The organism is Curtobacterium citri, assembly GCF_030362955.1.
In the GTDB taxonomy this organism is placed as follows: Bacteria; Actinomycetota; Actinomycetes; order Actinomycetales; family Microbacteriaceae; genus Curtobacterium; species Curtobacterium citri.
Map to the genome: position 1 here is coordinate 111514 of NZ_JAUCML010000009.1, position 46350 is coordinate 157863.

General features: G+C 69.6%; 42 protein-coding genes and 1 pseudogene (1 of these 43 only partly in view). 15 read left to right on the top strand and 28 right to left on the bottom strand.

Annotation, left to right across the window (positions count from 1 at the left end; genetic code table 11):
• On the top strand, window positions 1-1354 hold the 3' portion of the coding sequence (purL, locus tag QUG92_RS13600) for a phosphoribosylformylglycinamidine synthase subunit PurL (RefSeq protein WP_259346086.1). 1028 nt of this gene lie to the left of the window's left edge; the window shows 1354 of its 2382 coding nt (coding positions 1029-2382); its start codon lies off the left edge, out of view; its stop codon occupies window positions 1352-1354.
• A 47-nt stretch (window positions 1355-1401) separates the two neighbouring features.
• Entirely contained in the window at window positions 1402-2322 is a 921-nt protein-coding gene (locus tag QUG92_RS13605) for a 2-hydroxyacid dehydrogenase (RefSeq protein ID WP_289459422.1), read from the top strand.
• 73 nt (window positions 2323-2395) lie between these two features.
• On the opposite strand, the gene QUG92_RS13610 is transcribed toward QUG92_RS13605, so the two are convergent.
• From QUG92_RS13610 to QUG92_RS13620, 3 genes are read right to left on the bottom strand one after another with little or no spacing between them, the layout of a single operon-like run.
• Window positions 2396-2872 (bottom strand): GNAT family N-acetyltransferase, encoded by a 477-nt coding sequence (locus tag QUG92_RS13610; RefSeq protein WP_289459423.1) that lies wholly within the window; start codon window positions 2870-2872, stop codon window positions 2396-2398.
• A complete protein-coding gene (locus QUG92_RS13615; RefSeq protein ID WP_289459424.1) occupies window positions 2836-3945 on the bottom strand; it encodes a lactonase family protein in 1110 nt (369 codons plus the stop codon). The genes QUG92_RS13610 and QUG92_RS13615 overlap by 37 nt, the downstream gene beginning before the upstream one ends.
• Window positions 3942-4262 (bottom strand): chorismate mutase, encoded by a 321-nt coding sequence (locus QUG92_RS13620; RefSeq protein WP_289459425.1) that lies wholly within the window; start codon window positions 4260-4262, stop codon window positions 3942-3944. The genes QUG92_RS13615 and QUG92_RS13620 overlap by 4 nt, the downstream gene beginning before the upstream one ends.
• A gap of 112 nt (window positions 4263-4374) precedes the next feature.
• On the opposite strand from QUG92_RS13620, the gene QUG92_RS13625 reads away from it, so the two are divergent.
• Window positions 4375-4782: a DUF1304 domain-containing protein gene (locus tag QUG92_RS13625; RefSeq protein WP_182046034.1), complete on the top strand. Its 408-nt coding sequence runs from the start codon at window positions 4375-4377 to the stop codon at window positions 4780-4782.
• Here the strand turns inward: QUG92_RS13625 and QUG92_RS13630 are convergent.
• The 6 genes from QUG92_RS13630 to QUG92_RS13655 form a co-directional block, all read right to left on the bottom strand.
• Window positions 4695-6035: an O-antigen ligase family protein gene (locus QUG92_RS13630; RefSeq protein WP_289459426.1), complete on the bottom strand. Its 1341-nt coding sequence runs from the start codon at window positions 6033-6035 to the stop codon at window positions 4695-4697. The two genes, QUG92_RS13625 and QUG92_RS13630, sit on opposite strands and share 88 nt — an antisense overlap.
• Window positions 6032-7279, bottom strand: coding sequence for a hypothetical protein (locus QUG92_RS13635; protein ID WP_182046036.1), 1248 nt, complete (start codon window positions 7277-7279; stop codon window positions 6032-6034). The genes QUG92_RS13630 and QUG92_RS13635 overlap by 4 nt, the downstream gene beginning before the upstream one ends.
• Window positions 7280-7284: 5 nt before the next feature.
• Window positions 7285-7809 (bottom strand): glycosyltransferase, encoded by a 525-nt coding sequence (locus QUG92_RS13640; protein ID WP_289459427.1) that lies wholly within the window; start codon window positions 7807-7809, stop codon window positions 7285-7287.
• Window positions 7806-8279 carry a glycosyltransferase family 28 protein gene (locus QUG92_RS13645; RefSeq protein WP_289459428.1) on the bottom strand — a complete coding sequence of 158 codons (474 nt, stop codon included), beginning with the start codon at window positions 8277-8279 and terminating at the stop codon, window positions 7806-7808. The genes QUG92_RS13640 and QUG92_RS13645 overlap by 4 nt, the downstream gene beginning before the upstream one ends.
• Window positions 8258-9364, bottom strand: a complete 1107-nt coding sequence (locus QUG92_RS13650) for a glycosyltransferase (RefSeq protein WP_182046038.1) — start codon at window positions 9362-9364, stop codon at window positions 8258-8260. The genes QUG92_RS13645 and QUG92_RS13650 overlap by 22 nt, the downstream gene beginning before the upstream one ends.
• A 187-nt stretch (window positions 9365-9551) precedes the next feature.
• A complete protein-coding gene (locus QUG92_RS13655; RefSeq protein ID WP_289459429.1) occupies window positions 9552-10568 on the bottom strand; it encodes an iron-siderophore ABC transporter substrate-binding protein in 1017 nt (338 codons plus the stop codon).
• A gap of 60 nt (window positions 10569-10628) precedes the next feature.
• On the opposite strand from QUG92_RS13655, the gene QUG92_RS13660 reads away from it, so the two are divergent.
• Complete coding sequence (locus QUG92_RS13660; protein WP_289459430.1) at window positions 10629-11495, top strand: shikimate dehydrogenase family protein; 867 nt, start codon at window positions 10629-10631, stop codon at window positions 11493-11495.
• 35 nt (window positions 11496-11530) lie between these two features.
• Complete coding sequence (locus QUG92_RS13665; RefSeq protein WP_289459431.1) at window positions 11531-12643, top strand: hypothetical protein; 1113 nt, start codon at window positions 11531-11533, stop codon at window positions 12641-12643.
• Here the strand turns inward: QUG92_RS13665 and QUG92_RS13670 are convergent.
• On the bottom strand, window positions 12634-13020 hold the full coding sequence (locus tag QUG92_RS13670) for a YchJ family protein (RefSeq protein WP_289459432.1): 387 nt from the start codon (window positions 13018-13020) through the stop codon (window positions 12634-12636). The genes QUG92_RS13665 and QUG92_RS13670 overlap by 10 nt on opposite strands.
• Before the next feature lie 54 nt (window positions 13021-13074).
• Here QUG92_RS13670 and QUG92_RS13675 point away from each other — a divergent pair, with 54 nt between their 5' ends.
• Genes QUG92_RS13675 through QUG92_RS13685 form a run of 3 tightly spaced genes read left to right on the top strand, consistent with a single transcriptional unit; the run spans window position 13075 to window position 15178 of the window.
• Window positions 13075-13701, top strand: a complete 627-nt coding sequence (locus QUG92_RS13675) for a hypothetical protein (RefSeq protein WP_289459433.1) — start codon at window positions 13075-13077, stop codon at window positions 13699-13701.
• Complete coding sequence (locus tag QUG92_RS13680) at window positions 13698-14393, top strand: hypothetical protein (RefSeq protein ID WP_289459434.1); 696 nt, start codon at window positions 13698-13700, stop codon at window positions 14391-14393. Before QUG92_RS13675 ends, QUG92_RS13680 begins: the two co-directional genes overlap by 4 nt.
• Before the next feature lie 53 nt (window positions 14394-14446).
• On the top strand, window positions 14447-15178 hold the full coding sequence (locus QUG92_RS13685) for an SOS response-associated peptidase (RefSeq protein ID WP_289459435.1): 732 nt from the start codon (window positions 14447-14449) through the stop codon (window positions 15176-15178).
• Between the two features lie 108 nt (window positions 15179-15286).
• Here QUG92_RS13685 and QUG92_RS13690 read toward each other — a convergent pair whose 3' ends face one another.
• Both QUG92_RS13690 and QUG92_RS13695 read right to left on the bottom strand, forming a co-directional pair.
• Window positions 15287-20707, bottom strand: coding sequence for an Ig-like domain-containing protein (locus QUG92_RS13690; protein WP_289459436.1), 5421 nt, complete (start codon window positions 20705-20707; stop codon window positions 15287-15289).
• Window positions 20708-20993: 286 nt separating this feature from the next.
• Window positions 20994-21323, bottom strand: coding sequence for a hypothetical protein (locus QUG92_RS13695; RefSeq protein ID WP_289459437.1), 330 nt, complete (start codon window positions 21321-21323; stop codon window positions 20994-20996).
• On the opposite strand from QUG92_RS13695, the gene QUG92_RS13700 reads away from it, so the two are divergent.
• Complete coding sequence (locus QUG92_RS13700) at window positions 21322-21450, top strand: hypothetical protein (protein ID WP_259346089.1); 129 nt, start codon at window positions 21322-21324, stop codon at window positions 21448-21450. The two genes, QUG92_RS13695 and QUG92_RS13700, sit on opposite strands and share 2 nt — an antisense overlap.
• On the opposite strand, the gene QUG92_RS13705 is transcribed toward QUG92_RS13700, so the two are convergent.
• The gene (locus tag QUG92_RS13705; RefSeq protein WP_069712411.1) at window positions 21431-21757 is read right to left on the bottom strand and encodes a hypothetical protein; all 327 of its coding nucleotides are present in this window, start codon (window positions 21755-21757) and stop codon (window positions 21431-21433) included. The genes QUG92_RS13700 and QUG92_RS13705 overlap by 20 nt on opposite strands.
• A 271-nt stretch (window positions 21758-22028) precedes the next feature.
• Here QUG92_RS13705 and QUG92_RS13710 point away from each other — a divergent pair, with 271 nt between their 5' ends.
• Window positions 22029-22889 carry a VanZ family protein gene (locus tag QUG92_RS13710; RefSeq protein ID WP_289459438.1) on the top strand — a complete coding sequence of 287 codons (861 nt, stop codon included), beginning with the start codon at window positions 22029-22031 and terminating at the stop codon, window positions 22887-22889.
• A gap of 252 nt (window positions 22890-23141) precedes the next feature.
• On the opposite strand, the gene QUG92_RS13715 is transcribed toward QUG92_RS13710, so the two are convergent.
• The 12 genes from QUG92_RS13715 to QUG92_RS13775 form a co-directional block, all read right to left on the bottom strand.
• Window positions 23142-23714 carry a sortase gene (locus QUG92_RS13715; RefSeq protein WP_289459439.1) on the bottom strand — a complete coding sequence of 191 codons (573 nt, stop codon included), beginning with the start codon at window positions 23712-23714 and terminating at the stop codon, window positions 23142-23144.
• A gap of 433 nt (window positions 23715-24147) precedes the next feature.
• Window positions 24148-25968 carry a DUF4012 domain-containing protein gene (locus tag QUG92_RS13720; RefSeq protein ID WP_289459440.1) on the bottom strand — a complete coding sequence of 607 codons (1821 nt, stop codon included), beginning with the start codon at window positions 25966-25968 and terminating at the stop codon, window positions 24148-24150.
• A gap of 980 nt (window positions 25969-26948) precedes the next feature.
• Window positions 26949-28394, bottom strand: a complete 1446-nt coding sequence (locus QUG92_RS13730) for a lipopolysaccharide biosynthesis protein (protein ID WP_289459442.1) — start codon at window positions 28392-28394, stop codon at window positions 26949-26951.
• On the bottom strand, window positions 28391-29506 hold the full coding sequence (locus QUG92_RS13735; protein ID WP_289459443.1) for a glycosyltransferase family 4 protein: 1116 nt from the start codon (window positions 29504-29506) through the stop codon (window positions 28391-28393). The genes QUG92_RS13730 and QUG92_RS13735 overlap by 4 nt, the downstream gene beginning before the upstream one ends.
• Window positions 29503-29958 carry an acyltransferase gene (locus QUG92_RS17130; RefSeq protein WP_353063192.1) on the bottom strand — a complete coding sequence of 152 codons (456 nt, stop codon included), beginning with the start codon at window positions 29956-29958 and terminating at the stop codon, window positions 29503-29505. Before QUG92_RS17130 ends, QUG92_RS13735 begins: the two co-directional genes overlap by 4 nt.
• 232 nt (window positions 29959-30190) lie before the next feature.
• Window positions 30191-31159, bottom strand: a complete 969-nt coding sequence (locus QUG92_RS13745; RefSeq protein WP_289459446.1) for a glycosyltransferase family 4 protein — start codon at window positions 31157-31159, stop codon at window positions 30191-30193.
• Between the two features lie 40 nt (window positions 31160-31199).
• Window positions 31200-32516 (bottom strand): O-antigen ligase family protein, encoded by a 1317-nt coding sequence (locus QUG92_RS13750; protein WP_289459447.1) that lies wholly within the window; start codon window positions 32514-32516, stop codon window positions 31200-31202.
• A 41-nt stretch (window positions 32517-32557) separates the two neighbouring features.
• Complete coding sequence (locus tag QUG92_RS13755) at window positions 32558-33589, bottom strand: glycosyltransferase (protein ID WP_289459449.1); 1032 nt, start codon at window positions 33587-33589, stop codon at window positions 32558-32560.
• Window positions 33586-34722 carry a DUF1972 domain-containing protein gene (locus QUG92_RS13760; protein ID WP_289459450.1) on the bottom strand — a complete coding sequence of 379 codons (1137 nt, stop codon included), beginning with the start codon at window positions 34720-34722 and terminating at the stop codon, window positions 33586-33588. The genes QUG92_RS13755 and QUG92_RS13760 overlap by 4 nt, the downstream gene beginning before the upstream one ends.
• Complete coding sequence (locus QUG92_RS13765) at window positions 34722-36188, bottom strand: sugar transferase (protein ID WP_289459451.1); 1467 nt, start codon at window positions 36186-36188, stop codon at window positions 34722-34724. Before QUG92_RS13765 ends, QUG92_RS13760 begins: the two co-directional genes overlap by 1 nt.
• Window positions 36185-37132, bottom strand: coding sequence for a beta propeller repeat protein (locus QUG92_RS13770; protein WP_289459452.1), 948 nt, complete (start codon window positions 37130-37132; stop codon window positions 36185-36187). The genes QUG92_RS13765 and QUG92_RS13770 overlap by 4 nt, the downstream gene beginning before the upstream one ends.
• Before the next feature lie 13 nt (window positions 37133-37145).
• Window positions 37146-38594, bottom strand: coding sequence for a tyrosine-protein kinase domain-containing protein (locus QUG92_RS13775; protein WP_289459453.1), 1449 nt, complete (start codon window positions 38592-38594; stop codon window positions 37146-37148).
• Between the two features lie 153 nt (window positions 38595-38747).
• Between QUG92_RS13775 and QUG92_RS13780 the strand changes: the two genes are divergently transcribed.
• On the top strand, window positions 38748-39467 hold the full coding sequence (locus tag QUG92_RS13780) for a CPBP family intramembrane glutamic endopeptidase (protein ID WP_289459454.1): 720 nt from the start codon (window positions 38748-38750) through the stop codon (window positions 39465-39467).
• 27 nt (window positions 39468-39494) lie between these two features.
• Here QUG92_RS13780 and QUG92_RS13785 read toward each other — a convergent pair whose 3' ends face one another.
• Window positions 39495-40445 carry a hypothetical protein gene (locus tag QUG92_RS13785; protein ID WP_289459456.1) on the bottom strand — a complete coding sequence of 317 codons (951 nt, stop codon included), beginning with the start codon at window positions 40443-40445 and terminating at the stop codon, window positions 39495-39497.
• A gap of 138 nt (window positions 40446-40583) precedes the next feature.
• Here QUG92_RS13785 and QUG92_RS13790 point away from each other — a divergent pair, with 138 nt between their 5' ends.
• A complete protein-coding gene (locus QUG92_RS13790) occupies window positions 40584-41582 on the top strand; it encodes a nuclease-related domain-containing protein (protein WP_289459457.1) in 999 nt (332 codons plus the stop codon).
• 31 nt (window positions 41583-41613) lie between these two features.
• Here QUG92_RS13790 and QUG92_RS13795 read toward each other — a convergent pair whose 3' ends face one another.
• The gene (locus QUG92_RS13795; protein ID WP_289459466.1) at window positions 41614-42171 is read right to left on the bottom strand and encodes an arsenate reductase/protein-tyrosine-phosphatase family protein; all 558 of its coding nucleotides are present in this window, start codon (window positions 42169-42171) and stop codon (window positions 41614-41616) included.
• A gap of 2 nt (window positions 42172-42173) precedes the next feature.
• Window positions 42174-43478 (bottom strand): adenylosuccinate synthase, encoded by a 1305-nt coding sequence (locus QUG92_RS13800; RefSeq protein WP_069712391.1) that lies wholly within the window; start codon window positions 43476-43478, stop codon window positions 42174-42176.
• Window positions 43479-43797: 319 nt separating this feature from the next.
• On the opposite strand from QUG92_RS13800, the gene QUG92_RS13805 reads away from it, so the two are divergent.
• From QUG92_RS13805 to QUG92_RS17135, 3 genes and pseudogenes are all read left to right on the top strand, one after another.
• Window positions 43798-45138, top strand: coding sequence for a hypothetical protein (locus QUG92_RS13805; RefSeq protein ID WP_182046069.1), 1341 nt, complete (start codon window positions 43798-43800; stop codon window positions 45136-45138).
• Window positions 45139-45215: 77 nt separating this feature from the next.
• A complete protein-coding gene (locus tag QUG92_RS13810; RefSeq protein ID WP_289459459.1) occupies window positions 45216-46094 on the top strand; it encodes a L,D-transpeptidase in 879 nt (292 codons plus the stop codon).
• Between the two features lie 55 nt (window positions 46095-46149).
• Window positions 46150-46230, top strand: a pseudogene (locus tag QUG92_RS17135) (antitoxin); the annotation flags it as partial.
• Window positions 46231-46350: the final 120 nt, after the last annotated feature.

The window sequence follows — 46350 nt, forward strand, 5'->3', positions numbered from 1 at the left end:
GCTCGACGCGTTCCTCGCGGTCGTCGGCAAGTGGGAGGTCGAGACGAGCGTCCTCGGCGAGGTCACCGGCACCGGCCGTCTGGTCATCGACTGGCAGGGCCAGGAGATCGTCAACGTCGACCCGCGCACCGTCGCCGTCGACGGCCCCGTCTACGACCGCCCGGTCGCCTACCCGACCTGGATCGACGCCCTGCAGGCCGACGGCGCCGAGTCGCTCGAGCGCCCGGAGACGGGCCCGGCACTCAAGGCGCAGTTCCTGCAGCTGCTCGGCTCGCCGAACCTCGCGTCCAAGAACTGGGTGACGAACCAGTACGACACCTACGTGCTCGGCAACACGGCGCTGTCCTTCCCCGACGACGGCGGCATGATCCGCGTCGACGAGGAGACCGGCCTCGGCGTCACCGTCGCGACCGATGCGAACGGCCGCTACTGCCAGCTCGACCCGAAGCAGGGCGCCCGGCTGGCGCTGGCCGAGGCGTACCGGAACGTCGCCGTCACCGGCGCGGTCCCCGCCGCGGTCACCGACTGCCTGAACTTCGGCTCGCCGGAGAACCCCGAGGTCATGTGGCAGTTCTCCGAGGCCGTCGAGGGCCTCGCGGACGGCTGCATGGAGCTCGGCATCCCGGTCACGGGCGGCAACGTGTCCTTCTACAACCAGACCGGCACGACCCCGATCCACCCGACGCCCGTCGTCGGCGTGCTCGGGATCATCGACGACGTCGCGCTGCGCGTGCCCTCGGGTTGGCAGGACGACGGCCACAACGTGTACCTGCTCGGCACGACGAGCCTCGAGCTCGACGGGTCGGCGTGGGCCGGCACCGTGCACGGGCACCTCGGTGGTCGTCCGCCGGCGGTCGACCTCGCGCAGGAGAAGGCCCTGGCGGACCTGCTGCACGCGGCGTCCGGCGAGCAGCTGCTCACGAGCGCCCACGACCTGGCGGACGGCGGCCTCGGCCAGTCCCTCGCCGAGTCGGTCCTGCGCTTCGGCATCGGCGCCCGGGTGGTCCTCGACGAGCTCGAGGAGCGCGACGGCGTCGACACGGCGACCGCGCTGTTCTCCGAGTCGACGGGCCGCGTCATCGTGACCGTTCGGCGCGAGGACGACGTGCGGTTCCAGGGCCTGTGCGACGGCCGCGGCTTCCCGGTGCTGCGCATCGGCGTGACCGACGCTTCGTCGGGCACGCTCGAGGTGCAGGGCGCGTTCGAGGCGTCGATCGAGGAGCTGCGCGGCACGCACGCCGCCACGCTCCCGGCGCGCTTCGGCGACGTCATCGTCGAGGACGTCACCGAGGGCTACGTCGGGCGTGGGCCGCTCGACGACCACGGCTCGTTCTCGCCGCGCACCGACAGCTGACGCCGACCGCGCCCCGAGCGCCGGCACCGCAGGAAGGCACCGACCGCATGCCGATCGTCACCCTGCCCTTCGTCGAGCTCGTCGACCGTCTCGGCCCCGTGCCGGACGGCGTCGAGCTCGACGTCTGGGACGTCGAAGGCCCGTACGCCCGACCGGACGACGTGGCGATCACGCTGCTGCCGTTCTACTTCGCGGGCCGACACCGCTGGGAGTACGTGCACGACCTGCCGAACCTGCGGCTCCTGCAGCTGCCGAGCGCCGGGTACGAGCACGCACTCCCGCACGCTCCGGCGCACGCGCAGGTCGCGAACGGCCGCGGCATCCACGACGACGAGACCGCCGAGCTCGCGGTCGGTCTGGCGCTGACCTCGCTCCGCGAGATCCACACGTTCCAGGCCGACCGCGCCGCCGGGGTGTGGGACGTCCGCACCACGCGGTCGCTCGCCGATCGTCGGGTGACGGTCGTCGGGTACGGCGCGATCGGGGCCGCGATCGCCACGCGGTTCGAGGCCATGCGCTGCGACGTCACGGTGGTCGCGCGGACCGCCCGCGACCAGGACGGCCGGCACGTGCACGCGTTCGTCGACCTGCCGACCCTGGCGGCGGACACGGACGTCCTCGTGCTCATCACCCCGCTCACCGACGAGACCGAACACCTCGTCGACGCCGACCTGCTCGCCGCGCTGCCGGACGGCGCCCTCGTGGTGAACGTCGCCCGCGGACGGGTCGTCGACACCGACGCCCTGGTGGCGGAACTCCGGCGCGGTCGGCTGTCGGCGGCGCTCGACGTCACCGACCCCGAGCCGCTCCCGGCCGGGCACCCGCTGTGGACGACACCGAACACCGTGCTGACCCCGCACGTCGGCGGGAACACGGACCTCAGCGTGCCGCGGACCCTCGAGCTCGTGCGCCGGCAGGTGGCCGCGCTGGCCGAGGGTCGCCCCTTCGCCAACGTCGTCCACGGCTGACCGCCCGCCCGGAACCGCTGCGCCGGAGCCGAGCCGCTGCGCCGGAACCGCTGCAGCGGACCCGGGTCCCGCGTCAGCGCAGCGGCAACGCCATCCCCAGGCTCGGCGCGACGTCCTCGAACCCGAGCGACCGGTACAACCGCTGCCCGGGCGGGTCCCCCACGAGCGTGACGTACGCCCCTTCCGGCGCGCGCGACCGGATGTCCGCGACCAGCCACTCGACGACCGCCCTCCCGAGCCCGCGGCGCTGGTGGCCCGGGTCGGTCGCGATGTCGGCGATGTGGAAGTACCAGCCGCCGTCCCCGATGGTCCGGCCCATCGCGACGGGCACCCCTCCGGCGTCCACGACGTGCACCGCGGACCAGCTGCCCGCGACCGCACCGGCGCCCTGCTCGGTCGTCTTCGGCGACAGTCCCGAGTCCCGCCGGAGCCGCAGGTAGTCGTCGAGCGGCGGCGCCCCGACGACGAGTCGGTACCCCGCCGCGAGCGATGCCGACGTCGACGACCCGGCGGTCACGAGCGCGCGGGAGTCGGCACCGGGACGATGCACGTCGGCGTCCCGACGGCGATCTGCGCCACCGCCGCACCGGGCACGCCGTCGTCGCCCACGGGCAGGACGGCGATCGCGTCCGACATCTGGTTCGCGACGAGCAGGTACCCGGGCACCTGCGCGAAGTGCCGCGGCCACGTCCCGCCGCACGACGCCGACCCGACGACCGCGAGCCCGTCGTCCGCGGTGTCGAGCACCACGATGACGTCGCGGCCCCGGACGGCGACGACGACCCGGCCGGCGGCGTCGACCTCGACGTGGCTGAGGAGCGACTCCCCCACCGGACCCGCGAAGGCCGCCACGGAGGCGATCGGGCGGAGCGTCCCGGAGTCGTCGCGACGCAGGCGGTGCACGCGCCCGTCGAGCTCGCCGGCGACGACCAGGTCGGCCCCGGCACCGTCGCCGCCACCAGCACCGAGCCACACCATGTGCCGCGGTCCGACCCCCGGAGCGAGGTGGTGCACGCGGACGAGATCGATCGCGGGTTCGGCGGTCACACGGAACTCGTGGAGGGCGTCGCCGCCGAGGTCCGCGACGAGCACGGTGCCGTCGGGCGTCGCGATCGACTGGTGCGCGTGCGGCCCCTCCTGCCGGTCCTCGACGGGCCCCTCGACGTCCGGCAGCACGCCCGTGACGATCGCGGCCTCGGGGACGACCACGCGGTCGTCGCTGCCGTGCGCGCCGACGACGGCGTCGCTCGCCGTGACCGACGCCGCGTGCGACTCGGCGGCCTCGAGCGAGACCGCGGTCACGGTGCCGGACACGTAGTTCGCGACGACGAGCGCACCCGACGGGTCGACCCGCACGTGGCACGGGGCGTCGCCGCCGGCGTCGGCGTCCCAGCGGTGCTCGAGCGTGCCCCCGGCGTACCGGAAGGCCGAGACGCTGCCGTCGGCCACCTCGGACACGGCGTAGACCCGGTCGCCCGAGACGGCGAGGAACGACGGGTCGTCCATCACCGCGGCGGTGTGCGCGGTGGTGCCGTGCACGACCGAGATGCCGGTGGCGTTCCCGCCGCCGGTGGCCGTGTAGGACCCGACGAGCAGGTGCAGGTCGTCCAGCGCGGCACTCACGCGCCACCGCCGGCGATGCGCTCGTGGTGGTGGATGACCTCGGCGACGATGAAGTTCAGGAACTTCTCCGCGAACGCCGGGTCGAGGTGCGACTCCGCCGCGAGCTGACGCAGGCGGGCGACCTGGACCTGCTCACGACCGGGGTCGGCCGCGGGCATGCCGGCCGCGGCCTTCAGGTAGCCGACGCGCTGGGTGTACTTGAAGCGCTCGGCGAGCATGTGGATCACGGCGGCGTCGATGTTGTCGATGCTCTGCCGGATGCTCGCCAGCTCGGCGACCGCATCGTCGTGGACGGGCGTGGACTCGTCGGCACTCATGTCCCGAGCCTATCCGCGCACCCGGTCGACGAGCACTGGTGTGACGGACCCGGGCCGGCACTCTCCCTGGGCGGGACCTGAGCACCACCCAGGGGCTGCGAGAATGGAGACCATGTCGGTCCTGCTCGTGATCTCGGGTGTGTGTGCGGTCCTCGCGGGCCTCGTGCACGTGTACATCTTCTTCCTCGAGTCCGTGGCGTGGACCAGTCCGCGTGTCCGCCGGATCTTCGGTCTCGCCTCGGAGTCCGAAGCGCTGGCCACCCGCTCCCTCGCGTTCAACCAGGGCTTCTACAACCTGTTCCTCGCGATCGGGGCGATCCTCGGTGTCGTCCTGGTCCTCGCGGGCAACGGTGCGACGGGCTGGACGCTCGTCGTGTTCTCGACCGCGAGCATGCTCGGCGCCGCGGTCGTCCTCGCCGGCACGGGCCGCCGCTACCTCAACTCGGCGTTCGTGCAGGGCTCGCTCCCCCTGATCACCCTGCTCTTCGCCTTCATCGGCTCCACCTTCTCCGCCGCGTAGCCCGCGCCGTCCGCACTTCCGACGGCCGTCGGTCGTCCTGAGATCGCCATGGCCGCGAGGAGCCCGAGGTAGAGCATCGACGGCCTGTCGGCCTCGATCCAGTTGAAGCCACCGACGGCGACACACAGCGCGGCGAGGGCGCCGACGGTGGCCCCGGCACGACGCTGCAGTCCCAGGCAGAGAACGGTCGCGATGAGCCCGACGAACAGCGACAGTCCCGGAAGACCGAGGCTCAGGAGCAGTTGGTAGTAGGAGTTCTCGACGATCTCCGGCGTCCCGAGGGCCTGGAGGAGACCGTTGGACGTGCCGGGTCCGGACCCGAGCCAGTGCATCGACGCCGCGGCGCGGAGGACGACCGGTCCGATCTCACCACGCTGTTGCGCAGACGCGATGCCGCTCCACGATTGCTGACGCTCCTGGAACTCGGGGCTCGCGAGGATCATCAGGCCGCCCGCCACGAGGGTGAGGAGGCCCACGGCACGACGACGTGACGTACCGTGTCCGCCTCTTCCGACGTCCTCACGGGTCGACGGCGCCGACAGGACCACCGCAGCACCCACGGCAACGGCGATGAGTCCGCCTCGGCTCACCGTGAGCAGCAGACCGACCAGTCCGAACGCGGCTCCCAGGAGCGATCGACGGCTCCCCTCGTGGACGTAGCGCCCGAGGGCCAAGGTGACGCCGATCGCGAAGAACAGCGAGTTGGACAGCGGGTGCCCGAGCGTCGTCGTGATCCGGTAGGAGCTCCAGTGCTGGAGGATCGGGTACTCGCCGGTCAGGAACAGGGTGCCGTAGAGAGGATTCGACTCGAGCAACCGTTCCACGACGCCGTACCCCGTGAGTCCGACGACCAGCACGATCCAGGTCGTCGTGGTCCTCCGGACCTCCCGTTCGGAGAGCGACCTGCTGAGGAGCGGAACGAGCACGAGCACGACGAGCGAGGTGCTCCACCCGACGGACCGGACGAGTGAGATGCTCGTGATGGCCCCGACCGTCAGCCACACGAGCAACGCCAGGGCCAGGACCACCACGAGCTTCGGGACGCCGGACTTCCGCGGCCCGCCCCGCACCGCCCACACGAGCACGACGACCGCTCCGGGACTGCCGACGGTGAGTACTTCGGGAAGACCAGTCCAGCCGATCGGTACGAGCGCGGTCACCGCGAGCCCGATCGGGAGCAGCAGATCGACCTGCACGAGCAGGAGCAGGACGACGAAGAGGACCGCCGCGGTCATCAGCAGGATCGCGGTCATCGCGTGTTCGTCATCTCGGGAGTCACGTCAGACCGGTTCGGCGCGCGGTGGGGCGCACGGAGCGCGACCCACCACGCCAGCGCCGCAGCCGCGGTCGCTCCTGCCGCTCCGTCGGCGCCCAGCCATGCGGTCGCCACCGGCGTGCACACCGCAGTCATCACCGCGGCGAGGACGCTCGCGAACACGATCCGCTGGTGTCGCCGGACCAGGAACAGTCGCTGGATCTCGGCGGCGCTCATCATCGTGCAGAAGTACGCGGGAACCAGCGCCATCGCGACCACGACGTCGAGGTCGTGCCCCGGCCCGAGGAGCACAGGAAGCGCCCACGGTGCGACGAGCAGCACCACGAGGGTCGCTGCGCCGAACGAGGTCGCGAGCAGACCGACCACCCGCACCGGCACCTGCGGGCGGGACAGGTCGACAGCACGACGACTCGCCACGAACTGGTAGCCGACGCCGACCGCGGTGATCGCCTCGCACACCCGAGCCGTCGGGACGAACCTCCCGGTGGCCGGGTCGCCGAGGAAAGCGCTCAGGGACAGCGGCGCCGCCTGACCCACGAGCGTGAACGCGATCGCGACGCCGACCCCGGCAACCAGGGCGAGCGGTGACGGCGCGACGATCGGCCCGCCGGTCTCGGGTTTCCGGTGGCCGCTCGGGCGGTCACACCAGACGACAGCGCAGGAGAGCAGGGCGCAAGCGATCGCCGCCCACAGGAGCGCCGTGAGGACACGTCGCAGGTCACCGCCACCGCTCGCTGCCAGGACCACCACTGCTCCCAGCCGGACGACGGGCGACACGACGAACGCGAGGCAGGCCCCGAGTCCGGGACGTCCTGATCCGCGGAGGAGGTGCATGACGATGAACGGTGCCAGTCCCGTCGTCGCGAGCAGCGCGGTGGTGAGCCAGACCGCGACGTCACCACGGACCAGAGCGACGCAGACTGCACCGACGAGCCCCGATGCAGCCAGCGCTGCGGTGCACAGTGCGGTTCGTCGCCAGGTCCGGACCGGGTGCAGGACGGCGCCGCTCGCGACGAGGTCGGCGATGGCCGAACCCACCACGCCGCCTACGGAACCCGACACTCCGATGACGAGGACGAACGCGCCGAAGTCACCGACGTTCAGGCACCGGGCCGCGGGGACGAGCACGGCGAGCGCCAGGAACCGCGACACGAGTGACGACCCCGCGACGACGGCGCCCGTGGTCAGCGCGCGACGTGCGGCGGGAACCCGAGCAACCACACCGCTCACGGTGTGCACCCCAGGACGCCCCAGACCGCATCACGGAACTTCCGCTGGTTGCGGATCGCCGACGCACGACCGGTCCGTACCGCCGCCAGGCGTTCCTCCGGATCACGTCGGTCCTCCGCTTCGAGGGCGGCGAGCAGCGACGTCGGGTGGGTGAGCGCGGTCGCCCGGCCAGCCACGTGCAGGTGCCTCGCGAACCGCATCTGGTGGTCGTCCACGTGCTCTCCGGCAGCTCGACTCCGGCCCGCGACGATCGGCCACGTGCCGGCGTCGAGTGCGCCGAAGACGTTGCCCGGGCTGGCCTGGGAGACGAGGACGTCCGCCCACTCGAGGTGACGCCGCATCGAAGGGGCGTCGAAGTACCGTTCTGCAGTGAGGACGCCGGGTACGTCGTCGGGGAACGAGCCCACCCCGTACTGCACGACCCACTGGTCGGAGGACCGGAGCCGTCCGGCGCGAGCGACTTCGTCGAGCAGACGTTGGAACGTCTGCTCGTGTGTCCCGACGGACACCATGATCTTCATCGGCTCGGGCTCACTTCCGTGCGGCGGGGGAACTCGACGAGCTGCTCCGGCCACTGCGCGACGAACGTGTGCGTCACCGGCCGGACCAGGCGAGCGGTCAGCGTCGGGTTGTCGAGTCGGTCGATGCACTCGATGAAGACGTTGCGCGTCCGGAACAGGAGGCGCCCCACCCAGAAGAACGGGACGGCGCCGGCAGCACCGCTGCTCACGATGATGTCGGGTCGCTCGGTCCTGAGCACCCGGAGCGCGATGCGCAGGTTCTTGAACAGTGCCGTGACGCTCCGGTTGGTCGGCCAGTGGAGCCCGTGGACACGGAATCCCTCGAGCTTCGCCACCGCGTCAGGCTTGAGGAAGGTCGCGACGGCGACTTCGACGCCCTCCGGCGCGGGGACGAGTGCCAGCAGTTGGTCCAGGTGACCCCCACTGCTGCAGACGAAGAGCACCCGCTTCACCGCGAGACCTCCGCCCATGCGGCGGAGCGCTGCTCCCACTGGACGACGGCCGCGTCCACACTGAAGGGCGCCACGTACGCGGCACAGTCCTCGGGCGTGGGACGCGGACTGTCGAGTCGGGTCTGCAGGATCCGTGCGAGGTCCCCGACCCTGCCGACCGGGTACAACTCGAGCAGGTCAGGCCGCACACCGAGACGGGACCGCATCTCGACGGGCCCGATCGTGTCGGAGGCGACCACCGGTGTACCGATGGCGAGTGCTTCGAGCACCACGGCACCCCAGGCCTCGCTCCGCGAGCTGTGGACGAGGAGGTCGGCTTCCCGGACGAAGCGGTGCGGGTCCCGCACGCCACCCGTGAGACGGACGGTCAGCCGGCCGGTCGGGTCGTGGAAGCCGGCGAGCTCCGCGGCCAGGGGCCCGTCGCCCACGACGGTCCACCGTACGGGCCGATCGAGCGTCCGCAGGGCTGCGAGCGTGACGTCGAGCCCCTTCAGCGGGACGAGACTGCCGACCGAGACCACCTCGGCTCGACCGGTCTGCCGGGCTGCTCGATCGAGGAGTGGTTCGTCTCGCAGGGCCGGGTCGACCACGACGGGGGTGACCACGGGGCGCCGTGCGAGACGGTAGGTCCGCTGCATCCGCTCTGCGACCGGGCTCGAGTTGGCGACGACGTACTGCCTGGAGCGGAAGACGGCACCGACCACGTGTCGCTTCAGCCGCCCGAGAGGGATGAATTCGTGGTGCGCGGTGGGGTCGAGGTCTTCGCAGTAGACGAAGGTGTGTCGGACGGCACGTGCCCGCCGGTCGATGAGGGCACACGTCAGCACAGCGGACCACAACTTCACGATGACGAGGGCCGGCGGGAGGTCGGCGAGGATGCGTTCGAGGCGGAACGCGACCTGGAGCGTGCGGACGTGGCGCTCGATACCGAGCACGTGCAGGCCGATGCGCTCGTCGAGGTCGGCGGCGAGGCCGCCGCCGGATCCGAAGAGGACGACATCGACCTCGTGCCCTCTGCTGACGAGCGCGTTCGCGACGATGACGGTCTGTCGTTCCGCGCCGCCGAAGCGCAGATGTGGTTGGACGAAGATGAACCGGGACATACCCCTCCTGACGTTTCGTATTTCAATACTACACGTCAGGAATATCACCCCGGAACGGGCGGCGCATCGCCGGTCCGCACCGCGCCTCCCATCCGTCAGCGGCACCACGGAACGACCGCACACAGCAGGAGACGCCGGGTCGCGATCGCGACCCGGCGTCTCCTGCGCACTCCCCCTGCGGTCGGCGTCAGCCGACCTTCTTCGCGAACTCCTCCGGCAGCCGGTCGAGCGCCCACTCGATCGCGGCGGTCGTACCGAGCGAGAACGCGGCGGACACGTCCGGGTCGTCGACGACGATCGAGTGCCCCGCCTGCACGGACGGCACCTTCTGGAACAACGGGTCGGACTCGGCCTTCGACGCCTCGACGTAGATCGGCAGGATCACCGTGAGGTCGGCGTCGAGCAGGTCGAGGTTCTCCTCGGACAGGCTCACCGAGAACGCGTCGCCGGCCTGCTGGTCGATCGCCTTCGGGATGGTGAAGCCGAGCTGCTGCATGAACGTCGAGCGACTGTCCTTCGAGGCGTACGCACCGAAGCCGTCGGCCGTGTAGGCACCGACGACGGCGGTCTTGCCGTCGAACTCGGGGTGCGCCTTCCGCGCGGCGGCGTAGGCGTCGTCGAGGTCGGTCAGCAGCTTCTTGCCCTCGGACTCCTTGCCGAGCGCCTTCGCGACGAGGTCGACCTGCTGCTCGGTGGTGGTGAGGTAGTTCTCGCCGCCCTTCGGGATCGCCACCGTGGGGGCGATCGCCGAGAGCTTGGCGTAGCGGTCCTTGTCACCCGAGCTCTTGGTGTCGAGGATCAGGTCCGGCTTGAGCTTCAGGATCTGCTCGTAGCTCGGCTCGAGCGTCTGGATGATCGCCGGCTTCTTCGTGTACGCGTCCTTGAGCCACGGCCCGACGCCGTCGCCACCGAAGGCGAGCCAGTCGCTCGCACCGACGGGCTGCACGCCGAGTTCGAGCGCCGTCTCGGCGTCACCCCACCCGAGGGCGACGACGCGCTTCGGCTGCGACGGGATCTCGGTCGTGCCCAGGGCGGTCTGGATCGACACGGGGAACGCGCCGCCCGAGCCGGACGCGTCGTCGGAGGCCGCAGGCGAGGACGAGCCGGAGCTGCAGCCGGCGAGGACGAGGGACGCGGCGACGACGGCACCGGCGGCCGCGAGCACGCGGCGGACGCGGCGCGCAGAGGGGGAGGTTCGGATCACGCAGGTAAGGCTACCCTAAGCAGGGCTCCCGCGGAGGGCGGGCCGCTAGGCTCCGGACCCGTGGAGTACACCGACACCGACCGCACCCGGCTGGCCGTCCTCGGCTCCCCCGTCGCGCACTCGCTCTCCCCCACGCTGCACAGCGCGGCCTACGACGTGCTCGGGGTCCCGTTCTCGTACGGGAGGCACGAGGTCGCCTCCGGCGGGCTCGACGCGTTCGTCGCAGGGCTGGGCCCCGACTGGCGCGGACTCAGCCTGACGATGCCGCTCAAGCGCGAGGTCCTCCCGATGCTCGACCGCACGACCCCGCTCGTCGACGAGCTCGGGGTCGCGAACACCGTCGCGTTCCGGCAGGAGGGCGACCGGGTCGTCACCGCCGGTGCGAACACCGACGTCGAGGGGATCGTCCGTCCGGTCGAGGCCCTCGGGCACCTGCCGGGCGAGGCCTCGATCCTCGGCGGCGGCGCCACCGCGGCGAGCGCCCTCGCGGCGGCGGTTCGGCTCGGGGCCGTCGACGTGCGGGTGTTCCTCCGCGACACCGCGAAGGCCGGGCCGCTGGTCGACCTGGCCGTCCGGCTCGGGGTCACGCTCGAGGTCCTGCCGTTGGACGCCCTGCCGGGGACGCGGCACGGGTTCCTCGTGTCGACCCTGCCCGGCGGTGCGGCCGACGAGCTCGAGCTGCTGCCGTCGGGGTCCGACGCGGTGCTCTTCGACGTCGCGTACGAGCCGTGGCCGACCGCGGCGGCGAGCCGGTGGAGGACAGCGGGCGGGCGCGTGCTCAACGGGCTCGACATGCTGACGGAGCAGGCGATCGGGCAGATCCGCTTCTTCCTGACCGGTGACGATGCCGAGATGCTGCCTGACGAGGCCGCGGTCCGCCGGGCGATGCGGCTGTCGGTCGGGCTGCCGGAGACCATCGGCGTGTGAGCGGATGACGGTGCGTCGTATCTAGGATACTGGATGTGCACTCCCGTCGTCGCCGGCTCCGTCGCGTCCGTACCGTCCTCCTCGCGCTCCTCGCCGTCGGCGCACTCGTCCTGACCGGAACGGTCACGTGGCGGCTCGCCGGGCCCTACCCCTCCGGGTCGTGGGCGTCGCTCGACGACACCGACCGGACGATGTTCCGGCAGCTCTCCGAGCAGTTCGAGCGGGCGCAGCGCGACCCGGCGGGGATGTGGACCGAGGACTACCACTACGAGGAGCAACCGTTCGTGCTGCTCCGCACCTCGGGCCCGTGGAAGCTCGACTGGTCGTACGCGTACCTCGTGAACATGAGCGACCGGACCGACGTCTCCGGGATGCGCCGCGTGGAGCTGCCCGGGATGCCGCTCCTCGACGACGTCCGCGTCAGCAAGCGCTTCGCCTTCACCGAGCCGTGGCTCCACGTGAAGTCGCAGTTCGGGAACATCGAGGTGGACGGGAACCGCGTCCTGGCGTTCAAGTTCCACCCCGGGATGTTCGGCGACGACGTCCCGACCGACGAGGACTTCCGGCACTTCGCCGCCCACGAGCACTTCCACGTGGCGGTGCAGGGCATCGAGCCCGGTGACCCCGGCTACTGGGACTACGACGACGGCGGCCGGCTCGAGGTGCCTGCCTCGTCGGAGCACCGGCGGCTGCTCCGCGCCGAGATGGCCGCCCTGACCGCGGCGACGGCCACCGACGACCCGGCGGCGGTCCGCCGCGCGGCGACCGACGCGGCACGGCTGCGGCTCGCCCGGTACGAGCGGTGGCCGGGGCTCCGGCGGCAGGACGGCATCGAGACCGTCGAGGGCACGGCGGTGTACTTCGAGGAGGCGGTGAACGACGATGCTGCGACGGCCGACGCCCCGACCCTGCTCGACGTCTTCGACGAGTACGCCGACGTCATGGTCGACCGGGACCTCTACTACTCCATCGGACTCGCCGTCGGATGGGCGCTCGACGTCCTCTCTCCCGGGTGGCGGGCCGAGCTGAGCGAGCGGGCGCCGACCGACCACCCGACCCTGTTCGACCTGCTGACGGACGCGCTCGGCGGCCGGCCGGCCGTGCCGGGCGCCGCCGAGTGCGACGAGCTGGTCGCGCGCTACGCCTGACCGTCGACGTAGAACCAGCGGCCCTGCTCGCGCACGAACTCGCTGGTCTCCTCGAGCGTGCCGCGCTCGTCTTCGGACCGCCACCACGCACGGAAGGCGACCGTGCCCCGGGTGTCGAACGGGCCTCCCGACCGGGTCGACACGATGTCCAGCCGCGTCCACCGCTGCGTCGGGTCGAGCGTCAGCTCGTCCGGGCGGGTGCTCGGGTGCCACGTCAGCAGCAGGTACTCCGGCAGTCCGAGGGCGAACGCGGTGAAGCGGGAGCGCATGAGCCGCTCGGCGGTCGGTGCCGCGGCACCGGCGTGCAGGGGGCCGCAGCACTCACCGTAGGGGTTGCCGCTCAGGCAGGGGCAGCGCTGGTCGTGGTCGGGGAGCACCTCGGCACGGTAGCAGCGACGGACGCCCGCAGACCCGGCGAGTACAAGTGACAGGTGTTCAGACTCGGCTGGCAGGTCTTCCGCGCGCTCCTCGGCGACGTCGTCGACCCTGCGCGAGCACGGCGAGCCGCGTGGATCGCCGGCGCCGTCGCGGTGGTCGTGCTCGTGGTGTCCGTCGTGACCGATCGCGCCACCGGCTGGGCCGGGTCCGGTGGTGTCCGCCCGGTGCTCACGGTCTCCTTCGTGACGATCGGGGCCTTGGCGCTCGTGTTCGCGTGCTTCCCGACCGCTCGCGCGGCTGGTCCCGAGCTCCGCATCAACGGGCGGCAGGTCCGACCCGACCAGCAGCTCTCCGCACGGTCGACCGTGCAGCCCTACCTGTCCCGCCGGCAGCGTCCCGTGGCGCCGGAGGACCGCGCGATCGTGCTCAACGACGTGCCGCTCTTACAGCGCGGGCTGGTCTGGCGGCTGTCACGGCTCACGCCCCTGCTCGTCGGCCTGGCTTGCGGCAGTGCAGCGGTGCTCGTCTCCGGAGAGCGGCAGCCCCTCGTCTTCCTCTGGCCGTTCTTCTACCTGTTCCTGCTGCCGGACCTGGTGGTCCGCATCGGCCGGGCCGAGCGTGCCCGCCTCGCGGCGCTGGCAGCGGACCCGGCCCCGACGACGACGGAGGCAACTCCGTGAGCCGATCGGCGTACGAACTCGGGTGGCGGGTGTTCCGCGACCGCTTCGACACCGACGTCCCACCGGACCGCCGGCGACGTGCGGTCCGGGTCGGGATCCTCGTCGGGGTCGCGACCCTCGTCGTCCTCGTCGTCGTGGGGCTGTCGGTCGGCTGGCCGGACCTCGCCGGTCCCGCGGGGTGGATCGGTGCCGTGCTCCTCGCGGTGGGGATCGGGGGCTTCGCCGTCGCGTGCGTCCCGCTCGTGCCGCGGCCGCCCGACGCGGCGAAGCTGTTCTGGTCGGGGTCGGTCATGCAGGCCCCGGAGCGCACCGAGCGGTACTTCGGCCGAGGACCGGCGCCGACGATCGCGCCCGCCGATCGCGACGAGGTCCTGCGGGACGCCGAACTCGTCCAGTCGGGACAGGTGCCGGACACCTTCCGCGGCTTCGTCGTGACGGTCGCCGGTCTCCTGGCGGCGGTGTCGCTCCTGTTCACCGACACACACGTCCGGCTCTTCAGCTTCGTCCCGGTCTTCCTGATCGTTCGACTCGTCCTCGGGCTGGTCCGGCTCGGGCGGGTCGAACGGGCCCGCGTCCTGGCGGCGGCCTTGCCCGAGGTACCACCGGCGCCGTCGCCGGGCAGCACCGCCGGGAGCCGGCGGACACACCGTCCGGCACCTCGCGGCTCGAAGCTCGGCCTGCCCGACGACTGACCCGGCCCGCCCGTCCCCGGCCCGCTGTCGGCCCCGCCGGGCACACTGGTCGCATGTGTGGAAGGTTCGTCGTCTCCGACACCACGGCCGATCTGCTGCCCGAGCTCGTGGGTGAGCTCGCCGCGCGCACCGAGCACGTCGACGAGGACACCGGCGAGGTCCACGCCGGCCTCGCCCCGAGCTGGAACGTCGCCCCGACCGACCCCGTGTACGCGGTCCGGCAGCGCCACGGGCAGCGCGAGCTCCCGCAGATCAGCTGGGGCTTCGTGCCGAGCTGGGCGAAGGACTTCCGGAAGCAGCGTCCGAAGCCGATCAACGCCCGCATCGAGACGGTCGCCACGAGCGGGATGTTCGGGCGGGCCTTCGCGACGAACCGCTGCATCGTCCCGGCGCTCGGCTACTACGAGTGGGTCGTCCGCGAGGACGGCAAGGAACCCCACTTCGTGCACGAGCCCGGCGGTGCGCTCGCGATGGCAGGCGTCGTGAGCGCCTGGCCCGACCCGACCAAGCCCGAGGACGACCCGGACAAGTGGCTGCTCTCGCTGGCGATCATCACCCGGGACGCCCACGTCGCGCCGGGCGAGGTGCACGACCGCATGCCGGCGTTCCTCACCCCGGACGGCTACGGCGACTGGCTGGACGGCGGCCTGGGCTCGGACGACCTGCTCGCGCTGCTCGACCACGAATCGCTCGCGGTCGCCGCCGGACTCGAGCAGTACGAGGTCTCGCGCGCGGTGAACAGCGTGCGGAACGACGGCCCGCAGCTCATCCAGCCCCTCACCTGACGGCACCACCGGACACGGACGACGGACGGGAGGCCCGGATCACGTGCGCCTGTCGGCTGACGTGATCCGGGCCTCCCGTCCGGTGCGCGGGCTGGGCCGCTCAGGACCTCAGTCCTGCGAGCGTCGACGCACCCCCGTCGCCGCGGCGACGTCGTCGCCGTTCCGGCGACGGACCACCAGGAACGCACCGGCGAGGACCATCGCCAGGGCCGAGAGCCCGAGCCCGACGAGCCCGGTGGTGCCGGTGAAGGCCAGCTTGGCGATGTGCGTGGCGGCGGCGAGCCCGGTCGGGTAGTACACCTCGAGCGTGGCGCGGACCACCTGCGCCGCGGTGTCGGCGACCGTGTAGTCGATCGACGTGCGGGCTGCCCAGCCGTGCTCCGGGGTGAAGACGACCTGCCCGCGCTCGACCTGCCAGGTGCCCATCCCCCGCACGACGACCCGGTCGGTCTGGGCGCCGCTGGTGGGGTCGACCAGGTGCAGCGTCGACGGCACGAAGTGCGCTCCGCCGCTGGCGTGGTCGTTGTCGGTCGGACGGATGGTGACCGCGTGGTCGACCTTGCCCGTGGCCGAGTCGTCGGTGGCGGTGGCCGCCGCGACGACGGTCATGGTGGCGGTCGCGGTCGTCGTCTGCCCGGAGGCGTCGGTCACCGTGTAGGTGAACCGGTCGGTCCCGGTGAAGCCCTCGGCGGGCGTGTAGACGTACGAGCCGTCGCGCTGCACCGTGACCGTGCCGTGGGCGGGCTTCCGGTCGAGTGCGGCGGTCAGGCCGGTGCCGCCGTCGTTGCCGAGCAGGCCGTGCCGGGCGTCGCGGGCGACCGCGGTGCCGGCGACGGTGCGGGCGCTGTCGGCCACCGCGTCGATGCCGACCGTGACGGTGACGACCGCCTCGGCGTGCTGGCCCTCGGCGTCGACGACGTCGTAGGTGACGGTGTCGACCCCGGAGAAGCCGGCGGCCGGGGTGTAGACGAACGTGCCGTCCGCGGCGATCCGCACCGTGCCGTGCTGGGCACGACCGACCGAGGCGACGCGGAGCGCCGAGCCGTGGTCGTTGCCGAGCACGCCCGGTCCCGCGACCGTGACCGACTTGCCGGCCGTCGTGCGGGCGGCGTCCGCGCCGGCGGTCGGCGTCACCGTGATGGTGACGATCCCGGTCGCGGTCGAGCCCTCGGCGTCGGTGGCGGTGTACGTGAACGTGTCGGTGCCGGAGAACCCGTCGGCCGGCGTGTACACGTACGAGCCGTCTGCCGCGAGCTCCACGGTGCCGTGCTGCGGCTTCCGGTCGAGCTCCGCCCGGAGACCCGCGCCCGAGTCGTCGGCCAGGACGCCGGACGAGGCGGGCACCCGGAGCGTGCCGTTCGTCGTCGTCGCACCGCGGTCGGCGGTCGCGACGGCACCGACCAGCACCGTGACCGTGGCGGTCGCGGTCTGCCCGGAGGCGTCGGTCACCGTGTAGGTGAAGGTGTCCCGGCCGGACCAGCCCGCGGTGGGCGTGTAGACCAGCGAGCCGTCGGCTGCCTGCGTGACCGTGCCGTGGCGCGGCGCCGTCGTGCCGGTGACGGTCAGGCCGGAGCCCGCGTCGTTGCCGGTGAGGGTGCCCGCGGCGATCGGCAGCGGGGTGCCCGAGGCGGTCTGCAGGACGTCGTCGGCCGCGGTCGGGGCCACGCGGACCGTGACGGTCGCCGTGGCGGTCGAGCCGGCACCGTCGGTCACCGTGTAGGTGAACGTGTCCGTGCCGGACCAACCCGCGGCCGGCGTGTAGGTCACGCCGGCGTCGGTGACGCGCACCGACCCGTTCGCGGCCGCGCCGACGCCGGTGACCCGGAGCGCGGCGCCCTTGTCGTTCGCGAGGACGGGGACGTCGACGGGGGTGTCCGTCGTGGTCGTCACGGCGTCGTCGACGGCCTTCGGTGCGACGGTGATCGTCACGGTCCCGGTCGTGGTGGTGCCGGAGCCGTCGGTGATCGTCACCTCGAAGCCGTCCTTGCCCGAGAAGTCGGGTGCGGGCGTGTACGTGTACGAGCCGTCCTTCTCGACCTCGACGGTGCCGTGCTGCGGCTGCGTGTTGTCGGTGACCGACAGGTCGGTCCCGGTCGCACCGGCGAGCGGGCCGCGGTCGGCGGGGACCACGAGGGTGCCGTCGGCGGTGGCGTCGGCGTCGGACGCGGCGACCACGGGGGTGATCGTCACGGTGACCGTGCCGGTCGCCGTGTTGCCGTTGGCGCCGGTGACCTGGTAGTCGAACGTCGCGCGGCCCGAGGTGCCGGGCGCCGGGGTGTACGTCACGGTGCCGTCAGCGTTCCGGACGACGGTGCCGGCGCTCGGGTTCGCGACCGCGGTGACCGTGAGCCCGGTGCCGTGGTCGTTCCCGGTGAGGTCCGCCGAGGTGACGGTGACGGGCTGACCGGCCGCGGTGCGGATCCGGTCGTCCTCCGTGCGGGGCGTGACCGTGATGGTCACGAGGCCGGTGGTCTTCGCGCCCGATGCGTCCGTCGCCGTGTAGGTGAAGCGGTCCGAGCCGGACCAGTCAGCGGTCGGCGTGTACGAGTACGAGCCGTCGGCGGCCAGGTCGACCGTGCCGTGCAGCGGCGGCTCGTCGAGCTCCGCGGTCAGGCCGGTGCCGGAGTCGTTCGCGAGCACGCCCCGCTCGACCGGCACGGTCAGCGTCGTCGAGGCCGGGACGGTCGCGCGGTCGTCGGCTGCCCGCGGTCCGACCACGACGACCACCCAGGTGGAGTCGGTGCGGCCCGCCGCGTCGCGGACGTCGTACCAGAAGGTGCCGCTGCCCGAGAAGCCGTCGGCGGGGGTGAATACGGCGTTGCCGTCCGCGTCGAGCGCGACCGAGCCGTCCGTCGCCCGGCTGACGCCGGTCACGGCGAGCCCGGTGCCGGAGTCGTTGGCCGTCAGGTCCGCCGCCGCGACGGTCACCGGCGTGCCGGCCGACGTCGAGGTGGTGTCCGGACGGGCGCGCGGCGAGACCGCGACCGTGACGGTCGCCGGCTTCGACGTGCGTCCGGCGCCGTCGGTCACCGTGTAGGTGAAGGTGTCCGTGCCGGACCAGTCGCGGGCCGGGGTGTACGCCAGCGTGCCGTCGTCGTTCCGCACCACGGTGCCGTGGGCCGGAGCGGTCGCCACCGCGGCGGTCAGGCCCGAGCCGGTGTCGTTGCGCAGGACGTCGACCGCGACGGGGGCGTTCGCGCCGGTGGCGGCGCGGTCGTCGGCCGCCGTGGGCACGACCACCACGGTGACGGTGCCGCTGACGACCGTCCCGGTGCCGTCGGTCGCCTGGTAGGTGAAGGTGTCGGTGCCGGAGAACCCGGTGGCGGGCACGTAGGTGTACGTGCCGTCGGGGTTCAGCGTCAGCGTGCCGTGGTCGGGCTGGCTGTTCGACCGGACCGTCAGGTCGGTGCCGCGGTCGTTGCCGAGGACGCCGTCCGAGCGGGTCGTCGCCGTGGCGGTGCCGCCGGCGGGCAGGGTGATCGTGTCGTCGACCGCCGCGGGCCGCACGAGGACGGTCACGGTGACGGTGTCGCTCTTCCCGTTCGCGTCGGTGACGGTGTAGTCGAACGAGTCCCCGCCCGAGTACCCGTCGGCCGGCGTGTACGTGTAGGAGCCGTCCTTCCCGACGGTGACGGTGCCGTGCGACGGCTGGGTCGACCCCGTGACGGCGAGGCCGCTGCCCTGGTCGTTGCCGAGCAGGCCCGGTGCGGCGCCGGTGGCGGGGCCGCCGGCGTCGACCGTGATCGAGTCCGCGCCCGCTGCGGGCAGGACCGTCACGGTGACCGTGGCGGTCGTGGTCGTCCCGTTGCCGTCCCGCGCCGTGTAGGTGAAGGAGTCGGGGCCGGAGTAGCCGGTCACCGGCGTGTACGAGTACGAGCCGTCCTTGCCGAGCACGAGGGTGCCGTGCGACGGGTCGGTGTGGTCGGTGATGGTCAGGTCGCTGCCGCCGTCGTTGGCCAGGAGGCCCGTGGCTGCGTCCGCCGTGGCGGTCTGGCCCGCGCGGGCGGTCACCGTGTCGTCCGCCGCGGACGGCTTCACGGTCACGGTGACGGTGCTCGTCGAGGTCTGCCCCGAGGAGTCCTTCGCCGTGTAGGTGAACGAGTCGGTCCCGGAGAACCCGGCGGCCGGGGTGTACGTGTACGAACCGTCGGCCGCGACGCTCGCGGTGCCGTGCGCGGGCTGCGTGTTCGAGACGACGCTGACGCCGGTGCCGCTGTCGTTCGCGAGCACGCCGTCCGAGGCGCCCTTCGTGACGGCGGTCCCCGTGGTGGTCGTGGCGGTGTCCGGGGCGGTCGCGACGTGCGTGGCCCGCACGCTGTTCGCGAAGGTCACGACGACGTCGGTGCCGTCCGCGCTCGTGGCGCTCGGGAAGTCGAAGCTCGCCGTGTTGCCATCGCCCTGGGCGATGACCGCGCCGGAGTTGACGTTCTCGGCGCGCCAGGTGGTCGCGTAGTTCGCCAGGTCGGTCGTGCCGGCGGCGGTCTGGGTGACGGTGTACTTCGTCTTCGGGGTCGTCAGGATCGCACCGGCCCGCTGGGGCTGGACCCCGTCGGCCGAGCCGTCGGTGATCGTGCTGTTGCCCTCGGTGGCCTCCCCGACCGCGCCGGTCTTCGGGTCGACGGCGGCGGCCTTCAGGGCGAACTGGTCGCCCGACGCCCAGCGGTGGTCGACGCTCGACTGCGCCGCGAGCGTGTTGGCGTAGTTGCACGAGGCGAGGTCGCTCGGCGTGTAGCCGCCCGCGATCGGGATCGTCGTCCCGACCTGGTTGCCGGTCGCGGGGTCGACCTTGTAGACCGACGAGCCCACCGACGCGAAGAGGTAGCCGTCGGCGGAGAAGGCGATGCCGGGGCTGCCGGCGGCGTTGGCGTCGATCGGCAGCGTCGACACCAGGGTGGTCTTGAGCGCGGCCGTGCCTGCGGTCGCCGGGACCGTTTCGACGCGGCGGATCTGGTTGCCCGTCACGACGAAGAGCAACCCGCGGGTGCTGAACGCCATGTCACCGTTCTTGCCGGCCAGCAGGCCGTCGATGGTGCCGACCTGACCGATCTTCGTACCGGTCTTCGTGTCGTACGCGCCGAGGTACGCGGGGGTCGCACCGCTGGCGTAGTAGTAGATGCCGGTCGCCGGGTTGATCGCACCGCGGAGCAGCTGGCGGTTGCCGCCCGGGTCGGCGTTCGTGACGTCGGCCGTGCGCGCCCCGTTGACGGCGTCGTACCCGGTGATGGTGTTGCCGCCGTTGACCGCGGCGTAGGCGGCGACACCGTTGCGGGCGACCGCGAGGGCGTTGTTCGCCGGGTCCATCGTCGCGATGTTCGTGACCGCACCGGTCGTCGCGTCGATCGCCGCGAGCTGGTTCTGCGTCGTGTTGATCGCGTAGAGCGTGTTCTGGTCGCAGGACAGCGCGGACGCGGCGACGGCCGGGTCCGCCACGACGGCCTGCGTCACGCCGACGGCGCCGAGCAGGGCGACGCCGAGCATGGCGACGGAACGGATGCCGGGACGGCGGCGCGCGCGAGAGCGCGCGGGCACGGCGGTGCCCTGGTGCACAGGCAGCATGAGTCACTTTCGGGTCGAGACGATGCCGACGCCGCTTGCATGACGGTCCGTGCAGAAGGACGGTCGCTGACGTCCCCTCGATCCTGACAGGAACGGGCGTTCTCATGGGGTCACTTCCGGTCCCCAGTAGGGGGGACCACTCGTTCTGGGGGTGGGCCCGTACCGGTCCGAGGGGGGCCACGCACGAAACGGGAGGCCCGGATCACGTCCGCCGTGTGGCGGAGGTGATCCGGGCCTCCCGTCTGTGGATGTCGCGGTGTCAGTCGAGCGTGCGCCGCACCGACGGCAGCAACTGGTGCAGCCGCTCGGCGAGGCGGTCCTGTGCCTCGTCCAGCGAGCGGAAGTCACCGACGTACGAGCCGTAGGTGTCGGACACGAAGAAGTGCGTGCCCTGCTGGTCGATCACGCCGCCGTAGTAGCCGCCGTAGTTGGCGGCCCAGAGCCCCGTGTCGGCCTCGGACCAGACGACGTGCGCCCGGGCCGGTGCGTCGGGGGACACGACGCCGGCAGCGATGCCGGTGATGACCTCGATGGTCGCCGTGTCCACGGTCACCTCGGCCTTGTGGCTGCTGGTGACGATGCTGCTCATGGTGTTGCTCCTCGTGCTGCTCTGGTACTCGGCGGTGCTGGTGGTGCCTGCGGTGCTGGTGGTGCGGGCAGTGCTGGTGGCCGTGCGGCCGGGATGGTCGTCGGGCACTACGCGACCGGACGGATGACGGACGGCAGCATCACGTGGAGCTGGTCCGAGAGCTTGGCCTGGGCCTCCTCGAGGGTGGCGAAGTCGCCGACCACGAGGCCGAAGGTGTCGGAGGCGACGTAGCGGCCGTCGCGCTTGTCGACGCTGCCGCCGAAGTAGCCGCCGTAGTTGGCGATCCACTCGCCGTCGTCCTCCTGCGTCCACGTGGTCTTGGCACGTGCTGCGCGGCCGGACTGCTCGGCTTCTGCCTCGAGGATCGCGATGACGTCGACCGTCTCGGTGTCGAGGGTGACCTCGCGGGTGTCGGTGGTGACCGTGGTGCTCATGTCGCTCTCCTTCGCGATCCGGGGTACAGCTGTTGACGAGACGAATCTACGAGAGCGTCCCCCGACCGCGCCACCGATGCCCGTCGATTCACGGTTTCCGTGCATACGGATCGGGGTACACCCCCGTAAACCCGGGGGTACGCGACCTCAGAACGGGGTACAGGGGTACGAACGGGGTACTCGTTTCGTGGATGAACTGGTTCGTCGCGTCCTGCACGCACTCCGGCACCCTCCCCCGGCCGGGAGGCGCGCCCCGCTAGCGTCCATTCCCGTGACCACCGCGACCAGGACCGCGATCGTGCGGATCGTGCTGTCCGTCGCGGTCGTGCTCGTGGTCGCGGTGCTCCTGGTGCCCGGCCTCGCGGACCGGCTGCGGTCCGGCGTGGTGGCCGGGGTGGGCGCGCTGCGCGCGCTCGGGCACGGCACGCTCGCGTTGGGTGACGGGTTCGTGCTGGCGATGGGGGTGACGGTGGGGACCGCCCTGCTGCCGGTGCTGCTGGCGGGGGCGTCCCGTGCCTCCCGTCCGGATGCGATCCGACGTCGTGCCGTCACGAGCGGTGTCGTCGTGCTCCTGCTCGCGGTGGGCGCGGCCCTGCCCGCGACGTACCCGAGCGACCGGTTCCGCTCGGTGGCGCTCGCGGGGCTCGTCGGGGTGGGCATCGGCGCGCTCGCGGATGCGGCCTGGCACGCCCGTGCACGAGCGGCTCATGCTTCGGGACGAACTCGGCGGGTGGCGTGGACGCTGGCGGCCGCCTACGGCCTGGTGGTGGTCCTGGTGGCGACGGCCGGGTCGCCCGTCGACGGCGGCGCGTACCCGACGCTGGTGCGGGCCATCGCGGCCGGGCAGCGCCTCGGAGCGCCGGGGTGGCTCGGGTACGACGCGGTCGAGTTCACCGCGAACGTGCTCTTCTTCGTGCCGTTCGGGTTCTTCGTGCTGCTGCTCTTCGGGGCGCGGGCGTGGTGGGTCGGCATGCTCGGCGGCTTCGTGGCGAGCTGCGCGATCGAGACGGTGCAGGCGCTGTTCCTGCCGGCGCGGTTCGCATCCGTGGACGACGTGCTGGCGAACACCTCGGGGGCGGTGCTCGGCGTGCTGGTGGGGGTCGTGGTGCTCGGGCGGGTGCGTCGGTCCTGAGCGGACTCGCTCCTCGTTCGCCCGGCTCCCTCAGGCGTGTGGCCGTACGGTCAGCGCATGGCCCGACCCGAACGCCGCCGGTACCGTCCGCCCTCGATGTTCCCGTGGTGGTTGTGGATCGCCGCGCCGCTCGCCGTCGTCGCCGTCGTCGCGATCGCGTTGATCGTGACCTGACGTCCCCCTTCCCCCTCGTACGACGAGAACGACCCCCGGCACCGAGGTGCCGAGGGTCGTTCTGCAGGAGTGCTGTGCTCAGGCGGCGTCGCGCTGACGACGGACCGACTTGCGGACGACCAGCAGGCCGCCACCGAGGACGAGCGCGCCACCGGCAGCCCAGAGGCCGAGGGTGGAGATGGTGCCACCGGTGAAGGCGAGCTCACCGGGGGTGCCGGTGCCACCGGTCGAGCCGACCGTGGTGCCGGTGCCGCCGGCGGCAGCCGGGGCGATGGTGAAGTACCCGGGGACGGTGACGCCTGAGGTGGCGCCGGTCGCGGTCAGGTTGTAGGTGCCCGAGCCGCCGACCGGGAAGGTCACGCGGACGGCGAGCGAACCGGTCGCGGTCGAGGTGTAGTCCTTCGACACCGTGGTGATCGGCAGCGCGCCGAGCGTGACGGCACCGGCACCGGTGACCTGGACGCGAACGGTCTCGTTCGGAGCGAAGACGTTGTCCGAGAAGGACGCGACCGCGGTGCCACCGGGGGCGAGGGTGCCCGAGACGGAACCGGCCGACTCCGGTGCGTAACCGGTGGTGGCTGCGTTGGCGGCGGTCGGGACCGCGACGAAGGCTGCGCCCGCGATGAGGGCAGCGGCGATGAGCTTCTTCATGAAGTGTTTCCCCTAGATCTGATCCTGCAGACCCTGACACCCAGAGCCCGTGGTACTCCCCTGGCCACGGGCCGCTTTGGTGCAAACGGACGCGATGGCGAAGTTCTCTCAACCTAGCGGGAATCCTCAGGATGTTGCCACCTGTGTCGAATGTTTCGCGAGAATTAACACGCGAGCGCGGCTGCCTGGTCGACTCCCTCCAGCTCGCCCACCGCGACCACAGGGCGTCCCCGGCAAATAAACCCCTGATCAGCCGCCAGCACGAACCGAACGGGACGCAGCTCCCGCCCGGGCTGGACGACAACCGCACGAACTGGTCCGGTCCACAGGTTCGCGGGACGCCCCCCACTCTGGGGCCATCGTGGTTGCGCTCAGCGGAGGATCACCGTCCAGCCTTGCGCCTGCGCAGCGCCCGATCGACTACCGTTCGCGCTCAACCGGCCGCTGTCGGATCCGCACAGTCGAAGCGCAGCGGCAGCGTCTTGCTCTGCTGCACGCCCGGCGTGGACAGCACGTCAACGGCCGCCTTCGCGTACTTCGTCTCGCCGAGGTACGCGACTCGGAAGGTCGTGCTCTCGCCGGGCGCCAGCAGCGTCTGCAGTTGTACGACCGGGTGCCCGTCGTCCATGACGGTCTGCACCGGGACCTGCTCGCCGTCCTGCGAGGACCCGAGGTAGATGGCGTTCGTCGGGGCGTACACCGCGATGAGCGTCTTGATCTTGCCGGGATCGGTGCCGAAAGCCCCGCCCCCGGTGACGTACCGCGGCAGGCTCGTCGCCGCGTCGGCGGGTGCCGTGTTCGTGATCGTGATCTCGACCGCCGACGTCGGGCGGCCGTCGGACCGACAAACGGAGGAGCCGACCGACACCGTCTTCTGCAGGTAGTAGTCCATCTTCGACGCGGTGCCGTCGTTCAGGTACACGCCGAGCTGACGGGTCTGTTCGGTGACCTGCGGGAGCTCGCCAGCGAGCCGCGTACCCGCGATCTGCTGCTGCTCGCTCGCGCTCGCGCTCCACAACCGCAGGCGCCCTTCCTGCGTCCCCTGAGTCAGCGCGCCGATGAACTCCTTCGCATCGAACGAGCCGCTCGAGACCTTGTCGAACACCGCACTCGCCGCCGAGGCGAAGAACAGGTCCTGCACCGCCGGGTCCGGGTACTTGGCGTAGACGTCGCTGAGGAGCAGCTGCACCGCATTGCCGGACGTCAACGTGTCCCCGGTCGGCAGCTGCACCGGGCCCGTGGCACGGAGGATGTAGCTCAGCGTCACCGGGTCGATCGCGAGGACACCGTCGACCTGCTGCCCGAACTTCTGCTTCCACATCTCGCGCGCGAGCTCCGCTGACACGTCGAACCGGGGCGTCAGCGTGACGTCCTGCATGTATCGGCCGGTGATCTCGCCGTACAGCGTCCTGGTACCCGGCTCGAGCGGCAGGACCGACTTCGGGTAGGGGCCGAAGGACGAGCCGGCAGCCTGGTCGCCGAGCGAGATCGAACCGTCTTGCACCTTCAGCAACGCCACTGCGCCGGGGATGCCGCCGCCGGCCCGCAACTCGGCGTTGTTCTGGAAGAGCAGCACGTAGTTCCGCTCACCGTCACTGCCGAGCATCGCCGGTGCCAGCTGGACAACGCGGTTCGCGGTGTCCACCTGATCCGACGCGGAGCGCACTGCGTTCCGCAACTGGTTCACCGCCGTGGTGACGGGCGAGAGCGTGTCACTCGTCTCGATCGCGTCCGCATCGCGGCCAGCCTTCGTCAGCGTCGCGGCGGCCCGCGCGACGGCAGGCTGCGCCTTCACCAGCGGGCTGAGGTCGACCTTGCCGTCCTTCGGCGCGAAGGAGTCCGTACCGAGTCCACCGAACACACTCGCCACCGGACTGACGGCGCCCGTCGCGATGTCGTCGACCACGACGGAGACCTCACGCACCGCCCGCAGGTTCGTCCCGAAGAACGGGACGTACTGCGCAGCGCCCCACACCGGGTCCCCCGTGAGCGACCGAGCCGAGGACGCTTCGTTCTCAAGCTGCTTCGCAGTTTGCTGCGCCGCCGTCGTGTCCCCATCACCGAGCTGGGACCGAAGGGTGCCGACGTCGGTGACGGCACGTTCGAGGTGCCCCTTTGCGAGCGCGGCGCGAGCACCGACCCAGACGACGGCGAGGATCAGCAGGAGGACGACGGCCAGGACGATCCACAGGTCGACGCGGGCCCTGGACCCCCGGGGTGCTGCGGCTCGTCCCGACTCGGGCTGGTCGGACATGAGGGTAATCCTACGGTCCCTCATGTACGACCGAGGTCACTTCCGGATCGAGCGTGCGCGTGATACCACCTTCGCTATGGCCTCGGCGACCTGCAGTTACCCGAAGCGGGCCGAGCTGCCGGCCCACGAGCACTCGCTACTGACCGGGTACCTGAAGCATGTTTATGACGCGATCGCGATCATCGGGGTCCTGCAGGTGCAGGCGGTCCGCCGTCAGCCAGGGCTGCCGTGGAGCTCTGCGCGGCCGTCCAACGTGACCGACCCGTGCCACAACGTCTGCCCGAAGGGGTCGCACGTCCTGCCGGCGCTCATAGTCGGAACGACGAGGTGGTGCAGCAGGGCGTCGATCGGGTCCAGAACTGAGGCACGGAGTCACCGCGACGCGAGTTCCTGCACGTGGACGACATGGCGGAGGCGGTCTTCCACCTCATCAAGGACCCTGATGGCCCGGCCACAGGGATGTTGGTACGGGTAGAGCGCGGCGCGGACTGCGATTTTAGGTCCAGTTCCGAGGAGGTCCGCCCAATAAGATCGGAGAAGCCCTTGACTTCGAACTTCCGCTGTACGGCCGAGCCGACCAGGCCTCGGTGCCCGCAGGTGATGCCCCCTTCGTCACTACCCAGCGGCGCAGTCGACTCCCTGCTCGCGCAGCTTGACGGACTCGACCCAGGGCCGCGCTGGTACTCGAGTCGCTCGACATGCGGGTCCACCTCGCTCACCCATCCCGAGTACGGACGGTCAACCTTGAGGCCGAACGCCTTCGGAGCCCTACCGATCCCGAGGTCCGTGAGGTCGACCTGAGCCAAGACGGCTTGAAGGGCGTTTCGGAATTGATAGCCCGCCGAAGTCACGGTCGAGACAGCGTTTCGCCGGCACCCATGATATTTGTGCCCCTCGCCAGCTTCCCGATCAATTTCAAATTGATGCGGCACGCCCGCCAAGGTCACGCTGCCCCGACCACATTTCACTGGCACCTGCCATCACTTTCGGAGCCGAGCAACCGTCTGCGCGATTGCACGGAGGTCATCACGCACGTGTCGTGAGCAGAGCCACGCCAACAAGAGCGCGAAGGCAGCGCCCATCACGTTGAGCCAAAGGGCCACCACCGGTCCTGTCGGCGGGAACATCGCCTGCAGCACGAGCGAACAAGCCGCGAACGTTCCGAATATCAGACCCGGCCGGAGAGCTGCGACGACTAGAGGGAACGGCCGCACAGCGGTACGTGGAAGCGCGCAGAACGTGTTCAACACCCACAGAAGTACCTGTCCCGCGGCGACCGCTGTTGCGATGCCGACGACGCCCAACGGCAAACTGGCTAGCATCATCAGCATCATCGCGATCCGCCCAATCAGACTCCACTTCAGTTGCAGGCGCGTCTGACCGAGCGCGAGGAACACCCAGTAGTAGACGTATCCGAACACTTGAAAGACTCCGCCGAGCGCAAGAATCTGCAGGATCTGCGCCGCGCCGGCCCACTGCTTTCCAAGCGCAACGCTCACGAAGGGCTCAGCCGCCGCAATCAGCATAAACAGAACGGCCCCCAATCCGTAAGCCAACACGAGTTGAGCTCTCCGCGAGTACTCCTCGAAACGAGCTGGTTCCGATTGCAGGCGAGACATTACTGGTATCGCCACAGGGGTCAGCGGTGTAGCAATTTGCTGCAGGGGAAGTCGGAAAAGTTGACTGGCACGGGAATATAGCCCGAGGGTTCCGCTGCCAAACACCTTCCCGATCAAGATATTATCTAGGTTGCTGCTGACGTAGGTCAACAGCTGAACTCCCAACGTGTCAACGCCGTACCTCAGCAAAGGCTTCATGCCAGGCGCACTGCGCGGCAGGTTCGGCTTCCATCTCGCGCCGATGACAATCAGGGCGAGAGTGACTACGGCCGCGACAATTTGGTTCCAGACCAGGGCCCAGTAGCCAAGACCGTTTGCAGCGAGCACAACCGCTACGAGGAAGGCGACTGCCTGGGCAGATGCATCCGACACCGCAAGCCATTTGAACGAGAAGCGGGACGCCATCTCCGCGCGGAACTGAGGGATCAGTGCGTACAGGACGAACACGACAGCTAGACTTTCAGCGACCTGGCGGAGCTCTGGCTTCCCGTAGAACGCTGCAACGAGCGGAGCCGAAACCGCGATGATGGCCCCCAGAACACACCCGAGCGCGGCGTTGATCCACAGAAGATTGCTTCGCTGTTGCTGAGATAGGTTCTGGGACTGCATCGCGGCCATCGACAGGCCCATGTCCCCAAACACCGTCGCTACGCCGACGATCGCAAGAACCATCGTGACTACGCCGTATTCTGAAGGACTGAGCAATCGAGCCAGAACAATCACTGATGCGACTTGAGTGATCGCCTTGACAGCCTGAGCGCCGTATGTCGCCGCCGCACCCCTGACCGCGGAAGTCGCGAGGGTCATTTGATCCTACCGCTCTTGAAGACCTCGCTATAGGCTTTCCCGACCGTGCGCCGCCCAAACGTTTCCTGTAATATGTTTTGGCGGTCTGCAACGGACGCCAGCGGCTCCCCGCACCGCGCAATCTCGACCAGCAGCGCCTCGAGGGCTTCGACACTCCGATCGATCGCCGAGCCGAATCCTAATGAAGAGACAATTTCGGCTGGCCCGCCTTCCCCAACAGCAATAGGGTCAGCACCGCTCAAAGCCGCTTCAATCATTGTACGCCCGAAGGCCTCATGCTCCGAAGCGTTGATAACGGCCCGACAACCTTCCATGAGGCCGAGGACTTCAGTCCCCTGCGCACCGCGGAGATGAAATATCTCGGGATGCTCCGCGACGGCGCGCTCGACTGCGCTTCGTGTTGACGGATCCCCTCCAGATCCCACGAACAACACCGTGACGGGCTGCTTCTTTGCGGCCCTTAAAGCCGCTTCGATGACCAAAGAATGCCCCTTATGGGGCTGCAGCTGCCCGAACACTCCCGCGGTGAAGGAACGCTTAGTTCGATCGGCCGACCCTGCACAGGCCCCCTCTGCCGCAACGTCTATCATCCGCGGCACGACATAGCCTTTCTCCAAATCCACGCCCGTTTGCTTGAGCATCCACCGTGACGGTGCCACCACCGCGTCGAATTTGGACAACAGTGCGCCGTTCACCAACTTACCCAATCGTCCCGTGAAGGTCTCGTGAAGATCAACCCAGGCCTGGACGCGGCTCAACCGAGCACCAATGAGCACATCGGCATTTCGCCATAAAGAGAACGACAGGACTCCATCGAAGCGTCGCGCAACGCGCGCCAACGCCACCGCAGACCTCACCGTCGCGAAGCCCTCAGCAACGAGGTCTAAAAAGCCAGCGTGCTGAAGCCCCCCGCGCCGGAGTGCGGGATGAATGGGCAAATTGATCGGCAACGTCGCGATCCCACGTTCTGCGAGGAAAGCGTGCACGGGGGACTTCCCTGGAGCAAGCACGGTGTAGTGGATTCCCTCATCCGGTCCTGCTTCTGCGAGATCCGCAAGACTGCGTTCCGCGCCCCAGACTTCTGGAGAATCTGTGACGACGAGGATCCTCATCGGGAACCCCGTTCGGCGATGACGCGTGCAGGCACTCCTGCCACTACCGACAGGGGTGGCACGTCCCGGGTGACGACAGCTCCTGCCGCAACGACGGACCCCTCGCCAATGGTGACTCCAGCAAGGACAACGGCGCCTGCACCGATCCAAGTGTCCCTTCCAACATGAACCGGTGCACGGACAGTCCCCTGATCTCGTATCAGTCTGTCAGTCCGGTCGGTCGAGTGGTTCTCGCTAAAGATCATGACCCTCGGACCCAAAAGGCAGGACGGACCTATCACGATCCCGCCCTGGCCCCAGAGGATATTGTCCATCCCAATAGCGGTGTCATCCCCGATGCGAATGCCCACACCCGGTTCTCGAATCACTCCCGTCGACAGAACGCGAGCATTCTCGCCTATCGTCACCCGATCTCCGAATCGAACACCTTGTACGCCAGAGGCGTCGATCATGACGCCACGATTTAGAACCACGTCCGTCCCGACGACTAATTGGTCAGGGGCGAACACACGTACTCCAGCACCTCGGAAGAGCGGTCCTCGCGACCGCTTCACTCGTCGAGTAAGCAAGCCGCGTACCGCATCGACCGCTTTCGCTCCAGCGAGCCGGCTGAGATACGAAAGGTTTACCTCCTCTGGCAGCGAATGTCCGCGGCGAGCGTTGTACTGAGCCCGAAGAATACTTTCAAATTTTCTCACAAATTACTCCCCGCACGCGCTTGACCACTGAATCCCATCCGAGGGCGCGTCCTGGCACCTCCCGGGATGAATCGGCCAACACAGAGATGGACGCTGCGATGCTGCCAATGTCCCGGGGATCGAAGTACGTTGCCGCAGAGCCAACTACCTCGTGCATCACCGGAATGTCACTTACAGCAACGGGACAACCGAAAGACAACGCTTCGACCGGGGGTAAGCCGAACCCCTCGTCGAGAGAGCCGAAGATAAGCCCCCTGGCATTCTCATACAACCAGCGGAGTTCACCGTCTGACACCGGGCCGAGGAACCGCACGGCGTCGCTATCGGCCATGAAATCGTTGGCTTTGAGTCCATCCGCTGGCCCAACCACGAACAGAGACGGCGCCGCCGTATGCTCATTCCGCATCCGCAGGAAACCCGCAATCACTCTTCGCAAGTTCTTCCTCTCGTTGAGCCTGCCTACACAGATTAGGAAGTTCCCTGGCGTTATCCCCCGAGGCGCTACCGCTTCGGCCTTCGACAGGGCCGGCGCGGATGCGAGTCCCACGGATTCTACGAATCGCACTCCTCGTACTCGATCCAGCATGCGTCGTTTCTCCGTCGCCGAAGAGGTGAAGACCCCTGCCGCACGCTGCATACCGAATGGTATTAGGGAGAAGTACAAGCGCTCCTTCCAGGAGAACCATTCCGGGTTGGACAGAAACAGCACATCATGTACGAAGGTGAAGGAGGGGACCTTCGCGCGAGCCCAGAAGTTTTGCGAGAAGACCACCTCTGCTCCGACGTTGCGAGCAAGTTCTTTGAGCCCGAACAAGTTGTTGAGCGGATGCAGAGGCCAGCGCGCCTCGTGAACCGTCACCTTCGGCAGATCTATAGCCGAACGGTCTTTGACCACTACATGCAACTCATCGTTCGGGAAATACTCGGACCACGCCTCGAGGAGGCCGGATATCACCGCTTTGCCCGAGGGCGGGCCAGAAGGGAGCCAGAATCCATCAAACAGCAACCGCAATGCCGTGTCTCCTCTCGCCGTCGTCGGACCTTTCAATCGGCAACCTGCCGACGGACAACATGAGAGCTAGGCAGACCCAGGGGAACGCGAACCACATCGGGTTAGTTGCGAACGCCGTCACCACCAGCGTGAAGTAAAGAGGCACTGCCTTCACCGAACGGGACCGCAGCACAATAGCGAGTGCGATGAGCAGGAACCCGACAGCCCCAATTAGGCCAGAATCGTGCAGCAGTGCAATCCAGAAATTGCCTAGGTAAGCTTCCCCCGAGGAGCTGTCTTGAGCGGCATGCCGCTGCGAGAACGAATTTGTCCCTAAACCTAGCAAGAAGTGCGGCGAATGGACATAGTCAGATAAAGCAACCTCCCAGATCCGCGCGCGATAGGCTCCTGTGCCTGAATCGAAGTCGAGGAGACCGCCCACCCGATCGGAGAACGTTGCTCCGAGAATTTGCCCGGCCTTCGTAAACACGGTGCCTATAATCCCGAGCGAAAACACACTCGCGATCACTATCCCAGCGGTTTTCAAGACCGCCCGGTGCCCGGTGAACGCCCAGACGGCCAGGAGCACCACCATGCCAACCCACGCCGCTCGGGTGAATGACAAGAAAGCCGTAGCACCCATGACGGCCATCGAACTCGCGAGTACGAACCGATGGACGTGTTCTCGCAGGAAGAACAAGGCGCACATAGTCAACGCGAGCAGGCTGCCGAGGAGATTGGGCTCGATCATCAGTCCTTTCGTCCGATAGACCGTTTCTCCGTAGTTGAGCACAACGAGGACATTCGTTCGTCCTGAAGCCTGTGCGACGGCCCACGCGGACAAGATCACGACGCCGTACACCGTGATCAAAGTTGCTGCACCAACGAGGTACCGGACAGCAATACCGGGCTTCAGGCGCTGCAGGAGCGCGAAGGCCAGGACGCTGCAGGATACGAGCGCAATGATCCGTAGGCTCTTGACGGGCTGCGGAGCAGTGAGTAGGGAAGCAGCGAGATTCGCGCCAAGCCAGAGGACAACCCCGGTCCAGAGGAGAAGGTAATGTCTCTTGTCACTGCGCGCATAGTCATCCCGCACCGTTCCACGCACCGCGAGAAGGAGTAGGGGCAGACAAATCATCTCTGGCTGGAAGTAGACTCCACCGATCTGTAACCCAAGGCCGCTCATACAGAAGCTCGCGACATAGCCAAGCCAGGCAACGACCGCAAAGCGGACACAAAAGACTAAAAACACACAAACGAAAAACACAATCGTGGCGGTGCCTACGGGGAGGGCCAGAAGCAGCAACGCGAGTATCGCCACACACGCGGCTGATGAAACCAGTAGCAAGCGAGTTGACGCGTTCATGCAGCATCACGGATGAGCTCGTGGTAAAGCCTCAGGTGCAGAGCAGCGATCGCTTCCCAGTCTCGCCCCTGAAGATCGGGCGAGGCGGCGCGGGGACTTCGCAAGGTTACGAGAAACTCCTCTAGATCGTTACCGCTCACCGCACCCTCGAACGTGCTTACCCAGTCCGCGCCGACCTCCTCCTGAAGTTCAAGGATGGCTGGGACCGCCGGTGCGAGGATCGGTCTGTCCCGGGAAAGTGCGAGCAGCGCGACGCCAGAATTCGTCATGGCTGAGTAAGGGAGAACCACTCCCGCTGCATGGGCGATCTCCTCGTCTAGGTCGCAGTCGTCGAAGTAACGGAAGGAGAGTGACACCCGTTCATCTGCTGAAGCCAGATTTTTGAGTCGGTCCGCCAAGACGCGGTCCGAGGCTTGGCCGATCACCCGCAGCCGGGCCACAGCATGAACATCTCGGAACGCGGCTAAGAGCCGATCGATGCCCTTATACGGCCGGATTGACCCAAAGAAGAGAAGGGCACCCTCCTGCGGTGCCACCATCCCCGGATCACCACCCGGGTAGGTTCCGTGTGGGATCACAACGTCTCGGCCCTTCCGCGAGATGAACGCGTCCGACACCGCACTGGTTCGATTGAGATGGATGCGCGCGCTAGTCGCCGAAGTCATGGCATCAAGCGCTCGCGCCGCTCGGTGGGGCACCTCTTCGTGTGGCAATTCGTTGTGCACCGTCCACACCACAACTGAGCTGCTCAATCTCAGTCTTATCATGAGAAGACGTAGTAGGGAGATTTTCAGATTGGCGCGAAGCCTGCTCGTCGAGAAGATGAGCGCCTCGGGCCAGTGTAGGTGAAGCACGTCGTAGCGAGCGAACAATGCGCTTCGCCAGGTGAACGGTCTGACACTTGCGCCAGAGGAGATGCTCTCGACAAGCAGGCGGTTGTATGGATTCGGCATCGCGTCCCCGGGGCCGGGGCTCATCAGGACCCGGGGGGCGGCGTCATCCTCGATCGTTCCGCTCAGGGCCTTCACCTTTGCCTACTGCTTTCCAGCAAATCGAGGGCGGCCCTTGAATAGGACGCGGCGACGCCTGCCCATGAGTAGTCGACCCGCGCTCGGGCTTGCGCTCGAACTGCTTCGGCCTCTTGCTTCTCCCTATCCCGAAGGATCTCCGCTATTCCCACTCGGATGGACGCCGCTTCGGGCTTAACGAATCCAAATAGTGTCTCACCAAGTACTTCGCGGTTGTAAACGGTGTCGCGAGCAACGGTCGGGGCGCCTAGAAGCATTGCCTGCACTAGCGCGGGGTTAGTACCGCCGACGCTGTGCCCGTGGAAGTATGCTCCGCAATGCTGCCAGAGTGCGTGGAGACGGTCATCATCTGCCACGTGACCGAGCCAGGTCACTCGGGGCGACCTCGCCGCCAGAGCTGCCACTTTACTGTCCAGCTCGGATCCGTACCCCGACGATCCCACGACAACAACGTCGTGGTCAGCAGCGAGGGATTCAGCTGCTTCTAAGAACGGCGAGATCGTATTCTCTTCGACAAACCGCGCGACGAGCAGGATGTACCGTCGATGCTCGAGGCCGTCCGGCAAGGGCAACGCGGGGCGCTCCATTGCGCCGTACGGAATGAACATCGAGTCCCTGGCGAAGTTTGTCTTCCAGAACGACGCAATGTGCTTCGAATCGGCAATCAGTCGCGTTGCCCACTTAGCGGACATCCTAGCGCCCGCTCTAAACACAGCTTTCGCACTTCGCCCCCATTTGTCACGCGTCCACTCGAGACCATCTACGTTTAGCAGTGTTGGTATCCCACGGAACCGAAGAAGCGGCAACCAAAACCCGTTCGCAACATTCATCACAATCGCGACATCAGGCTTGGCAAAGAATGCATGAACCGCTGCACTCAGACCGTAGGTGAGCGTGCTGAGCGCTTTACTGTCAATCCCCCAGGTCTCCACGACTCGTATCCGTGGGTCTCCGACTCCGCGGGTGAGGTCCGACCCGCCTCTGCGGCCGTACACCGTGACGGTCCACCCGTCTTCAGCCAAAGCAGGCGCCAGAAACCGCACCGCTGTTTCGAAACCGCCGTAGTAATTAGGGTAACCGCGTGTTCCGATTATTGCGACAGAGTGCGCTTGCTTGCGTGCGCTAGCTTGCATCAGTAGGCCCCTTCTGGGTTGACGACCGCACGGCAGGTTTTCCACATGATTAGGAGATCGCCGACTGTCGACCAGTTCTCCACGTAGTAAAGGTCCAGGCGCACCGAGTCCTCCCACGAAAGGTCCGATCTGCCGCTGACCTGCCACAATCCCGTCATCCCCGGCTTCACCAGGAATCGCCGGTGCACATGCGCGTCGTAACGCTCGACTTCGCGGGCGAGGGGTGGGCGGGGTCCGACGAGCGACATCTTCCCGTGCAAGACGTTGAACAATTGCGGCACCTCGTCCAGGCTGTACCGCCGCATGAACGCCCCGATCCGAGTGATCCGTGGATCGTTCTTCATCTTGAAGAGCACCGCGTTACCCTCAGCACGATCGAGGATGCTGAGCTCCTGGAGCCGCTGCTCGGCATCGACGACCATCGAGCGGAACTTGATCATGTGGAACGTCGACCCGTTCAGCCCTACGCGCTCCTGCATGAAGAACACCGGCCCGGCCGACGTCAGCTTGACCAGCAGGGCGAGCACGAGCAGGACCGGGGACAGGACGATGATGAGCGCCGCTGAGCCGACCAGGTCGAACGCCCGCTTCGTGTAGAGCTTCCGCCCCGAGTACGTCGGCGTCTCCACGTGGATGAGCGGCAGGCCCTGCACCGGTCGGGTGTGGATGCGCGGGCCACCGATGTCGGTCAAGCTCGGCGCGACGACCAGGTGCTGCCGTCCGGGCTCGAGCGACCAGCTGAGCTGACGGACGCGCTCCGGGGGCAGGTCGTCGGAACTGGTGATCACGACGGTGTCCGCACCGGTGGCGACGAGCGCTGCGGCGACGTCGTCGAGACCGCCGTGGCTCTCGACGGTCGACCCCGGCAGGAGTCCGCGACTGCCGTCCGCCACGGCGGCGCCGACCACGCGGTAGCCGGCCTCGGGCGACCGGGCGAGCTCGCGCGCGATGTGCAGCACGCTCGGGGTCGAGCCGACCAGGAGCACCTTGGCGGAGTAGCCGCCGTGCTTCCGCTCGGCGACGAGCCACTGCCGCCAGATCCAGCGCGAGAGCAGCAGCACGAGGATGCCCAGGGGGAACGCAATGAGGACGTAGCCGCGGGCAAGGTCGACGCGGAGCAGGTATGCGGCGATGGCGATCAAACCGAAGACGCGGACGCTCGAGTCGGCAACCAGGCGGTACTCGGTGCTGCCGACGCCGATGACGCGCGAACCACGGGTGTCGTACACAGCCAGGCCGATCATCCAGACGGCGATGACGACGACCGAGATCGCGAAGTAGCTGAGCCGGAGGTCCGCGGTGTTCGTCTGCAGCTTCGAGCTCAGCCCGAGCCACGCGATCTGCACTCCGAAGACGACCCAGACCAAGACGAGCAGATCGGTGACGAGGACGCGCCGTGAGTACGTGCGGCTCCACTCCTGTGTGCTGCTGGTCGCCACCGGCTTGCGGACCGCCTCGGCCGTCACGACCGGGACCCGCTCCACGTCGCCCCGCCGTCCGACGACACGTCGACCCGGTCCCCGGCCCACATCCACACGTCCTGACCCGAGCGGTCGAGCGCGATCGGCACGTCCGTCGGCACGTCGTTGCAGCCGATCGGGGTCGTCTCCGTCGAGGCCGTCACGCCGGACGCCGGCATGGTCTCGATCTGCACGCCGTCGCACGTCGCCGTGCCGATGCGGGCGAGCGTGTACTCGCCGCCGTCCACCGCGATCGCACGGACCTCGTCGACGGGCACGTCCACCCACGCGCCCGTGCCGGAACGCCAGTCCACCTTGTCCGTGCAGGCCACGAGCGTCGTGGTGGTGCCACGGAACGCGTCCGACGGGTCCTCGCACGGCGACGGCACGAGGGCGTCGCCGAGCACGAGGCCCTGCTCGGTGATGCCGGCTCCGGCAGCGCCGGGCTCCCCCGGCGTCCACGTGGCACCGTCGTCGGTGCTGGTGCGGACCTCGGTCGCGCACTCGTCACCGACCCCGACGAGCACGGACACGCCGTCGGAGGTCGCGCGCAGCGCGTCGATGGTGCGGACGTCACCACCCAGGTCGACGGACTGCCAGTCCCCGCCAGCGTCGGTGGTGCGCTCCAGCACCACCTGCGAGACGTCACACGACGTACTGGAGGCGCGCCATGCCTCCCGTCCGTCGACTGCGGACAGCAGGTGGCTGGCGGAGCCCGCACCGGCGGTCGCCGATGCGGACGGGCGCGGTGTCGGCGTGCCGGACTGCGTCGTTCCGAAGGTGGGCGCCGGACGCGGCTCGCCCTCGGCCTGCGGTGCCGTGTGCGCGAGCGCCAACGCGACCAGCACGACGTCGATCACGACGAGCACGACGACGACCGCGGCGAGACCGACCAGTGTCGACCGCGACAAGGAGGTGCCGAGACCCCGTGCCCCCCGGCGCTGACTCATCCCCCGACCGCCGTCACCGGTTCGCGCGACGCAGGACGCCGAGCTTGCCCTGGGACTTACCCGACGGCTGGGACGGACGCTGCGTCGGCTGCTCCTCGTCGAGGCCGTACCCGTAGCCGTACCCGTAGCGGCCGTAGCCGTAGGCGCCCGGGCCCTTGAGCGGCATCATCGTGATGACGAAGCCCGCGATGGGGGCACCGACGTTCTCGAGCGAACTGACCGCGGCGGCGAGCTGGCCCTTGTGTGTCTTGCCCGAAGCGACCGCGAGGATGGCGCCGGACGCCTTCTTCGACAGGATCGCCGCGTCGGTGACGGGCAGCAGGGGCGGTGCGTCGAACAGCACGTAGTCGAACTGCTCCTCGAGCGTGCCGATCAGGTCCTGCATCGCCTTCGAGCCGAGGAGCTCGGACGGGTTCGGCGGGATCTGCCCGGCGGGCAGGACCACGAGGTTGCCGCGGCCCCACGGGTGCGCCACGTCCTCCAGGCCGGCACGGCCGATGAGCACGTCGGTCAGACCGGCGGAGCCGTCGACGTCCATGTACTCGCTCACGCGCGGGCGACGGAGGTCGGCGTCGATGAGGATCACCTTGAAGCCGGCGCTGTCGAGCGCGATCGCGAGGTTCGCGACCGTGGTGCTCTTGCCCTCGGACTGCATCGACGACGTCATCACGAAGGTGCGGGAGCCGGTGCCGATGTCGAGGAACTGCAGGTTCGTGCGGAGCGTGCGGAAGGACTCGGCACGCGGGCTCCGCGGTTCGACCTGCACGATGAGCGGTCGCTCCGACGCCTTGCTGTCGTAGGCGATGCCGCCGACCACGGGCTTGTCGCTGATCTTCTCGACGTCCGTCTCGGTGCGCACGCGGTTGTCGAGCGTCTCGCGGAGGACCGCGATGCCGACGCCGAGCGCTAGGCCGACCAGGAGCCCGAGGGCGATGTTGACGGGGACGTTCGGGCTGACCGGCGTCTGCGGCACGTCGGCCTGCTTGACGCGGGTGAGCTTGACCGTGCTCGTGCCGTTCGCGTCCGTCGCCTCGATGTTCTGCACGACGTTCGTCAGGCTCTGCGAGGTCGCGTTCGCGATCTCGGTGGCCTGCACGGCGTTCGTGCCGTTCACGGTGATCGTGATGAGGGTCGTGCTCGTCGGCGCGGTCGCGGACACCATCGTCGCGAGCTGGTCGGCGTTCATGTCGAGCTTCAGCGACGAGATCACGGGCAGGAGCACGATCGGCGTCTGCACGAGGTTCGAGTACGTCAGGACCCGCTGCTGCGTGAACGTGTTGCCCTGCGCCAGGTCGCTCGCGCTCCCGGACGTCTCGGTGGACACGAACACCTGTGCCGAGGCGGAGTACACGGGCTTCTTCAGCAGGGAGAACCCTGCGGCAGCCGCGACGCCCACCAGGGCGAGCACCACGATGAGCACCCACCCCTTCCGGAGCACAGTGATGTAGTCGCGCAGTTCCACGCGGCCCGCCTTCCCCGATCCTCGCCGTTCCTGTGGTCCCGACACAGGTCTGCGGAGGTTGTCCCAGCAGACGGCATTCAAATAGTGCCACACGGATGAGTCACGCTCGGGAGTTGTTCCCGATCCGTGACGGCCGTCCTCTACGCTCGCCCCATGACGACCCAGCCGGAAGCGGCCCCCGCCGAGCCGTCCACCGCTCGCCAACGCGACCTCGTCGCCCTGCTCGCCGCCCTGGCGCTGGCGGTCGTGCTCGCCCGGATCGTGAGCACGCTGACGCTCCGCGGTGCGGTCCCGGGCCCGGTGCTGCAGGTGCTCGTGGGCGACGTCGCGGTGTGGGTACCGCTCGTGTTCGGCATCGTGTGGGTCGTCCGGCGGACGGGGCGCGACCTGTTCGGCCGGTTCGGCGTCGAACTCGGCGACCTGGTGTTCGCGCTCGGGATCGTCATCCTGACCCGGGTGTTCGACGCGGTGCTCGCGCTGGCGTTCACCGGCACGACCGGGCTCGTCCCCCCGCCGTCACTCGGCACCCCGGACGTCGGCCTGCTGCTCGTGTCGGCGATCGGCATCGTGCTGGTCAGCCCCGTGCTCGAGGAGACGTTCTTCCGCGGGTTGTTCCAGCGCCTGCTCGCCACCGAGCTGACGCCGCGCACACGGTGGCTCGCGGTGCTCCTGACGGCGTTCCTGTTCGCACTGGCGCACCTGTTCCTCGGGTCGGCGACGACGACGCTCGGCGGGTTCCAGGTGTTCCTGACGACGTTCGTGCTCGGCGTGCTGACCGGCACCCTGGTCGCGATGACGAACCGGGTCGGCGGGGCGATCGTCGCGCACGTGCTGTTCAACCTGGTGGCGGTCGTCGCGACCTGGCCGCGCTGAGTCCGACGGGCCGGACGTGCGGGGCGGTCAGACGGCGGCCGGTCGACGGTGGCGCTGCGTCCACCAGCGCACGGCGACCGCGCCGACCACGCCGATGACGACCGCGACCACCACCGGAAGCAGGGTCGCGCCGGCCGGTCCCATCGCCACGACGAAGACGGTCGCGCCCGCCGAGACCATCTCGACCGGGTAGGGAAGGAGGACGCGAGAGCCGAATGCGTAGGACACGGCGGTGACGAGGGCCGCCCCCGTCCACAGGATCCCGAGTGCGACCACCGCGCCGATCCCCTGCCCGATCGTCAGGAGCCCGGTCCACGCGATCGCCGCCCCGACCGCCACGGCAGGGAGCCACCGCAGCACCGCGAGCACCGGGGCCGCGCCCGCACCGACGGCCTCGACGGGCGGCACCACGAGTGCATCGGCCCAGACGCCGAGCGCGACGGCGGCGAGCGCGAGTGCGACGAGTGCGCCGGCCGGCGCGGCCCGGGCGACCAGCGCGGCCGTCACCGCCGCGACCGCGACGCAGACGAGCGACCCGACGGTGAGCGCCACGACGTACAGCTGCGACGCGCTGATCTCCCCACCCGTGCCGGGCGTCCCGTCCATGCGCATCCCGGCTCCCGTGACGACCGCGGTCTCGACGACGGCGACGACCTGCAGCCCGACGAGCCCGCCGAGCGCGGCGAGCGACCCGCTCCGGCCGAGGACCCCGCGCCCGCGCAGCACCCGGACGACGATGCCGGTGACGGCGCCGCCGACGAGCAGCACGGCGGCGATCGTCGTCACCGCGTACTGGCTGAAGGGCAGCAGGGCGATCGGCATGTCCGACGGGTCGGTGGTCGGCGTCGCCCAGGTGTTCTGCAGCGGCAGTCGCATGCCGGTGACGATCCACGGCAGCAGGCCGACGACGGCGGAGCCGACACCCGCTCCGGTCCCGATGACGATCTGCTGCGCGCTGCTGCGCTCTCCCCCGTGCATCCGGACACGGTACCGAGCGGGACCCGTCCGCCCCGGCTCACCGGCGCTCCGTGTGCCGGAGGGCACATCCCGGTCCGGTCCTCGGGACGCGCCGCGGCCCCACAGCCGACTCCGCCGTCCCTGTGGTGAGGTGATGCCATGACCAGCGATCTCGTACCGTGGTTGGTCGCCGGGGGGCTCGCGGTCGTCGTGGTCGTCCTGGTGATCGTCCTGCGGCGGAACCAGTCCTCGAGCCGTACCGCCCTCGCCGACGCCGAGGCCCGGTCGGACCACCGGATCGGCACACTCGAACGGGAGCAGCGCGAGCGCGCCGCAGCCGCCGAGGCCGAGCACGCACGTCGACTCGCCGACGCGGGCGCCGCACAGCAGCAGGCCCGCACCGAGGCCGAGCACGCGCGCGACCTCGCCCGGACGGGCATGCGCTGGGAGGAGGCCTCGCAGCGCACCATCCTGGCGGCCTGCAAGGCGGCCGACGTCAACGGTGCGCTCTGCACCAACGTCGTCTTCGTCCCGGTGGCCCAGGGCGAGCGGGCGCACGACCGCAGCTTCGCGGCACAGGTCGACCACGTGCTCGTGCTCGAGTCCGGGCACGTGCTCGTCATCGAGAACAAGCGGTGGAACGGCATCGTGTTCGACGGCCGGAAGCCGAGCTCGGTGCACCACGCCTTCCGCAACCTGCTCGACGAGTCGTCGCTGACCGGGTCCTTCGCGATCCAGGTCCGGAGCCGGCGCGTGCTCGACACCGCGGACGAGGTCGAGCACTGGTGGCAGGTGCGGGTGCAGGCCGGTGGCACCGCCCCCACCCGTCAGGTGCGGCAGCAGGCTCGCCGGCTGCAGCGCTTCCTGACCGACGCGGACGGCAACGGCCCGCAGTGGATCGACTCGTGCGTGTTCTACTCGGGCGACGCCGCCGCGTACGTGAACCCCGAGGACCGCAGCTCGAGCACGACCCCGACCGGCCGCTCGGCCACGACCGCGGTGGTCACGGACGAGAACGAGCTCCGCGTCCTCGTGACGGACCTGGCGCGGAAGCACGCCGTGCCGAACCGGGCGCGCACCGACGCGGTCGTGCGGAAGCTGGCGGGCCAGGGCGCGCACACGATCACGATCGGCACGTACCGGCTGCCCGAGGCCTGACCGGCTCGGGCGCGCTCAGGGCAGGGCGCGCTCAGCGCAGGGCGCGCAGCGCGTCCGCGATCGGTGTGAGCGCCGCGTCGATCTCGTCGGCGACCCGCACGTGCGTGGACTCCGACCGACGGTAGGGGTCGTCCACGTCGTCGTCCGCCGGGTCGGCGGGCGGCGGCACCGTCCCCCGCAGGCGGGCGACCCGCTCCACGAGGTCCTGCGCCGTCTCGATCCCGGCGAGGTCGCCCGGCTCGAGCCCGTCGAGCACCCGCGCGAACTGCTTGATCGTGAACGCCCGCTTGGCGGCCCGCGGCGCGAGCGACACGACCGCCGCCCGGTGCGAGCGCTCGGCCGTCAGCACGAGGTCGGCAGACGCGGCGGTCTGCTCGGTCAGGTACCGCGACCGGTGCGCCGCGGGGTCGCCCCCGAGGCGCGAGGACTGCGCGGCCGCGGTGTCGTCCATCGCCGCTCCGTCGTCGGCGATGGTGCCGGCCGACTCGACGACGAAGGCCGACGCGTCGGAGCCGAGCCGGGCCTCCAGGACCTGCGCGCCGAGCGGTGACCGGCAGATGTTGCCGCTGCAGACGAAGAGGATCCGCATGCTCACGCAGCGGCCTCGCCGGTGCCGAGCAGGTCGTGCCGGACGACGATCGCGTCACGGCCGGGGCCGACGCCGATGGCCGAGATCCGGGCGCCGGACATCGCCTCGATCGCCAGGACGTAGTCCTGCGCGTTCTTCGGCAGGTCGTCGAACGAGCGGGCGCCGGTGATGTCCTCGGTCCAGCCGGGGAACTCCTCGTAGATGGGCTTCGCGTGGTGGAAGTCCGACTGGTTGACCGGGACCTCGTCCACGCGGACGCCGTCGACCTCGTACGCGACGCAGACCGGGATGGTCTCGAGGCCCGTCAGGACGTCGAGCTTCGTGAGCACGAAGTCGGTCACGCCGTTGATGCGTGCCGTGTAGCGGGCGATCGGGGCGTCGTACCAGCCGCAGCGACGCGGGCGACCGGTCGTGGTGCCGAACTCGAAGCCGTTGGCGCGGAGGAACTCCCCCGACTCGTCGAACAGCTCGGTCGGGAACGGACCGGCACCGACGCGGGTCGTGTACGCCTTGACGATGCCGATGATGCGCTCGAGCTTGCCCGGGCCGATGCCGGAGCCGGTGGCCGCGCCGCCGGCCGTGGCCGACGAGGACGTCACGAACGGGTAGGTGCCGTGGTCGACGTCGAGCATCGTGGCCTGCCCTGCCTCGAACAGGACGGTCTCGCCCCGCTCGAGCGCCCGGTGGATCTCGAGCGCCGTGTCGGCGACCATCGGACGCAGGCGGTCGGCGTAGGACAGCAGCGACTCGACGACCTCGTCGACGTCGATCGCGCGCCGGTTGAAGACCTTCACGAGCAGGTGGTTCTTCTGGTCGAGCGCGGCCTCGACCTTCTGCCGCAGGATGTTCTCGTCGAAGATGTCCTGGATGCGGATGCCGACGCGGTTGATCTTGTCGGCGTAGCTCGGTCCGATGCCGCGACCGGTGGTGCCGATCTGGCGCTTGCCGAGGAACCGCTCGGTCACCTTGTCGATGGTGCGGTGGTAGTGCGTGATGACGTGCGCGTTCGCGGACACCAGCAGCTTCGAGACGTCGACACCGCGGGCGCGGAGGGCGTCGAGCTCGTGGAACAGGACCTCGAGGTCGACGACGACGCCGTTGCCGATGATCGGGGTCACGCCGGGCGTCAGGATGCCGGACGGCAGCAGGTGCAGCGCGTACTTCTCGCCGCCGACGACGACGGTGTGACCGGCGTTGTTGCCGCCGTTGAACTTCACGACGTAGTCGATGCGCGAGCCGAGGAGGTCGGTTGCCTTCCCCTTGCCCTCGTCACCCCACTGGGCACCGATGATGACTGCTGCGGGCATGGAGGTTCTCCTCACGTTGGCGGAGGACCGCACCGGCGGGCTGGGCCGATGGTCCACCCGAGTCTATCGGACGGCCACCCGGACGGGGTCGTGGGGGACGTTCCTGTGGAATCGCCGGTGCCGGGGGACAACTCCTCAGTTCCGGTGTCGAACGATCTTCACGAAGACGTACGCTGCACCAGTGCGGTTCCCTGACCGCACACCCGGGTTCCCTGCCCGGTCCTGCGTCCGTGAGATCCACGGACCGCGTCCGTCGTCGTGCGCGCACGTCGACCGCATCCGAGACGTGCCCTCATGCAGCACGAGATTGAGTTCGACGATGAACAAGGCTCTCTGGAGCAAGAAGGCGCTCGCCCTGCCGGCGTGCGCAGCCATCCTGGTCGGGGGCATCACCCTGACCGCAGCCCCGGCCAACGCCGACCCGGCAGACCTGTCGATCACCGGCCAGACGGTCTCCGGCCGTGTGCTGACGGTGTCGGGCACCGGTACGCCCGGCGAGTACATCCAGCTCGACGAGGACTTCCGCGGCACCCGGCAGATCATCGCCGACAGCGGCAAGTGGACCATCACCTACACGATCCCCGGTACCGGCTACGAGTCGAACACCTACACGATCGAGCAGCTCCGCACGGGCGGCTTCGCCCAGGACGGCTCGAAGCAGTTCACCGCCGCTGCACAGGCGCCGCAGGCCGACTTCGCCGTCACGAGCCCGGCCAACAACTCCGACGTCTCGTCGCGCACCGTCACCTTCACCGGCACCGGCCGTCAGGGCGACACGATCAACCTCCTCGACACCCAGGACAACCGGCTGACCGGCCCCGTGGTCGTGGGCGCGGACCAGACCTGGTCCGCCACGATCACGTTCCCGAACACCGCGGCGCGCTCGCAGGCCGTCCGCGTCACCGACGTCCGCGGCGCCAGCGGTGCCGGTGACACGACGGTGAACATCACGCTCCCGGCGGTCGCCCCGGCAGACCAGTTCTCGCTGACCAGCCCGAAGAGCGGCTCGACCGTCGACTCGCGCACGGTCACGTTCACCGGTACCGGCACCCCCGGCGACCTGGTGAACACGCTGGACGCCGACGGCAACCGGGTCGCCCCGCAGGTCCTCGTCGCCGCCGACGGCACGTGGACGACCACGGGCACCTTCAGCGACTCGGCTGCCGTCGTGCAGAACCTGTCGGTGAACCAGATCGGTGGCGCGCAGGGCCAGGGTGAGGTCAACTTCACCATCAACCTGCCCGCAGTCACCACGCCCCCGGCCGCGACGCCGCTGACGCTCATCACCCCGAAGGACGGCTCGACGGTCGACTCCCGCACCGTGACCTTCTCCGGCAAGGGCACCCCAGGTGATGCGATCGCCGTGGTGAACGCCGAGGGTGACGTCGTCGCACCGGCGACCATCGTCGAGGCGGACGGCACGTGGACCACCACGGGCACCTTCTCCGACTCGGCTGCGCGGACGCAGGACCTGACCGTGGGCGAGGTGGACAGCAACCTCGACGTCGTCGACACGATCGACTTCACGATCACGCTCCCGGCCGTGAGCACCGGCACCGGCACCACCACCCCGGGTGCGGGCACGGGCACCACCACCCCGGGTGCGGCCACCGGCACGGGCGCCCGTCCGACCGGTAGCCTCCCGGTCGTGGCCGGCTAGTCGTCACACCAGATCAGCAGACGGGGGCACGACCATCGGTCGTGCCCCCGTCCCTGTTCCACCGGAGGAACCCCCGCATGACCCGCACCCGCACCGTCCGGGCGACGAGCACCACGCTCGCGGCCGCGCTGCTCCTGACGCTCGGGCTCACCGCCTGCACGGCACAGGACACCACGACGAGCACGAAGCCCTCGGCATCGTCGTCCGCCACGGCCACGGCCGACCCGTACGCAGCTCCGAGCGCCGCCCAGGTCGCGATCCTGCCCGAGGCCCGGTACGACGCCGTCATCGGCGGCCTGCTCCCCTACTACGGGTCGACCGTCCCGAAGGTGGCCGACGAGTCGTACACGATCAGCGCCGACGCCCCCCTCTACGGCGATGACCGCTCGAAGCCGGTCGCACGGCTCGCGGCGAAGAACTTCCTCGACCAGCCGACCGTCGTGGTCCCGGTGCAGGTCTCCGGCGACTGGGCGATGGTCCTGACACCCGCGCGACAGGCGCTGCCCTCGGCCACGAAGGGCGGTGCCGCCGCACAGAGCGCCGCGTGGATCCGCCGTGACCTGCTGCGGAAGAGCGGCGCGCTGTCGGACCACGTCGTGATCGCAGTGGGCAAGCAGACGGTCTCGATCGTCGGCTCGGACGGCAAGACGGTCAAGGAGTTCCAGGCGGGGGTCGGCGCCGGTGGCACCCCGACCCCGACCGGCGTGATCGGCTACATCCAGGCCCGCTACCTCGACCCGGCGCAGGACCAGACGGTGCACCCGATCCAGTTGACGACGCTGCACTCGGCCGCCGCGGACGAACCCTACGGCGGGAAGGACGGCGGCCTGATCGGCGTCCACTACCAGTCGGTCGCGCGAGGAGCGGTGTCGCACGGGTGCGTCCGGCTCGACGGCGACGCGGTCGACGCGGTGAACGCCCTGCCGCTCGGCACCGTCGTGCAGATCGTCGCCTGACGCGCCTGCCCGGCCCGGGAAGGCGCGGCCTGGGAAGGCATGCGGCGCGGACGCGGCCGACAAGGCCACGGGCGGCGCCCACGGCGACCAGATCGACAAGGCCGAGCAGGCCGCGGACGACAAGATCGGTCAGTAGTCCGCACCACGGAACGGACGGGAGGCGGGGGGGCCGCGGGGCCCCCCCCCCCCCGCCGGGGGGGGGGGGGGGGGGGGGGGGGGCCGCGGGCGTACTGCGGGTGCGCGGGGTGGGCGCCGC

Excerpts from the sequence above, each read along its gene's own strand:
- QUG92_RS13605 (WP_289459422.1), top strand. The coding sequence starts at position 1,402 with ATGCCGATCGTCACCCTGCCCTTCGTCGAGCTCGTCGACCGTCTCGGC.
- QUG92_RS13620 (WP_289459425.1), bottom strand. The coding sequence starts at position 4,262 with ATGAGTGCCGACGAGTCCACGCCCGTCCACGACGATGCGGTCGCCGAG.
- QUG92_RS13625 (WP_182046034.1), top strand. The coding sequence starts at position 4,375 with ATGTCGGTCCTGCTCGTGATCTCGGGTGTGTGTGCGGTCCTCGCGGGC.
- QUG92_RS13630 (WP_289459426.1), bottom strand. The coding sequence starts at position 6,035 with ATGACCGCGATCCTGCTGATGACCGCGGCGGTCCTCTTCGTCGTCCTG.
- QUG92_RS13640 (WP_289459427.1), bottom strand. The coding sequence starts at position 7,809 with ATGAAGATCATGGTGTCCGTCGGGACACACGAGCAGACGTTCCAACGT.
- QUG92_RS13645 (WP_289459428.1), bottom strand. The coding sequence starts at position 8,279 with ATGGGCGGAGGTCTCGCGGTGAAGCGGGTGCTCTTCGTCTGCAGCAGT.
- QUG92_RS13650 (WP_182046038.1), bottom strand. The coding sequence starts at position 9,364 with ATGTCCCGGTTCATCTTCGTCCAACCACATCTGCGCTTCGGCGGCGCG.
- QUG92_RS13685 (WP_289459435.1), top strand. The coding sequence starts at position 14,447 with ATGTGTGGAAGGTTCGTCGTCTCCGACACCACGGCCGATCTGCTGCCC.
- QUG92_RS13700 (WP_259346089.1), top strand. The coding sequence starts at position 21,322 with ATGGTGTTGCTCCTCGTGCTGCTCTGGTACTCGGCGGTGCTGGTGGTG.
- QUG92_RS13695 (WP_289459437.1), bottom strand. The coding sequence starts at position 21,323 with ATGAGCAGCATCGTCACCAGCAGCCACAAGGCCGAGGTGACCGTGGAC.
- QUG92_RS13705 (WP_069712411.1), bottom strand. The coding sequence starts at position 21,757 with ATGAGCACCACGGTCACCACCGACACCCGCGAGGTCACCCTCGACACC.
- QUG92_RS13715 (WP_289459439.1), bottom strand. The coding sequence starts at position 23,714 with ATGAAGAAGCTCATCGCCGCTGCCCTCATCGCGGGCGCAGCCTTCGTC.
- QUG92_RS13720 (WP_289459440.1), bottom strand. The coding sequence starts at position 25,968 with ATGTCCGACCAGCCCGAGTCGGGACGAGCCGCAGCACCCCGGGGGTCC.
- QUG92_RS13730 (WP_289459442.1), bottom strand. The coding sequence starts at position 28,394 with ATGACCCTCGCGACTTCCGCGGTCAGGGGTGCGGCGGCGACATACGGC.
- QUG92_RS13735 (WP_289459443.1), bottom strand. The coding sequence starts at position 29,506 with ATGAGGATCCTCGTCGTCACAGATTCTCCAGAAGTCTGGGGCGCGGAA.
- QUG92_RS17130 (WP_353063192.1), bottom strand. The coding sequence starts at position 29,958 with ATGATCGACGCCTCTGGCGTACAAGGTGTTCGATTCGGAGATCGGGTG.
- QUG92_RS13760 (WP_289459450.1), bottom strand. The coding sequence starts at position 34,722 with ATGCAAGCTAGCGCACGCAAGCAAGCGCACTCTGTCGCAATAATCGGA.
- QUG92_RS13770 (WP_289459452.1), bottom strand. The coding sequence starts at position 37,132 with ATGAGTCAGCGCCGGGGGGCACGGGGTCTCGGCACCTCCTTGTCGCGG.
- QUG92_RS13780 (WP_289459454.1), top strand. The coding sequence starts at position 38,748 with ATGACGACCCAGCCGGAAGCGGCCCCCGCCGAGCCGTCCACCGCTCGC.
- QUG92_RS13785 (WP_289459456.1), bottom strand. The coding sequence starts at position 40,445 with ATGCACGGGGGAGAGCGCAGCAGCGCGCAGCAGATCGTCATCGGGACC.
- QUG92_RS13790 (WP_289459457.1), top strand. The coding sequence starts at position 40,584 with ATGACCAGCGATCTCGTACCGTGGTTGGTCGCCGGGGGGCTCGCGGTC.
- QUG92_RS13795 (WP_289459466.1), bottom strand. The coding sequence starts at position 42,171 with ATGCGGATCCTCTTCGTCTGCAGCGGCAACATCTGCCGGTCACCGCTC.
- QUG92_RS13800 (WP_069712391.1), bottom strand. The coding sequence starts at position 43,478 with ATGCCCGCAGCAGTCATCATCGGTGCCCAGTGGGGTGACGAGGGCAAG.
- QUG92_RS13805 (WP_182046069.1), top strand. The coding sequence starts at position 43,798 with ATGAACAAGGCTCTCTGGAGCAAGAAGGCGCTCGCCCTGCCGGCGTGC.
- QUG92_RS13810 (WP_289459459.1), top strand. The coding sequence starts at position 45,216 with ATGACCCGCACCCGCACCGTCCGGGCGACGAGCACCACGCTCGCGGCC.